This window comes from Phycisphaerae bacterium, assembly GCA_018003015.1.
In the GTDB taxonomy this organism is placed as follows: Bacteria; Planctomycetota; Phycisphaerae; order UBA1845; family PWPN01; genus JAGNEZ01.
In genome coordinates this window covers 1-42,212 of the sequence record JAGNEZ010000055.1, presented here as the reverse complement: position 1 = coordinate 42,212, position 42,212 = coordinate 1, and the positions used below count along the sequence as shown (strand labels likewise).

Below are 42,212 nucleotides of genomic sequence, written 5' to 3'. Positions count from 1 at the left end.
ACGACCTGGACGTCTGGGCCTATCTGAAAGACGTGCTCGATCGTCTGCTGGCCGGTGACAAAGACTACGCCGGGCTACGGCCGGACGTCTGGCGACAGGCCCATCCGGAAGCTATCCGCGAGTACCGAGTGGCCGAACGTCGCGACCGGGCTGACCGCAAGCAACTCCGCCGGGCCACCCGCCGGCGTTTCCAGGCCTCGTTCCCCCGCTGAGTCCAGCTCCGCACCCTCCCGCGTTCCGGCCCAGCCCCCCATGGTTCTGGTGGGCGCTTACTCGTCCGTTGATGTCTGCCGCCTCCGCGCCCGGCGATAGGTTGCCAAGCTGGCAGCCAGGACCGTTCTCGGGAGCGGGAGCGCGTATGATCCGGTCCACGTGATGCGGCGCTCTTCGCCGCCAGGGCGGATGAGGCCGTGGACCTCGTAGCCCTTGGCCTGCAGGAACTCGGCCAGATAGCTGCCGTCCTGGCCGGTGATGCCGGTGATCAGTGCTTTGCGGGACATGAACTGCTTCCCCTCAAAAGTGGTTTTCAGCGATCACCCATTAGCCCCGTGTTGTCAAGGGAAAACGCTCCCTTGGCGAATCTTCCTTTGTTCGGACGAACGCCTGATGTCGCCGTTCGTGGCCGGTGTCCGTGTATCGGGGGAACACGAACGATCAGAAGACGCTGGCGGACCGGATCAACGAACTGAAGGAGATGTACGGTCTGCGGGATGTGATCATGGCCGGGGACGGTCCGTTCCCTTTGCGGCGTTCAGCAGGCGCTGATGCACGGATTCGGCGACATTCCTGATCTTCCGCTTGGTCATGCCATGGCCTCCAGGTACGGTCGAACCACCTGCTCGACGCGGCAGATGCGGGCGTATTCCAGCACCGATTGCAGCCGAGCCCCGCGACGACCACGATAGGTCCTGAGAGCTTCAAGGGCCACATCCAAGCCGATCTTATTGCGGTATTTGAAGCAGTCAGCGAGCGTCTTCTCTGGGTTATAGACCCGGACAGGGACTCGGTCGATCATGTGCGTGTCGACGCCGGCCTCAAAAGGGGCGGGAGAAAACCGGTACACATGCAGGGGCGGGTAGTCCAGACAGGGGTGACGAGCGGTGCGTGGAAGCGCGAGGTGGACCTCGTGCGGAATCTGAGTCGTCAGCTCGTGGTAAGCCAGGGCCGAGATCAGGCAGACAACGCCCTGCGGAATGCGTTTGGCGACCGTGGCCAGGTCTGGCTCACTCAGCGGTGGCAGCTTGGCCAGTCGATACAGCCCCCGCGCCAGTTGCTCCAGTTCCCCGGCATCGCGCAGGGCATACAGCGTGCGCGGGTGGATACCTTCCGCGAGGGCTTCGCTGGTGCGGAGCATGCCGCCGTGTCTCGCAAAAGCCTTCTTGGCTTGGCTCGTCGTCGTGGCCATGGCAGACCCCGCTGAGACTGTCGGATAATAATGCATGCACATTTTATCAAATTTGTGCGATTCTATCCAATAAGCGGTCACGCTGCCGATCCACAGTTCCGCTCAGGTGCCAGAGCCACTGCGGTTTTCAGCAGATCCCCAACAGCTCCAGCAGCCGGTTGACGCGCTCGAAGGCGTCACGCTGCCGGGCCGCGCGATCCTGTGGGTCTGTGAGCTCGTCAAAATCAGCCACCCACTGGGGCCCGCTATCCGCGGGCGAGGCGAACTTCTCCTTGATCTTCTCAAGCCCCTCACGCACGAGCGCGTGGCTTAAATGGGGCCGAAACCGATCCGCCAGTGCCTCCAGGCCACCGGGGAAGTACGTCAGGCAGAAGTGAATATCCCACGCATCCTTTTCCTTCATGCGGGCAGCCAGAGCCATCCCCTTCATGACGATGAAGGGGACAATGCCGGCCACGCGCACGATAGCCGAATCCCGGGCGCCACCGGGAAGCGTGCCTTCCAGCTTGACCTCGGTGTTGATGTCCAGCGCCAGGTCACAGCCGCGGCTTTTCCTGACCATCACGTCTTGAACATGCTGATGCCGGTGGGACTTGGCCGTGCCACCGTACTCGCCAAACAGGAGATCCACGTGAACGGTGATTTCGCGGCCGTTTACGATGACCGTGCGCAAGAAGATGAATGGCTGATTTCCCTGGCGATACCCGCGTCGGGTCAGATGCTCACGAATCGTGCGGTATCCGGCCTCCCTCGGTCAGCTTTCTGTGATCCAAGGCCAGATCGACATCGTTGCTGCCGATGTGAGCTGCTCCCGCTGCGGCCAACACCAGCTCCGGCACCCAGCCCCCCACGACGACCAGACAGTCACGGTACTCGCCAAGGATGCGGATGAGCTCCAACATGACCTGGCGTGCAGCCTGGACGGCATCTTCGGTGTATTCGTCGCGCGGGCTCACCATGTCGGCTTCACTACCTGATCCAGAATGGCCTCGGCCGCCTCCTCACCACGGCCACGGAAATTGAGCAGGTCGAGATAGGCCTGCAGCGGTGAGACGATCCACCTGCCGTCCACGTCCCTGGCCCCAAAGAGCACGCCCTCGTCATAGGGCTCGATCAGGCTCACATTGGCCCCGCTGGTGACACGTTTTAGACCCATGTGCTGGGCAACTTCCTCAAGCCGGCCGGTCACATAGGCGGTAACGCGCTGATACCGCACCATCGGCGCTAATCGCGCTCCCGCCGAGAATCCGGTCAGCGCGTACCTGGATGTCATGCTTTCGCACGCCTGAGCCAGTTTCGCCTCGATCTGCGGGATAGAGTCGAATGAATAGAAGTCATGCACCGTGTTGCGGTCGTATTTGTAGTTCCTGTTCCACTCATTCAGTAACGCGGCAGGTTGATTAAGCCTGAATCCGCCGGCCTCACGGATCAACCATTCGCGGTCATCAAGGAGCCGTTTCACCTTGGATGCCATGCCCAGGCTCACCTGCGCGGCTGCGGCTAATGGCTCGATTTTCCAGGTTCGCCTGGGTTCGGCCAGAAGTGCCCGCAGAACCCGCTCGGCCTTGGGCGAGTACAGGGATCTCAGCCCACGCCGCTCGACGGCAGGGTTGGGCCAATCAGTCCGGCGAATGTACACGTGATCGAAGCATAGCCGACAATTGCCGGCCAGATCCAAGTACCCGATGCCCTCGTCGGTCGCAATCTTGCCAGCCGCCGCTGAGATGTATGGCGCGGCAAAGACAAGGCAAGCCTTCGGGAACCGGCCATGATAACGAAGCAGTTGGTTGACCGCCTCTCGGGCCAGGCGTGGCTGACCACTGGGTTTCGTCTCGATCAGCAGCAGCTCCGAGTTGTCGCCGATGCGCAGACGACCAATCCAATCTGCCCCCGTCTCGGCCACATCGGACTCCGGCGCGCCCTCATCCAAGGAGCAGAACGGCACGTCGGCCAAGTACTCGCGTAGCTTCTCGACGGTCTGCCAGGAGATGTTGGTTTCGGCTAGTTCCACTGTTTCACGCCATTTCACCAATCGGTAAAACTCAGAGTAATCGTGAAATCGGAAAATGTCAAGCCTTTTTTCACCCAAAATGTCTCTTTCACCAGAAGGAAAAAGGCCTCCTCACGCATGGTATTCCTGCCCCCTGAGACGAGACCTGCCGTATTAGCCCGGCGGCGATCACCCAAGCGAGGAATAACCCGGCAGCATGGCAGGTGCTGAAGCCGAGGGGTTTAAACAATCTCAGTTTAAGATTCTGTGGATTAGCGATTCTTCATCGCAAGAACGCGATGTTCTACAAGACCCAGAACGGGGCTCATGTCGGCGACGTGTTCATGAGCCTCATCCACACTTGTGAACTCGGCGGAGCCAATCCCTTCGACTACCTTACCCAACTCCAGCGGCACGCCGGCGAACTGCGCACGAATCCTCGGCAATGGATGCCCTGGAGCTACCGGGAGAGCATCACGCCCACCTGCTCCAACTGACCGCGCCGGAAAAAATCACACTACGCAGGCTTGCCGGAAGGACACGCCTCATTCACACCTGCCAGCTCCACAACATTGGTTCATTCGAGTAATGAGATCAACACGCTCGCCGGCCTGCCAACGGTCGAGATCGTGGCTCCTCCCGAACTGTAGGAGATGAGGCACATGGAGTACTTTGACTACGAGAGCGCCGCCCGGGAAGCCGGTATCTCCGCCGATCTGCTGACTCGGGTCGTGGCAGCGATGAGAATCGAGTTCCCACACGATCTGATGATGCTCGAATTACACGTTCTCCGAGCCTGCATGGCCGTCCGCGATGGTCAAGCCACGGTTGACCAGATCCTCGAAACCAGCATCGCCATCGAATCGTGATCCACCCGGGTGGCGGGTCCGTCGCCGAACCAGAACGATGAGCCCATGGAACGGCCGCGGCGGCTGGGTCTCGAATGCCCCCCGCGCCAAGTCCAGGAAATAATCACGATCGAGCTTCACGTATGATAACCAAGGGCTTAAGAAGTGATCCCTGAACTGCTCGGCACATCTTGTACATTTCGTCCAAGAGGCTTATCGCGTCGGCTCCGCGACGCAAAGGCCCGATTATTCAGTCCTCAGCTTGGCTTGAGCCGTACCTCTATTGTGCACGATGGCATCCGATCATCATCGAGCAGACGTCCGAGCGGTCTGCTGTGGCCTGCCCTGATTCAGAACTCTCCTACGAACAGCTCCTGATCCACCAGTCTCGGCCGTGACCAGCGGGCGTACTTGCCCAGCTCGAGGTTGATCGCTTTAAGATGGAAGCCCTCCGGATCGAACTGGCGGCCGACCCATCTGCGGTTTCGCTTATGCCGGGGATGCTCGGGCTGGACGATCGCGGCGAGGAACTCCCTAAAGCCGTCCATGCCGCCCACGTCCTCGGGCGGGCAACTGCGCTCGCCACCAAAGCACGCCACACATGCAGAATGACCTTCCGGCACTGGCTTGATGTCCTCTGCGTCCAGCGTGTGCTCCCATCCGTCGCCGAAGTCGTACTTGTAGCTGAAGCTCATCCCGACCCGCGGAACCACATCGCAGAGCTTGAAGTCGCCCTCCTCCTGGCCCTCCATTTCCATGTCTTCCGGCGTCTCGGTGTATCGCTGGCCGTTGATCGTGAAGCAGTGCAGGTGCTTTTCATCCCAGCCCATGACGATCTGAATCACGTCGTGCAGCCGGTCGAGGGTAATCTGGCGTGGCACATAGAAACGCCGCCAGATGGTTGGCTTGCTTTCGGTCAGCGTGATCTTCAGGGTGTATGCCGTATCTGGTGGATTCGCTGGGGGCATCGGGATTTCCTCTAGACACCGTCGAAAGCGTCGCCATTCCTGATGCACCCAGTCTATCCGATCACGCGGGAATGACAAAGAACAGAACGCTTGCTCTTGATCATCGCCCGGGTACACTCTGAGAACCGAGCTTGAAGGGACTTGAGTCGAGCAGGACCATGGCCAAGGCGAAGAAACCAGACCCGCTGATTGCGGCTATCGAACACGCCCTTTTTCGCGGGCACTTCGTTCCCTACGGGGAGATGTTCCACTTCGCCGAAGGACTGGATTCAGCCAAGAACCAGGTCGACGCGCTGGTCACACAGGGGCAGTTCCAGCGTGCCGTCACCCTGTACGAGGTCTTCCTGGCCGGCTGCTACGACAAGGCCGAGGAGGTGGATGACTCCGGTGCCAACCTGAGCATGTTCTTCGAGGACCTGTTCATCTCGTGGATCCATGCCCGCCAGAAAGCCGGTTGCCCGCCCGAAGAGACCGTCCGATCCATCCTGAGCTGGATGCACAACGACGATTACGGCCTCTGCTATCGCATCCACGGTCCCGTTGCCAAGGCGCTCAATGCCGCGGGATACCGGCTGTTCCGGTCACATTTCGAGAATCTCCTGGGAGAAGCGGTTGCCACGCTGGAGAACACCGAAGCACCCGACCCACGGCCCTGTTTCACCCTGCCATACGGCCTCAGGCTGAAGCTCAAGGAGATCTACCATGCGCGAGGCGACCTGCGCGCCTACCTCGCCCTGTGCCACAGGATCGACCCGAGCCCCAAGGACTGCGAGAACATTGCGGGCCTGTTGAAGGCCAGAAAGCGCTTCGCCGACGCCTTATCTTGGGTCGAGAAGGGGTTCGCGCTGAAAGATGATGACCGCTGGCGCAATGAACCCGCGTTCGGCCTCGATAAGCTGAGGCAGGATCTGCTGGTTCAACTCGGCAGGCGTCAGGAGGCCATTGACGCGGCCTGGTCGAGCTTCGAGCTGCATCCTTCGAGTTTCGGCTATGACGAGCTGATGCGGTACGTGCCCAAGAAGAATGTCCACACCTGGCATGAGAAGGTCATGCAGGTAACCCGCCGGGCGCCGCTCTCGACGTTCGTTGAGATCTGCACCCACACGAAAGAGTGGAGACTGCTCGCCGAGCGGGTAAATGCCGCTGAGGATGACGAACTGGAAGGCATCAGTCACTTCGTGAACGAGCCGGCCGCCGAGGGTTTGACCAAGGGATTCCCCCTGACCGCCGCCAAGGTCCATCGCGCCCTGGGCATGCGAATCGTCAGGAGTGCCAAGAGCAAGTACTACGGGTACGCCCTGGAGCACCTCAGGATAGCCCGGCAGCTTTACGAGACGCACGGGCAGACAGAGCTATGGCAATCCCTGGTGGAGCAGCTACGCCGAGACCACCGGCGGAAGTTTGGATTCATGAGCGGGTTTGAGCAAATCGCGGCTGCTGGATCCGCGCCGCGCTCCTTGACGTTCGCGGAGAAAGCCAGGCAAAGATGGGCGAACCAGGCTTCCAATCCACGAGCAGATACGCCAGGAATGGCCTGAGAGGCGGTCGGTTCGTGACGTGACGGTCAGAGCGGTCTCCGAAGGATGCCAGCGAGAGAGCGTCAACTACTGCCCTCATGTCGGCCATGCATGAAATGCAATGAGCGGCAAGGCCCTGGCGAGCCCTGCCGCTTTTTTCATTGTCGCAGCCACTTCGGCGCGGCGCGTTACCTGGCGTTGCTCAGCTCACGTTATCCGCGTGCGGGTCGATTCTCCTTGAGCATGCCGTGGTCGGCCAGGACGCACTCCCGGCGGGCCAGCTCCCAGTCGGCGTCAACCATCATTTCCACCAGGCCGGCGAAGCTCACCTTCGGTTTCCAGCCAAGAACGCGACGCGCCTTGGCCGAGTCGCCCAAGAGCAGGTCCACTTCGGCCGGGCGCAGGTAACGCGGGTCGCATTCGACGTATTGCTTCCAATCCAGGCCCACGCGCTGGAAGACCAGTTCGAGGAACTCGCGCACGGAGTGGGTCTCGCCGGTCGCGATCACATAATCATCCGCCTTGTCCTGCTGGAGCATGAGCCACATGGCTTCCACGTAATCGCCGGCAAACCCCCAGTCGCGCTTGGCGTCGAGGTTGCCCAGGTAGAGCTTCTTCTGGAGCCCCTCGGCGATGCGGGTGGCGGCGCGAGTGATCTTGCGGGTCACGAAGGTCTCGCCGCGGCGCGGGGACTCGTGGTTGAACAGGATCCCGTTGCAGGCGAACATGCCGTAGCTCTCGCGGTAGTTGACCGTCTGCCAATAGCCGCAGAGCTTCGCGCAGGCGTAGGGGCTTCGTGGGTAAAAGGGCGTCTTTTCGGTCTGGGGCGCCTCGACCACCTTGCCGTACATTTCGCTGGAGGAGGCCTGATAGAACCGGCAGGCCACGCCGGTGTCACGGATGGCTTCCAGCAGCCGCATCGTCCCCACGGCCACCACCTGGGTGGTGTAGACGGGCTGGTCGAAGCTCACGCGGACGTGCGACTGGGCGCCCAGGTTATAGACTTCATCGGGCTGCACGCGGGTGAGCACTTCGCGCACGCCGGTGCCGTCGGTCAGGTCGCCAAAGTGCAGGAACAGGCGGGCATCGTGCTCGTGGGGATCTTTGTAGAGATGGTCGATGCGCTCCGTGTTGAACGAGCTGGAGCGGCGGATGATGCCGTGGACCTCGTAGCCTTTGGCCAGCAGGAATTCGGCGAGATAGCTGCCGTCCTGGCCGGTGATGCCGGTGATGAGTGCTTTGCGCGACATGAATTGCTTCCTCTCAATGAGTTTTCAGCGATCAGCTCTCAGCGGGCAGCCTGGCGATGCTGCTCGTACCACCCAATTGTCTTTCGAAGACCTTCCTCAAAGTCCGTGCCGGCGGTGAAGCCGAAGCGCTCGCGGGCGCGGGTGGTGTCCAGACAGCGCCGCGGCTGGCCGTTGGGCTGAGTGGTATCCCACTCGATCCGGCCCGTGAACCGCGTCAGCCGGGCGACCAGCTCGGTGAGATTGCAGATGCTGATCTCCCGGCCAGAGCCGAGGTTGACCGGGCCCGGCTGGTCGTACCGCTCTGTCGCCAGGACCAGCCCCTCGGCCGCGTCCTCGACGTAAAGGAACTCGCGGGTGGGCGAGCCGTCGCCCCAGCAGACCACTCGATCGTCCCCGGCGTCGCGAGCCTCGATGCACTTGCGAATCAGGGCCGGGATGACGTGCGAGGTTTCGAGGTCGAAGTTGTCGCGCGGGCCGTAGAGATTGACCGGCAGGAGGTAGACCGCGTTGAGTCCATACTGCTGGCGGTAGGCCTGACACATGACCAGGAGGGCCTTCTTCGCCACGCCATAGGGCGCGTTGGTCTCCTCGGGATAGCCGTTCCAGAGCTCCTCCTCGCGGAAGGGCAGGGGAGTGAACTTGGGGTACGCGCAGATGGTGCCCACCTGGACGAATTTTTTGGTGCCATTCCGGCGGGCGTGCTCGATGAGATGCAGGCCCATGGCCATGTTGGCGTAGAAGTACCGGCCGGGGTTGGCCCGGTTGGCCCCGATGCCGCCGACCTGGGCGGCGAGGTGAATGACCACATCGGGCCGGGCCGTCGCGTATAGCCGCTCGACATCCGCCTCGCGGGTGAGGTCGTAGTCTTCGATGAGCGGGACGAAGAGCCGGTCGGGGGTCACGCCGCGGGCGCGAAGCTTCTGGCAGAGAAAGGAGCCGAGGAATCCGGCCCCGCCGGTCACGACGAAACGGTCACGAGTGAAATCGATGGGCATTGGAGTAGCTTTCAGCGATACACCCCAGTCCAACCCGCCCCAAAGCGCGGACGGATGGCCCGCAGATCCGGCTCCGATCAGGCATCATCCACGCCATCCCGGACCGGCTGCGCAAGCACAAGCTCCTGAATCCTGCAGCGGTGCACTGCTGCCCGATCACCTTGACCAGGGGCAGCAGGTCATCCGGCTGGGCATCGCCCGTAGAAAGGCGATTGCTACCCTTGGGCGAGTGCCCCAGCCAGTCGTCGGCCATCTCGGCGGGCAGTAGGGTGAGCCCCCATCAGAACCGGGGAACTGGTTGGCCGCGCGGGGGGTGATCCGCGGGGGTGGTCACGCTGTTTTCGACGATTGGAGCAGGATGTGCCGGCGTGTGGCCCGGCGGTACTGCTTGCGGTCGGCGTCAACCATCGACCCGCTCTATCCTACACCCCCTTCGGACCTGTTTGATGCTGAGCGTGTAACTCGTGCTTCCGCCGAAGGTTGCCTCTGTACCGAAGGCGAATTGGCTTCGTTTCGTAATCCGCCCCTCGTGATCCCGCCAATCCGCCTGCTGGCCAGGCCTGGGGCTGGAGGACCGCCCGGAACCCAGCTCAACGAATCCGTCGGCCGGTAGGAGACCGCCCTGAACAACAAGCTATACCGCGTGCTGCACGAGTTGGAGCGGCTGCAGCGGCGGTGCCGAGGAGAAAGCGTCCCCGCCCCGGCGGCAGGCGATTTGAACATCCACGGTCAAAGCGCCGAGCCGCATCGCTCTGGCCAGGACGGACACTTTTCGAGGCGCCCGTCACGCAGCTCGGCCAACGTGACCGAGGAGACCCCCGGCCGGGTGCTGCTCGAAGCGGTCGAGCACGGCCGGCGGCCTCCGCTTGATGATGAAGATGCAGATGTTGGTGTGTCGAGGAGGTATCTCACTGGAAAACCGCCTCGCGCTGCTGAGGGCCTGGCTGGTCGCGATCTGCCATGTAGTCATCAGAGAACTGATCCAGGCTGCCGCGCAGCGATTGCCACGGACTGCCTCCCTTGGGCACCAGAACGACGGATTGCCCGACCTGTACGACGAACACCTCGTTGCCTTGCAGCCGAACCTCCGCCGGCAGGTGAACGACCTGGCCTTCCCGTTGCGTGGTCACCGTCGCGGTTTTCATCAAAGAGCTCCCAATGCCAATCCACGCGGGATTCTAATACTACAACGCTAACGATCGGGCCATTGGCAACGCCGTATGCTGGTCAAGTATATGCCCATCCTGTGTAAACGACATAGAGTTCGCTTTCGGTGCGAGCGTCGAGCTGCCGCGTTGCGGGCCTGTGTTATCGTCAATTGCGCGGCGATGATCTCGGCCTGCTTCCGAGAGCAACGGCCACCGCGATACCACATGGGAACGAGCGACCGGGTGGCGGTCCGCACCTGGCACCAAGTCAGCTCCGTTTTTTTTGTCGTTATGGGCCAGCCAGAACTCCGCCAGAAACAGATGGCTCACACAGGTCAGGATCAGATGTCGCTGGATCGAGATGTACTTGCGGACCTCGAAGTGATCCATCCCCAGTTCCGTCTTGCTGTCTTCGAAGAGCCGCTCAATCCGCCAGCGGCTGAAAGCCACGAGCAGCAGCAGTTCCACGGACGTGGACTCCGGAGCGTTGCTCAGGAAGAACTTGACCTCTTTGGGAGCCAGGGTATTGCGGGCGATCAGCAGGTGATGAGGGCGGGACGGCAGCCCATTCTCGTCCTTGATCCACAGCGGGATACGCTTGACCTCCCAAACCATCGGCCCTTTGGCGCCATCCTTGACGTGGAACTTCTCCCAGGGAATCCGCCGCAGGACCGGCGAGTGGGCGAGGATGTTCCGCACTTCCGCCGCCGGCGTGTTGCGAACCTTCAGGCGGGGCAGCTTTCGGGGCCGTCCTTTGCCTTGGTCTCGACCGTGCTCACGGTACAGGATCTCCGGTGGACGAGTCCAGCCCACGAAACTGGCGGGAATCTCGCCCACATAGTTTTGGCCCAGACCGTCCAAGGCCCTCAGAAACGGGGGTTTTCCGCCGTACCCTTCATCGAAGGTCAGCCAGGCGAACCGGACGCCGTTGCCCAGGGCACGCCGGATCTGTTCGAGGGCGATCTGCCACTTGGAGCGGTAGACCACATCGTCGGGTATCCCCGCCGCCCGGCATCGGGAACGATCCGCATCCCAGGTGTGCTCGGGCAAGAAAAGATCGCCGTCCAGCAGCGTGTGAAACTCCCCGGCGGCATACCCCAGATGAACGCTGACCACACAGTTATCCATCTTGCCCCGTGCTCCGCAGTGCTGCCGCTGAACGCAGGCGGTCTTGGTGCCTTGCTTGGGAAAGCTCGTCTCGTCGATGATGCCAACACTGTCGGGATGGCCGTGTCGACGGGCCACCTGACGCTGAATTTCATCCCGAACCCCAGATTCGTCCCATACCAGCATGCTCAGAAACTCCTGAAGCGTGCGTGGCGGGACACCGGCAGCGTCCGCGATCGGTTCGATGCTCTTGCGGTCCAAGTCGCTCAGCTGGCCACTGACGTACCGGTTCAGATGGCTGCGGTTGGTGACCCGTCCCATCAATCCGTCAAGCTGGTGAAGGTATTCAGTCAAAGCAGGCTTGATCCGGAGAATCGTATCGGCGTCCATGCCCATGACCTCCTGTGTTCGAGTTCCACTCGAACCTCCCATCGGCTGGTCGCATAACGTTTCTTGAGCTTTCTTAGCGTTGTAGTACTAAGGCCTTCCGTGACGCTGCGCCGAGGATGAAAAGCCTTGACAGTGTCCCGCGGAATCCGTTGAATTCCACGGTATTCCGTTGCTCCTGCTGAGGAGGGGCCTCGAATGAGCTCTCGCAAGCAGATCGGTGCCAACAGACGGAACGCCCGGTCTTCCACCGGCCCGCATGATACCGGCCAGACGAGCCAGAACGCTGTCAAGCACGGCCTGCTGGCCAAAAGGATCACCGACCAGGATCAGTCAGCCTACGCAGAGGTGCTTGGGCATATGCTGGAGCACTACCGGCCCGTGGGACCCCTCGAACGCTGGCTGGTCGAACAGATCAGCCTGCTCATGGTCCGTATCAAGCGGGCGGCAGAAATCGAGAAGGACTGCATGGCCCAATTGATACGTGACAGGGTTGAAATGCTCGAGGACTTGCGCACGTACACGGATTCATGCGGCTTGCCCAGGTTTGTACGGACACCCATCGAGGACGAACTCACGACTGAGCACATCCGCACACTCAACGAGTCCGTAGGACGGTACGAAACCGCGCTTGAGAACAAGCTCTACCGCGAATTGCACGAGTTGGAGCGGCTACAGCGGCAGCGCCAAGGAGAAAGCGTCCCCGCCCCGGCGGCAGGCGATTTGAACATCCACGGTCCAAGCGCCGACCCGACCCAAGCGTAGTCCAGGGGCCTCGGCCGGGCATTGCCCGATGGGATCTGAGCGGTGGCCGGTGCGGTCCCGAGGACGCCGATCTGGACAACCAAGCGGATAGACACGCTGGGCCAGGCAGTCGAGCGCATCTGGTGGCTCGATCCTACTCCAGCAAGCCGTGGTCGGGCAGGACGGGATCACACGACTTCCGATCGCAGGCCCGACGACGCCATAGCCAGACAGTCGCAGCGAGGATAGCGCCTATCATATCGGCGAGCCAGTCACCCAAACTCGCGGCACGACCGGTCCAGTCCTGCGTGACCTCGTCGGCTGCAGCCAATAGGACAACCGAAAGTAAGGCCGTTGTCGTGCGAAACCAACTGCAACTGGACCGACTAAGCCACAGCAGCAGCCAGGTTAGTAGGCAATAGAGGGTAGCGTGGATTGGCCATTCGGCTGTCTCCGCCCACGATGGATGGCGTACAATGCTCTGCGGAACGTGAGTCAGGAGCACGACTGCCCCAAACCCATCAACAGCGATGAGGACGCGACAGCGAGTACTCGTTGCCTCGGGAATAGCAGACAACCACTGCATGCTCAATGCTCAGGGACCTGGCTGGTTCTCGGGCGCCTCTCGACATAGGGCCGGCCGCATGCTCACTCACGAATCAACAACAACCCGCTGGCCCGCCCTGTTGCTCTGCCCTATGCGACATTGATGTTGTTGACCAATCCACTCTCGCCCGGGCGGTCGAGTGAAGTCCGTACCGGGCCACCGCCTTCACCGCCAACGCCCATAGCCTCTCAGGAATGCGCGAGCGGCCATTGCGGTTCTCACGCCATCGCTCAAAACGCCGGAGCGTTCCCTCCAGCCGGGCAGGAACATCACGCGAGATGCCGGTGCTCATCATCTGTCCTCCATCGGTCCTCAGGATGACAGATGACCTTACCAGACGATTCAAGACGGTTCATGCAGGCTTGCCGAAAAGACTCGGTACTGGAGACGATCTCAGACGGCGGGAGGAGCCTCGAGCCACCAGCAGCAAACCGGGGAGAGCTCCTGACATCGGGGCTCGCTGGGATGATGACCGATGACGGATGGGTTATCGCGAGAGAACGCCTTTGTAGAGGGTCTCGAACTGGTCGGTGATGTGGTCCCAGGAGTAATGGTCGCGGATTCGCTGTCTGGCTTGTTCTGAGGTCTTGCGGGCTTCGGTGGGATTCCGCAGCAACCAAGCGAGCCGCTCGGCCAAGGAGTTGATCTCCTTGTTGCCGAAGGTCCAACCAGCCGCGTCGATGGCTTCCACGTTCTCGGGAATGTCGCTCACCAGGCAGCAATTGCCGTAGCTCATGGCCTCCAGAAGGGCTATCGAAAGGCCTTCAACCTCGGAGGGTTGAACGTAAACGGCCGCATGACTGAACAGCTCCTCCAGCAGTCGGCCGGTTACGAATCCAGGGAAGAGGATCCTGGGATCGCCATCAGCGAGCTTGAGCAGCTCCGCCTTGTAGCGATCCGCGCCGGGCACATCGCCAGCGATTACCAGCTTGTGGTCAACTCCGAGACGGCGAAAGGCCGGGATGAGGTAGTGGGCGCCCTTCTCTGCGACCAGGCGCGAGGCGAAGAGGACGTAGCGGCCGGGCTCAAGACCGAGCTTGAGGATCTCCTGGGGCGGCATGGGCTCCTTGAGTTCAGTTCCCGTGGGAATGTAAGCCATCTCGATGCCGCGCTGGGCGAAGTGATCGCACTGGGTGCGAGAGACGGCCGTATAGGCGTGTGACTGGCGCAGGCAGAGGCCCTCCAGCAGGCGGAGGACCATCGCGCCGCCCTTGCCCCAGCGGCTGCGCTTCCACTCCAGGCCGTGCATCTGAAGGACGCATTTTTCGCGGCGGACGCGGGCCATCCAAGCGAAGGCACCAGCAGCCACGCTGTGGAAGTGGACGATGTCGTAACGAGACCCGGTGAGCACCTTTAAGGCGGCCGTTGCGGAGGTGGAGAGCTTCTCCGCGGCAGCTTTGCGGACCGAGCGTACGCCTACGATGCGCATGCCCTGGAACTCGGCAGGCACCTGGCCGTAGTGGCGCATCGAGTAGACGGTCACGTCGTGGCCGCGGCTCACCAGGCGCGAGCCGAGTTCCTGGGTGTACTTCTCAATCCCGCCGCCGCGGGCGATGTTCTTGACGACGAGAAAGGCAATGCGCATGGAGGTCAATGGCTGTCGCAGGGAGGGATATTGAGGACGGGCAGGCAGGCAGTCTTGATCCGCTGGCCGCGCATGGTGCGGATCTTGTTCTTGATCACCCACATGGCTACCTGCCGGATGTATTTCTTCATCACCGGGGAGGCCGAGCCGATCATCCAGCAGTTCTTGGGGCACCGGCGGACCTTCTGGCGAACTTCGCGGGCCTTCGGGCCGTTCCAGATCTCCATGAAGTCCTGCACCTCGTGGAGATTGCCCATGGTGTCGTACCAGTGCTTACGTTCCATGCCGTTGCAGGGCAGGACATTGCCGTAGGGGTCGATGAAGAAGTTCTCGGAGCCGGCTTCGCAGGGCAGGAGACGCGGCTTACCGTGGATGTAGTTGACTAAGCCCATATTGAAGAACGCCCGGAACCAGCTCTTGGGGTGGCCCTCCCGCATAAGCCGGTTGATCAGCTCCTCGAAATTTGCGGTGACCTCGTCAAGGTTAGTGATGACGTTGTCGTCCTTATGGAAGTAGAAGGAATTGTGGAAAGCGGCAGTGGCGAACTGGAGCTTGAGCTCCCGGGCCAGGTCGTACAGCGAGAGCATGTCGGCGGAGTTGCTGTTGGAAACCGTGATCCCGAAGCCAATGTCCTTAACTCCCATCCGGCGCAGGCCCAGCAGGACGCGCAGGCCCCGGTCGAATCCCCCGGGGCGGCCGCGGAGTTCGTCGTTCCTCTGGGAGAGGCCCTCGATGCTTACGCGGAAGCCGAGGCGCGGATGCTTGCGGGCAAGCCCAACGACGCGGTCCTCGAACCAGCCGCTGGTACTGACCACCACACGATCTGTCTTGGTCAAGAGGATACCAATGATCTCGTCCAGGTCGTCCCGAATGGTCGGCTCACCGCCGGTCACGTTAACCAAACCCACGGGGGGAAGTTTCCTGAGGAGGTCAGGTTTGAACTCCTCCTCTTCCTTCGTGGGGTTCGCCCACACGTTGCACATCGTACACTGCATAGGGCAGCGGTATGTGACGATGATGGAGGCTTCCATCGTTACCCTTTAATGTAAATGCACTTCTATCACCGGAGACGTAGGTGCTCAGCGCATATCATGACATCGTCTATCGCTTTGTCGCGCAGAACATAATGGTCAAGTAGTGCATCTGATTCTTCTCTTCGCGGAAGGCCGGATGCAGTGATTCCCGTATTGAGCAATACTGAGTGCCATCAAGAGTAGTCAATGGCATGACAACTATAGTGTGCCACCCGTGACGCCTGAAAGAATCGATGTACTGGTATGGTCTAACACGGTTCGGGCTACCACGAAATCTTAGCACGTTGTATAGTATCTCGCTATACCGGTAAATACTATTCGGATCCTTCTCGCGAATCCATCGGGAGTGTGTCTTCAGATCAATCTCGGCGATAATGATTGCGCCGCTCCTCGTGACGCTGCTTAACTGTTTAACGGTGTGATCGACATTGTCAAAGTGCTCAAAGGCTGCCTGACTAAAAACCAAGTCCGTGCTCTTCTCACCAAAGGCTGACACGATGTCGAAATCGCTGCGACATACGTAGTTCAGTCTGTCACTTTCTCCGGCCTGTAGCCTGTCAAGTTGAGTTCTAAGGGAGTCCAGAGTAGTGGGCAAAGTGATCTCGCTAAGACGGGCAAGAAACTTCCCGTAGAACTGCTGCGGAACACTCTTGATCAGATTGTTCACGTCGATGGCATTGTACCTCCCAGCGCCCTTTGATAGGAGGTACACGCCAACGCCAAGATCAGCGCCGGGACCTAGGTCCAAGACCGTCTTGCCCGCTAAGGATGCCTGGCCAGATGAATATTTGTCCAGATAAGACAGCCAGTGCTCAACGACGCCTATGTCGTACTCGAAGCATCTGCTGTAGTCGCGAACCGTAAACGGCTTAGGAGAAGAGTAGCCACAGAACATGTATTTGATCCTAGCCAGACACAAAAACGCCAACCCTGCAAAGTAGTAAAAGGCGCTTTCCAGTCGTGTTCGCGCGCTTCGTCGAGAGGTATTCATCGATTCATCTCTGAGGTCGCTAACGAATTGTTTGGTTGTACACTGCAATTAGCCGCTCGTAATGAGTCTCCAACGAGTGGGAGGTCTCCACCAAGCGGCGCGCAGCACGGCCCATCTCTACGAGCTTAGCCGGATCGGACCAGAGGCTCCTAATGCAGTCACGCAGTTGATCGGCATCACCCGACTGAAAAAGCAGGCCGGTCTTGCCGGGGATAACCATCTCGGAGATGCCGCCGATATTCGCGGCGATGACCGGCTTGCCTGAGGCGAAGGCCTCAAGGATGGTCATCGGGGCGTTCTCGTGGCACTCTGATGGGACGATTACCATGGCTGCCCGGCGGCAGAGTTCGCGCAGTTCCTCGCCGGTCTTGTAGCCGTCGAGAGCGACGCCGTTCACGCCGTTGTCGGTGATGAATTGCTGCAGCGGTTCCTTGAGTGGCCCATCGCCTACAATTCGCAGCGGAATACTGAGGCCGCGTACCGCGCGCAGTAGTGTGAAGATGCCCTTCTCGTGGGACAGCCGTCCGATGAACACGCCAAACTCGTGGCGGCCGTAATCGGGCGCATACTGCTGGGTATCGATGGGGTTGGGGAGGTGTACGAGCCGATCCTCGGCGAAGCCTGCTTCCAGATGCTTGCGGAGGAGAAACATGCTCGGGCATAGGAGGTAACGGGGCCAATCGTACTTGCCAAGCCAACGGTTGAAGTACGATTCAATGGTGTAGACAAGCGATGCCGTCCGGCTGTTCTTGTGACAGCCCTTCAGTACGCATCGGTAGAACGTGCCTCCAAGGCATGCTTCGCAGACCCGCCCGTGGTCGAGCATGAGGTACGATGGACAAATCAGCTTGCAGTCGTGAAGAGTCAGGACGGTTGGGACCTTCCGGCGTCTCGCGGCGTCGAGCACGGCTGTTGTCAGTGTACCGTAAATATTGTGGCAGTGGACAAGATCAGGACGGCGGTCATCTATCAGCTTGAGGAACGCTTTGCCGGTCGACCGGTTATACACCATCTTGGGCACAGTGCGGAGCTTCTGCACGAAGGAGAGATGCGAAGTGTCACATCGATCGACAAAGAAGCCTGCAGCCTCAGAGGGACAGTTTCCCTGGTGCTGCGTGGAGAAGGCGATTGTTTGGTGTCCGTGCTGCCTGAGAAGCTCCTCCTCCTTCAGAAGGACGCGTTCTGATCCCCCCCTTTCGTAGTAGAAGTTGTTCACCAAAGCGATTCGCATGCTCTTCATGACCCTGGTAACGCAGTCCAGCTGAGCTAGTTGCCGTTTCCAAAAACGTGATGTAACTTTCTCGTGCTGACGGATTTGCGCCATGGCGAGAGATGGTATATATAGAGTGCCACGTGTTGACATGGATGCCACGGTTTCACGTGGAGTCTCGCCATGTGCTTGTACGTTCGAAACCTCCGGATCGACGAAGGAAGGAAGCTTCAGAACATCAAAGGTGCCAAGGTCCGCCTGCGTCGCACGAAAACCTGGAAAGAATGCAACGATCCCGCGCTCAAGTCTAAAAAAACCTACGGCGGCAAAGTCCGCTTGAGCAGCAAGACTTCGAGCTGGGCGAGGTATGCGGCGGGGTTACGGCGGGGACAACGAGTCGCACAGGTGTGAAGCGCCTTCTCTACCGGTGCCTTCGGGCGGGATTGAGTCCTGGCCATCCGTGGCCCTCCTCGCTTGAAGCTCCACCCATCCCTATCGGCCAATCCTCCAGAAAGCCTCAAGCGGGCTTTGCCGCCGTAGAAAAAAAGTGATTCGCCGGTTCGTGAACCAGCCCGCCTCGAATGGGCCGACCATCTCGTTCGACGAGTTCGGCCCGCTGGAGATTCGACCGCAACCGGGGCAGGGTTACTATCGCAGCAACCGGCAGAAACGCTGGCCCACCACGTACACGCGACAGCAGGGCGTGCGACATTGGCTGGCGTTCTACGACATCCACGCCGACAGGCTGTGGGGGTACACGCGTGCGAGAAAGCGGTCTCGCGAAGTTCTGGAGGTACTGAAACGCATGAGGCGGCAGTACCCGGCCGAGCAGCGGGTCCATCTCATCCTGGACAACTTCTCGCCCCACGGCACGCCCGAGGTTCGGCGATGGTGCCAGGCCAACAACGTTCACATGATCTGGACGCCGACCAACGCATCATGGCTGAACCCGATCGAATGCCAGTTCACGCCGGTCAAGGAGTTCGTCATCCGCAACTCGTACTATCCCGATCATGCCGAACTCCGGACCGCCTTGAATCGTTATGCTGCATACCGAAACCGGTACGCGGCCGAAAACCGGTAGAACCTTTATGGAAACGGCACTAGCGCATCTCACGACTGATGGTCGTATCGGGCGGAATAGCCGTGTCGGATGGCGAGCCGGCCGTCTGGCACGCAAATTGCTAGGCTACATCGTGAGATGCGCCAGGCGTTCTTCATCTGCTTACCAAAGGTCCAATCTCCGCCAGCTTTTCGCCGGTGCGAACTGCCAAGAGATCGCTACTCTCTGGCACACCACCTTCATCGGGCTTGTACTCGCGCAGACGAGGGCGGATCAGCGTCCTAGGAATGCTGAAGAACGCAAAACCCAACTCCTGAAGAACGCGAACGGTCGGATGACAGTCCTGCTTTGTCGCCGAATCGTTCAGTTCGAAGAGAATCGCATCTGGTGCATGGTCCTTGAACCACTCCCGTGCCCCCAACAAAACCTCTAGCTCAAAGCCTTCAACATCAAGCTTCACTAATCGAACCGATTTGGCATCAGCGTCGCGCAGAATGGGTGAGAGGCGCCTAACAGAGACCCGTACGCTGGCGGAATCCTGAGTTCGGCGCACGAACGAGGCTCCTCCGGAATGGCCGTGCGGAACAGCGAGCTCCAGTTCGCCCTCCTCGTCACCAAGTGCTGTTTCGTAAAGGCTGACGTTCTCATACTGATTCCGTTTTATCATCTTTCTCAGAAGACCGCACAACTCTGGATTTGGCTCAAAGGCGTAGACTCTGCCTTTACTCCCGACGAGTTCGGCCAAGACAGCTGTTACGATCCCGATATTTGCGCCGATATCGATCACGGTATCTCCCGGACGTACAATTCGTCGGCACACCCAGGAGATCTTTCGATCCGAGTCCGCCAGATAAAACGCGAGTTGACCGTTGAAGTCATCGAGAGGAGCAAGAACGTGACTACCACAGCGTAAGCGTGCCCAGATTACGTCGCTGCGGCCTTTAGTTATTGATCTGAAGATCGGTGACCTAATGATCCGGGGGCCGCCGCTGTAGAGGGGGTAATGCCTAGTCATGAAGGCGATTGCTCTCTGGAGAAGAAGCATCATCACGCTCCGAATAGGGTGTCAGTTCTCCAAGTCTCCAGTGTCCTCACCAGGATCCTGCGTACATTAAACCCAACTCGTGGACATACGTTCCTATGTCGTATCGTCTCCGAAATGCGGAGTAATCCCAGTGTGCCAGGTGGGCGCTGCCGCTTAGATGCTGGTCCACCTTGAACGCAAGATCGTCGACCGAGCTGCATGTCCATCCGTTGCGCCCCTGTTCGACCAACTCGCACATACCCCCAGCATCCTGCATCACAAATACCGGAATCTCCAACAGAATCGCCTCGAGGCAGGCAAGCCCAAATGCCTCCCCTTTAGTGGGTAGTACAAACGCATTTGACGTGGCTATCCACTCAAGGGCGTCATGTCTGTGACCTAAGAACGTGACGCGTTCGCCAAGTCCGAGCCGCTGTGTGTGGCGCTTCAACGAACCCATCATGGGGCCGTCCCCTAGCACAAGCAATTGAGCGGTGGTGTCCTGAAGCTTAGCCATTGCTTCGAGAAGCAAGTCGATCCGTTTGAGTCCCTCTAACCGAGCGGCGGTTGAGAGAATCGGAACATCCTCACCGATACGCAGTTCCTCCTTGATCCTCTTCCCGATCTCAAGTCGACGGCTCCGGATAGCGTCAATCCGTGAAAGATCGGTAGCATTATGCAACCTGACGATAAGCTGTGGGCGTATGCCCAACGAAATCATGTGACGCGTAATGAAATCCGAGTTCGTCACGAGTACGTCGACGTACGAGTTGACAAGAACCCTGTAAAGAAGCTTCTTTAGTAGGAAGAAGGTAGCCCTGAAAGGGGTCTGTCTTGCGAACGGGAATTCCCCTCGGCTGTGTAGGACCAGCCGTGCTGTTCGGCACCTGTGTCGGAGTGCGAGAAAGATGAACGGAAGGATGATCTCCTGCATATGGATGACGTCGAAGTCGCGACCGTGAAGAAGCTTGTGGAGCCTAAACAGTCCGTAGAGATTTGACAAGAGTCCATACTTTGACCGCATGTTCAGCGTCTGGACTTGAACTCCACGCAGCCGAAGGTCCTTGGCGTGACCACCCTCCTCATCGGTGCAGAAGAGCACGGTCAGCTGGACATCCGTTTCAGACATCTGGCGTGTTACGATTTGCGAGAGCAGCCCCGCATATTTCCCGCTCCACGTAGCATGAAGCACACGAGTCATCGTTACCTCCGGCCCATGAATACATCAGCGATGCATCACGTGGAGAGCAGGTTGGCGTAGAGCTCCGTAATCCGCTGGGTGCTTACTGCCCAGCTCTGGTAGTTGCGGGCTGCATGGACGCATCGTGACGCCACCCTCTCCCGATCAGCTACTACACTGCACAAAAGGGTATGTATGACGTCGAGCTCCCCCGTACCTACAGCAACGTCTTCTAATACATAGCCGCAAGCACTGTGTCTTATGATCTCTGGAGCGTCGCCAGCATGCTGTGTGGTCACCACTGGCATCCCTGCAGCGAGGTACTCGCCCAATTTGGTCGGGCTCGCTACAGCATTGACCGGACTTGGCCTGCGAAGAAGCAGGCCAAGATCACCGGCAGAGAGCCACTTGGGAACGTCTTCTGGAGTCAAGGAGAGCACTTGGTAATCGCGGACCGGGGTACCAACCCGCCGCAGTGCCGTATCCCAGCGCGCTGGATCATGGTGTGTAAGGAGCAAGAAGAACACTCGCCCATCCTTGTCTCTGAGTTGCCGCACAAGCTCCAGTGTTTCACCTACGCACTGCCATGTTGCGAGGCCGCCAGAGTAGCAGACGACGAGCCGATCAGCCACGTTTAGCCGTTGTCGTGCTTGGACGCGACGGCACCGCTCGGCAGCGAATTGCTCGACATTGACACCACATGGTGCAATGCACATCGGGATGCGCGCGAGCGTATTGTGGCGGAGCAGCGTGTTCTTGAGGTTCTCCGAAACACAGACTATCGCATCAGCACGCTGAGCAGCGGCCTGCAGATCTGCCTCGGCTTGTCTAATCCTCCATTCCTTCATCCCTGCCATAGACAGCTCGGCGAGTTCGTCGCCGTGCAAGTCCATCACAAGCGGGCATCGCACCCTGCGTGGGGGTACAAGCGCGGCAACACCCGCAGTCTCAGCGTGGACGCAGGCCGGTCGCAGCACGACTAGCAGGAGCGCGATCGTGAGCGAGAATACAAAGCGGCTCACGACAGTGAGCGGGCGCACAGAGAAGACGGGTAACGTGGGCCAGACGATGACTCGAAGCTGAGACCGCAGGACCCTGAACTGACTTGAGGAACACGAATAGAACGGCGTGAGCCAAAGCAGTGTAACGTCGTATCTCGCGTTGGCCAGTGAGGAGCAGATACCCTTGATACGGTGAGTGTAGGCGGTCGCCCTGTTGGCTCGACCGTATCCAACGACGAGGATCCGTCTGTTAATGGGTAAGGGTGGACTGGGTTGGTTCTTCATGCTGGGTTACTGGCCACAGAACACGGCGGCAAAACTGGTTAGCGTACCGGCCATTCTGGCAGGGCGCCGCTCGATCCTGGGGTGCACCTTCTACTCATGGGGGCCGAACCCGTCGAGAACGCCGGCTTCCCGTAGGGCTGCTTTAAACAGTACCTGCCAGTCCCGTGTTCTCGCGACGGCTTGCCGACGTTCACGTGCATTTGTCTGCTGCAGTTCGCGAACAGCGTGAGCGAAGCGACGCGGATCACTCTCGCACTGCACCACGCCTGCCTCCTGATGCACAAGAACCTCTGGCAGTGGCGTTGATACGACAGGCAAGCCGGCACCAAGGTATTCGTAGAGCTTGATGGGACTTGTTGCCCGAATCAAGTCATTCAGAATAAACGGAATCATGCACACATCGACCGCGGAAAGAAGCAGTGGAAGTTGCCCGTAGTCTAGACTCCCTGCAAGTGTGATGTTCGGCAAGGCCAACTCGGACAGTTGTGTTGCGGAAAGCCTAGGTGGTCCGACAAGCACAATGCGCCATTCTGGAAGTTGCTGAGCGACGCCGCGTACTAACGAGGAGTCAAACCAGGAATCTAGTGCGCCAATGTAGCAAAGGACGGGCAGGCCTTGAGACGGGGAGCGATTGCGAAGTGCGATGGATCTGCTGAAGAACTCGTAGTTGACACCGTTCGGGACATATCTGACCTTGTTGGGAAACCTTGGCTTGAGCTTCTCGACCAGTGGAGCGCTCACACACCAGATGATGTCCGCTAAACTGCAAAGGGCCGCCTCTTTGTCCTGGATCTCAGGGTCCGCGTCGTCGAAGCCTGACCATTCGTCCATGCAGTCGTATACCAACGGTGCATGTTTTACCTTCGGAACGTAATGTGGGCACGCAGCGTAGATTAACAGCCGCACGTCATCCCTGGCGAACCCACTAACAACTCGTCGTTGCTGAATGCTGTTGAGATGCGAAATGAACGCGGAACGACGAGCCCAGCGAAAAGGCAGTAGGTACTTCCGGCTGAGGCGATTCGGGGAGAAAAGCGCGGAACCGCGTGAATGCACACCAGAGAGTGACCAGACATGCGCGACCAGACCGCCAGCGTTAGCTACATCCACTAGGTGATGAGGCCGCTGTTTTCTAGTAAACCACCAACTGTATACGGCAATGTCGTGCAAGGCGCAACTCTCCTAGAGAACAATTTCCGCCCGTGGCGAGCGCGAGCAGAGCGTGGGGTCTCCACGCCCCGGTAATGTAGGTGGCGCTACGATGTCGGTGTTTGAGGCAGAACAGAGGAGTGCGGCGGATAGCAGGAATGGAATCACGGAACGTGGCACAGTTATGGTTGAATCCACATTTGCGAGAAGAAGAAACAGGTAATGAACAAATACGCAGAAAGCGAAAGGAAACACGCTTGCTGATGATGAGGAGTGTGCTCGAAGGACCGACCCCACGAAGATCGCCAACAACAGCACGGCTGGAAGGCCTGCTACTAATCCGAGGGTCAACACACCGTGTATGTCGGCGCCAAGAAATGTAGTGACCTCATGCAAAGTCATCTGACCCGTCCCGACAAAGGGCGAGGCGGCAATCTCCCGGGACGCCTGCAACGAATCCTCGAATCGGATCTGAACTGACGTGTCCTGCCGTGGATCCTCCTCGAACCAGCGAAGGAACTTGCGCTGGATCTCGCGCACAGCAGGGGAATCTAAACTGGGCGCCGAGAAAACGCACACTGCCAGGCCTCCGAGGACTATCCACAGCGAGGCGGCACGCGGCAGGATCTGGGTACCTCTTAGAAACAACAAGGCAAGCGGGGACACCACAAAAATGGCGAGTACCCGTCCTCGCGACAGAGCTAGAACACAAGCAAGTGCCGGTGCGATCAGAATGCATGAAGCGACGAGCCGTGATGCAACACAACGCGCTTGCAGGATCTGGACCACGCACACGACAGCAAGGGCGCTCACAAGACTGCCACCACTCGGCCAGTTCGCCAGTAGGTCAGCATACAGCACAGCCTTTAAGGCATCACGATCAGGGTGACCTTCGAGCCCAAGAAACAGGTAGTACCAGTTCTCCATCAAATCTGCACGATGATTAAGAACAATGTAGTCATGAATGCAGGCGACCACGAATCCCAGGAACAGGGCTGCAACGCCTAGATGCAGTTTAATGCGAGCATCCAGCACTCGGATTACGGGGAAGCACAGCCATATGAGGGAAAGGCGCAAGTGGCGACGCAGGAACAACTCCGTCGGCAGCGCCTGCGTTCCGACGAGATAGGCTCCTGCCACGAGGATCCAGAACCCAAGCAGGATGGAAACCACATCAACAAATCGCAGCCACCGCGGGCCGTCCTTGAGAGATCGTACTAAAAGGAGTGCAAGCCCAGCAAAGGCTATGTCTGTTGGCGAGATGGTTCCAACCTTCGGGACCGTAAGCTTTGCCCATTCAAAGAAAGAGAAGGTGCACTCTGTAACAAGAAGAACTAGAAGAAGGAACCGAGCAATGCGGTGCGGGGTTGGGAAGAACAACGATTGCATCTCGGTGATCCGTTAAATGCCAGACGACGGCAAGGGCGAGGCTTCGGCACAAGGAGGCACAGCGGGAAATTACGTATGGAAAGCCCGTTCTGAGTTCCTGCTCTCACGTCGGAGTCGGGCTCTGCACGCTACACAGTTACTCGCGCCGTAGCTCACACCGTCCCAAAGACCGCGCCCAGTTTTATAAACACACGCGGCCCGAAGAAAGGGCAGTAGTGCTGCGGCGAGGACGTGCCCATCCCCAATCGCTCTAGCGGCGTACACGAGGTTCGAGCGCCTAACGAGGAAGGATGCTGTCCAAAGGAGAAGCGGTAGATGATGAACGACGCCATCCCCGCGTAATCCGAACGCGCGCGCTAGGCCAGCTTCGCCGTTGCCTCGACCATAATTGAAGGCCTCCTTCAGGTATTTGCCCCAGCAACCAGGGCGACGCCAGAAGGCCATTGCTTCGGGGGCAAGAGCGATTCTTAGGCCGGACGCGTAGATCTGCTTGGCAAACACGGTGTCATCGCCCGCGTACCGCAGATCCTCGGGGTAGCCTCCCAAAAGCTCCCAGACACTCTTGCGATACGCGATCGAGCGGCTTGAGGGCAGGAAGCCTGGGGCCAAATGCGTCTCATACTTGTTGTGGAGGTAGTAATCGGCCCAGTCCCACACCGTGCGCAGCGTACTCGGATCAACGGTGTAGTTGCCGGCCACTACATCAAAGAGTTCAGACGATGTGTCAAGGGGAGCCACAAGCTGCTCGAACCAGTCATGGTTTAGTCGGCAGCCCATATCAGTGGACGCAATGACGCTGCCACACGCAACTTCAATGGCTCGGTTCCTTCCCTGAGCGACGGTACATCCGTCTCGTACCTCCAGAAGCCTGTTCGAAGATTGCGTCACCCAGTCGCTCAGTACTTCCACAGTGCCATCATTCGAGCCGGCATCCACGACCACGATTTGATCTGGCTGGCGCGTTTGATGTGCGAGGTCATCAAGCCAGGACCGAACCGACATGGCCTCATTGTAACACGTGGTAACCAGTGTAATAAGCGGCATACGAGCATCCTAACGAAGTAGGTTACCTCGAACGGCAAGCCGTTCTTCCGGTGCTCACTTAGTACTACAACGCTAACGATCGGGCCATTGGCAACGCCGTATGCTGGTCAAGTATATGCCCATCCTGTGTAAACGACATAGAGTTCGCTTTCGGTGCGAGCGTCGAGCTGCCGCGTTGCGGGCCTGTGTTATCGTCAATTGCGCGGCGATGATCTCGGCCTGCTTCCGAGAGCAACGGCCACCGCGATACCACATGGGAACGAGCGACCGGGTGGCGGTCCGCACCTGGCACCAAGTCAGCTCCGTTTTTTTTGTCGTTATGGGCCAGCCAGAACTCCGCCAGAAACAGATGGCTCACACAGGTCAGGATCAGATGTCGCTGGATCGAGATGTACTTGCGGACCTCGAAGTGATCCATCCCCAGTTCCGTCTTGCTGTCTTCGAAGAGCCGCTCAATCCGCCAGCGGCTGAAAGCCACGAGCAGCAGCAGTTCCACGGACGTGGACTCCGGAGCGTTGCTCAGGAAGAACTTGACCTCTTTGGGAGCCAGGGTATTGCGGGCGATCAGCAGGTGATGAGGGCGGGACGGCAGCCCATTCTCGTCCTTGATCCACAGCGGGATACGCTTGACCTCCCAAACCATCGGCCCTTTGGCGCCATCCTTGACGTGGAACTTCTCCCAGGGAATCCGCCGCAGGACCGGCGAGTGGGCGAGGATGTTCCGCACTTCCGCCGCCGGCGTGTTGCGAACCTTCAGGCGGGGCAGCTTTCGGGGCCGTCCTTTGCCTTGGTCTCGACCGTGCTCACGGTACAGGATCTCCGGTGGACGAGTCCAGCCCACGAAACTGGCGGGAATCTCGCCCACATAGTTTTGGCCCAGACCGTCCAAGGCCCTCAGAAACGGGGGTTTTCCGCCGTACCCTTCATCGAAGGTCAGCCAGGCGAACCGGACGCCGTTGCCCAGGGCACGCCGGATCTGTTCGAGGGCGATCTGCCACTTGGAGCGGTAGACCACATCGTCGGGTATCCCCGCCGCCCGGCATCGGGAACGATCCGCATCCCAGGTGTGCTCGGGCAAGAAAAGATCGCCGTCCAGCAGCGTGTGAAACTCCCCGGCGGCATACCCCAGATGAACGCTGACCACACAGTTATCCATCTTGCCCCGTGCTCCGCAGTGCTGCCGCTGAACGCAGGCGGTCTTGGTGCCTTGCTTGGGAAAGCTCGTCTCGTCGATGATGCCAACACTGTCGGGATGGCCGTGTCGACGGGCCACCTGACGCTGAATTTCATCCCGAACCCCAGATTCGTCCCATACCAGCATGCTCAGAAACTCCTGAAGCGTGCGTGGCGGGACACCGGCAGCGTCCGCGATCGGTTCGATGCTCTTGCGGTCCAAGTCGCTCAGCTGGCCACTGACGTACCGGTTCAGATGGCTGCGGTTGGTGACCCGTCCCATCAATCCGTCAAGCTGGTGAAGGTATTCAGTCAAAGCAGGCTTGATCCGGAGAATCGTATCGGCGTCCATGCCCATGACCTCCTGTGTTCGAGTTCCACTCGAACCTCCCATCGGCTGGTCGCATAACGTTTCTTGAGCTTTCTTAGCGTTGTAGTATTAGAGTGCGTCCTAAAACGAGACTGTAGCATGAATACAGGGTGACTACCCTGCTCTGGCGAGGTGGAGCATTGCGGTTGCCTGATCGCGGCCTGGTGCTTGGGCGTCGCGTTGCATGTCGAATGCGATTCGCTGAATGATATGCTCCCGGGATCGAACCCGGTACACGGTCTTCTGCATTTTGCGGTGTCGGCGATTGCCGCGCTCAACGGCATTCTCGCCAAACACCTCGGTGATGGGAACCGGATAGAGTGGCGACCCATCCGTGGTGATGCCGGCCAAGGTCAGCCCCCGGCCGTCGAGGGCTGCTTTGAAACGCCGGAAGAACCGCCGGATGTTGTCGTGGGTTGGATCGTGGTCAAGAACCTCGTAGCAGATCCGCTTGAACGTGTGATTGTCCACGATCGAGAGAACACAGAAAGGACCGTCGTACAACTCGTCCGCGGCGATGTAGCCGGAAAGTCCGCCAGCGCTTGATCAAGATACGCGCCGGCGACGTATTCGGCGGCCCATTCTTCCCCCCGCTTCGACCCAGTTCTGAACGGTGGCGAAGGGGACGAAGACCCGATGGTCCCGCCACAAATGCCACGAAGCCGATCGGTAGGGCAGGCCGTCTTCCACCACCAACCGCACCGCCGTGTGAATCACCCGGTGCGTATAGTGGCTTTGGGGCGGGGCCAGATCCTCCATGTCGGCGTTGAAGTAACCTCCGCATCCGAGACAATGGTGCTGGGAATAGGTGATCTGAATATCGAGACTGTAGCATCAATACAGAGTATTCCTCTCGGTTCGAAGCCGGTTTGGCCGACAATTCCAGTGAGTGTGACTCATGGAGGATGTCGCCATGGCCGGGCCAGGAAGGTACGTTCCGGATGTGACCGAGGGCATCGTTCGTGTGGAGGACTTGCCCAAGGCCAAAGTCAGCGAGCGGAGTCGCAACTTTCGGCATCGAACGTGTCCGGAGTGCGGGCGGAGCGCCTATCGTCTTCGCACCGTCGTTCGTCGGCTTCACGATCTGGGTGACCTGGTTTCCGGCAAACCTCGAGATATTCAGATCACCTATTCCCAGCACCATTGTCTCGGATGCGGAGGTTACTTCAACGCCGACATGGAGGATCTGGCCCCGCCCCAAAGCCACTATACGCACCGGGTGATTCACACGGCGGTGCGGTTGGTGGTGGAAGACGGCCTGCCCTACCGATCGGCTTCGTGGCATTTGTGGCGGGACCATCGGGTCTTCGTCCCCTTCGCCACCGTTCAGAACTGGGTCGAAGCGGGGGGAAGAATGGGCCGCCGAATACGTCGCCGGCGCGTATCTTGATCAAGCGCTGGCGGACTTTCCGGCTACATCGCCGCGGACGAGTTGTACGACGGTCCTTTCTGTGTTCTCTCGATCGTGGACAATCACACGTTCAAGCGGATCTGCTACGAGGTTCTTGACCACGATCCAACCCACGACAACATCCGGCGGTTCTTCCGGCGTTTCAAAGCAGCCCTCGACGGCCGGGGGCTGACCTTGGCCGGCATCACCACGGATGGGTCGCCACTCTATCCGGTTCCCATCACCGAGGTGTTTGGCGAGAATGCCGTTGAGCGCGGCAATCGCCGACACCGCAAAATGCAGAAGACCGTGTACCGGGTTCGATCCCGGGAGCATATCATTCAGCGAATCGCATTCGACATGCAACGCGACGCCCAAGCACCAGGCCGCGATCAGGCAACCGCAATGCTCCACCTCGCCAGAGCAGGGTAGTCACCCTGTATTCATGCTACAGTCTCCTTCAGTATTGCCTATTGCTCGGAGGTCTTCCACCCAAGCATCCACAAGCGGCAGCTCATCAGGCGGGAAGAAAGAAGCACCAATCAACGCCTGATAGCAACGCCGCAAATTGCCCACCGTTGCTCCAGAAGAACCTGACTCAAGCTCAGTCTCCTCCAAAACGCGGACGAAGCCCTTGTTTCCCAGGTAGCCGGGGATTTCGTCGTCGAAATCCTTCATGAGGCGATGTGCGTTGCGTTCCTGGAAACTGTCGGCAGGAAGAAACAGAATGCCCGCGTTCATGGCCCAGAGACAACGCAAAGCAATAAAGCTGCGCCATATATCGCACATCCGAAAGGAACAGAAACTAGGGAGATACATCAAGGGGTAGGCTTCGGGCCACCACCAGGTGTTCTGGCTGTTAAATGGACACCAGTTGCCAGCCGTGAGGTACAGGGCGGGTACGCCGCGGTCGAAATCGAGTTCGTGCCCAAATAACAGACGCCAGACTGCGTCCACGTCTGGGGCCCGATTCACCAACGCTTGTTGAACTGGAGCCGAAACGTCACCCTTGACAAGCTCCGTGATGGATGGCTGGTGTCGAACTTCATCAAGGGGGAAGCCTCGTGGCCAGATGTACTGCGACGTGAAATATCCATAGGCGTTCAGCCAGCGGCTGTGGGTCCGTGGGACGGTCCGACCGTTACGGTAAGTGGACTCGCGCGGATGCCAGTCCGGAAGGGGTGCATTATCGTCATCTGTTTCGTACAGGCATGGCGCTTGGTTTGCGATCGCCTGGAGATAACCGATATTCTTCCGGGCATAATGCCCTATCGGCAGCAGTGAGGCTAGGCGGAAGCCGCTCCGACATTGCGCCTCCAAACTTAGAAACGTTACACCGGGAAGCTCATAGGCAGACGGTCCGCTCTTGTCGCCGACCACGACGAGGTGGCCGCCGCATTCCCCAAAGCGCTCATATAACATTCGGGTGTACATAGTGGGGTTCTGGACAGTTGTGATGACTGCAGTTAAGAGACCCTTCAACGGTGAACCTCCTCAATGTTCTCAGGTGTTAACCTTGGGCATGCGAGACACATTCCATTAATGCGACTGCTCTCTGGCTATCTGGTAGGCAGCCACCTTCCAGCACTCGGCTATCTTTGTGGCATGCCTGTCGCAGAGAGCGCGTATAGGAATGACATCCTCCCAATAGTGGTCATCAAGCATGATGATCCCCCCTTTGTGCACCAGTTCGTGACAGAGGCCAAAATCAATTGTGGGGTTCAATCCCTCGTGCGAACCATCGATGTAGATCAGATGAAACTGTCTGTTTTCGGAAAGTAGTTCCTTTAGGCCGCTGGAACTCTGTCGCTCCAGCAGACTGACAGATAAACCAAGAGATCGATAGAGGCCAAGAGCTTTGTCACGAGTGGCCTTGTTGATACGCACTTTCTGAACATCTGGCTGGGGGGCTCCGCCACCTTCGGTGTATCCGTCCTCATAGTAAGGGTCAATCGACAGGAGCGTATGCAACCTGCGGACTCGGCGCAGCATGCAAGCGATGACACCCATTGATAGTCCCTGTGCGGAGCCAATTTCAAGATAGTCAATCGTCTCGAACGAAGAAAGAAGTGTCTCAATGCTCTTCTGGAAAGTAGACACGACCTCGCGCCGCAAAGCGTTGCTGTAGTAATTCCATTCAGCGTTGTATGTCCTGATCGCAGCCTGCTCTGTTTCGTAGATACTAGCGTCCGCAAAAGGTGCGAGAGGTAGGTCACTGTAGTCCCTTCGCATGGCCCTGGCAAACTTCCTCTGGAATGGAGTGAGTCTAAGGTCGGCCGCTGTCATAATTGCCTTTCGCACGACCTTGCGAACCGGACATGGGAGTGTTCGCCTTACGATGTCACGAAGCACTAATGATGTCATAGCATGTGTCCTTTAGGCGATGCTAGTGGTCGGTGTTGAAGGGGGAACAAGAACCCCTGGACTATCCGATTCAGAAGGCAGAAACTGCGACCGCGGCAAGGGTGATAACGACGGTTGCCATGATCGTGCGTTGGAAGACTCGTGGTGGCAGCTGTGGATACAAGTAGCAGTACCCCCACAACGTCAAGCACACATAGGCGATCAGCAGACTCAGGGCAATACCAGCAGCGCCCAGCCGTGCTACTAGACAAAGCGAGAGAAGAAGATAAAGACCGGCGTGCGATGTGTTGATCAAGAAACCAAGCCACATGCGAGAGCGAGCTGTTATGGCAGTGCCGGCTTGCGAACCGATCGCAAAGACAGCCGCGGCGGCCACCGAGTACACCATAGCGGTCCTGCCGGTGTGAAAATCACGTCCGTACATAGCGATCAGCCAGGGTGCGGCCAGCATTAGTAGCAGCGACACCGGAAGCACCAATACAAGCGTCAGACGATGAGCAATTTCGAAAGCTCTCGCGAATCCGTGCGACTGACTTGAAGAGTGTGACAGGACTGGCAAGAGTACCGATGACAGTAGCGAGGGAAGGAATAGCAGCAGGTTTCGCCATTGGTTGGCGGCATTGAGGATTCCCATTTCTCCGTACCCATTCGGCTGGTTGACGAGCAGGGCGTTGCAGGCCCAGCTAACGGGCGTCACCATAATCCCGGAGAGGGCAGCAGGAAGGCTGAAAGACCAAAGGACCGATCGCTCTTGCCAGCAGCAGGCGAACGAGAGCGGCACTGAGTATCGTGCTGCGGCTTGGCGAAGGGCCAAATGATTGAGCAGCCAACTGATGGCGCGGCTGCCGACCAAACCCCATACGGCTCCCTGGAGGCCAGCAGTATATGCGCCAGCCACCATGAGCGGGAAGGCCGCGAGCCCCCCCCAGAGATTCACGATGGCAATGTGTCTGAAAGCCTCAAAGCCAGAGAGAGCCCCGATCTGGGCGCCGTTTATGGCTTCGAGGAACAGCATAATAGCGCCGATGCGCAACAGACCAGTCAACTGGGGTGCAGCTAGCGTGTGAACAGCGAGCCAAGTGGAGAAGGTGGCGAGAGTAACTGCCATCGCGCCACCGGTGATCAGAGCGACGAGGCCTGAAAGGGCTATGACGTGGCCCGCCCGTGCAGGATCCTTGGTCCGAAACTCGGCAACATGCTTTGTGGCGGTCAGGCCCAGCCCGAAGCCGGCGAAGACGCCGAACATACCGACCGTGCTCTGTATGATGCCCAATTCGCCGAAGCCTGTTTTGCCCAGTATCCGGGCAATGAGTATGGACGCAAAAAGCATCAGGCTGCGCGAGACGACCGCCCCAGCCATGGACCAGAACGCGCCCTGGGCAAGCCGAAAGCCGATCGGCGATGCCTCGATCCGGTCCATGACCGGCTTGAGTGGCCCGGGGCACATGGCGGTGAGGATGGCCTTGATACCCATGGTCAGTGGGTACACTCAACGATGTACGCCTCACAGACGCCGAGGATACGCCGTGTTGCCTTGCCGTCGCCGTAGGGATTGTGCGCCCGGGCCATGGAATCGGAGGCCTCACTGTCAGTCAGGAGGCGTGAGACCTCGCGGGTGATTGTTTCGCTGTCGGTGCCGACGAGGCGCACGGTGCCAGCCTGGACGGCCTCAGGGCGTTCGGTGGTGTCGCGCATGACCAGCACGGGCTTGCCCAGACTGGGGGCCTCCTCCTGCACGCCGCCCGAATCCGTCAGGATGACCTTGGCCCGGTTCATGAGGGCCACGAAGGGCAGGTACGCCAGCGGCTCGATCAGGTGCACGTTGGGCAGGTTGCCCAGTAGGCGGTTGACCGGCTCGCGGACGTTGGGGTTCAGGTGCACGGGGTAGACGAAGGCGGTCTCGGCGAAGCGACCGGCCAGCGTCCGGACCGCCTGGCAGATGTCCTCGAAGCCCTGGCCGAAGTTCTCACGGCGATGACCGGTGATGAGCACCAGCGGCCGGTGGGCCTGGCCGTTCATCAGGTGAGCGGGGAGACCGGGGATGGCCGGCGGGTTCTCGCGGACCTTGGCGACGGCGATGTGCAGGGCATCGATCACGGTGTTTCCGGTGACGAAGATCCGATCATCAGGGACGCCTTCCTTGAGCAGGTTCTCCCTGGCCCAGGCGGTCGGGGCAAAGTGCAGGTCGGCCAGCCGGGTGGTCAGGACGCGGTTGATCTCCTCGGGGTACGGGGAGAAGCGGTTCCAGGTACGCAGGCCGGCCTCCACATGGCCGACGGGGATGCGGTGGTAGAAGGCGGCCAGCGAGGCGCAGAAAACGGTAGTCGTATCGCCCTGGACTAGGACGAGGTCGGGCTTGTACTCAGCCAAATAGCCGTCGATGGCGGCGATGGCCCGGGCGGTCAGCGAGCCAAGCGTCTGGTTGGGCTGCATGAGGGCCAGATCCACGTCGGGCGTGATGCCGAAGACTTCCAGCACCTGGTCGAGCATCTGGCGATGTTGGCCGGTGACGCACACGTGCGGTCGCAGCGTGGGGTGATTCTGCATGGCCAGAATCACTGGACACAGCTTGATCGCCTCGGGGCGCGTTCCGAAGATAAACGAGACCGTCTTCATCTCTTTATTGCGGGGCCACTTACGTGAGTTTCAACCGCGTCCTGCGCGGGAGAATGCCTGGGAAAATGCGGCTTGCGGACCGCCGTTTTTCAGCCGTTTTGCGATCTCGGCAGCGATTACAAATCGAAGTTCTTCACCCCCGCCCTGGCTTGGCGGCCGAGAAGCACAGTATGAACAACCAAGAGCCTGAGGCAAGGACGACGTGCAATCGACGCAGGGCAGCACGGGACTTTGCTGTCAGGCCGTGTTTCGTGCCTCCCGCTGCGGTTTCGGCAGCAAGCGAAGCTTACCGGCGCAGACTCCGTCCCCGTCAACCGTCGCCATGCTCCAGTCGACGACGTATGGGCAGGCAGGCAAGAGGAGAGAACGCGCGAGAAGCCCAACTCGAGACTCCAACTTGGCTTCTTAGCTCCTGTGCTTCGTCCTTCATCCTTCGCGCTGCCTGCTTGGCGCTTGGCACACTTGATGGCTGTCAGCGCTCAGTTGTCAGAAACCGGAGAGCATCCCTACTCCCTGCCTCGCGCTCGTCGAACCTGTGAGCCATCAACACTCAGCATTCAGCCGGAGCACATTCGATCCTCTCACCTTACGCCGAACGCGGCTACCCCACTGCCGACCCCTTAAGCCCCCCTTGCGAAGGGAGGGAAGGGAGAAGGAAGCGGGCCAGGCACGCCCTCGACGCGACGGCCATCAGCACTCAGCTCTCAGCCCGGTTTCCTCCATGCTCTTTACTTGGCGCTCGGCGCACTCGCCGGAGCCATCGCCGGCTGCGTCGCAGGGGCGCTCGCGGGCACACCAAACGGCTTACCCGCCGGAGCGATGCTCAGATCGCCAGCCAACTTCTTGGCCGGCGGCCAGTCTGGTCGAAGACGAAGGCAGATCTTGGCCTGCTTGAGGGCCTCCTCCGTGTCTCCCACGCGGCCCAGCGCCTGGGCCAGCGCAAATCGCCAGTATACCTGGCCGTAATCCAACTGTAAAGCCTTGAAGTAATAATCGATGCCCTGCTTATCGGACTTTCGCTTGATGCACAGGTTGGCAAAGGCGGCAAGCGTGCTGGCCTCGGCGTCCGGGCCTTCGCACTTGGCTTTCAGTAGATCGAAAACTCTCGCTCTCGCCTGTTCGGCAAGGGCAAGGCTCTCAGCGGGCACGCGGTGCTCACGAGGCGAGCTCTCAGCGGCCAGCGGTCGGCCGTCAGCTCCAACCTCGGAAGGCTGGGTGCTGACTACTGACGGCTGAGTGCTGGCTCCGGCTGGTTGACTGCTGATCGCTGGCGGCTGAGGCTGATCGTTGACCGTTGCGTAGTCCTCGAGTACGTCGGCGACGGCGGTCAGGCGACCCACGTCGTCGCCGGCCAGGGTGACGGCCAGATCCGGCCGGCCGAGCTTGGCGACGCAGACATCAGCGATATCGACCATGAGTGAGCCGTCGAGCTCAATGGCCCTCGCGAAGGCCCTGCCTGCCGCGTCGGTCGCTTCGGGGCGGTCTGACTCGGCCTCGAGCAGGCCGGCGGAGTACCAGGCGGTGGCATCGTTCGGAGCGAGCTTGACCCCAAGCCGGACCCGGTCGGCACCCGCCGGCCGGTTGAGGATGAAACACTCCAGCTGGCCGAGCAGGGCATAGACCGGCCCGTACGCCGGGCAGACCGGCCGGGTCTGGTGGAGCTCATCGACGATCCGCTCGGTGTGGCGGATGGACTGGTCGTTGAGCACCAGTTCGCCGGTGTCCGGGTTGATCACCCGGCTGACCGCCCGCCACCGGAAGACGCTCAGGTTGTAGCGGTACTTGACGTTGGCCGGCTCGAGCGTCGCCGCCTGGGCGGCCTGATTGATGAGGATGGCGAACTGATCGTTGGTGCCGATCCAATCGTCGTCGCGGAGCTTGTTCTCCATGCGTGCCGCGATCCGCCAGGAGGACTCGGCGTCGTTGGCCCGCAGGGCAGCGGGGATCGACCAGGCGGCGCCCACGGCGACCAGTACCAGGGCGGCCATGGGCGCGACCCGGGTATCGACCAAGCGCTGGAGCAGGCCCGGCGAACGCGGGGGATCCTCGGAGTGGCGCATGCGGGCGAGCACCACGAGCAGGCCGCAGGTCACCGCCGACAGGCAGATGACCGCGGGTATGTGCTGGCCGAAGTCGCTCAGGCTATGGAGCATGACCGCCAGCAGGCCGAAGCCCAGGCCAAACGCGACCCAGCGAATCGAGGGACGGAGCCGGCGGATGCTGCGAACATAGCTCGACCAGACCAGCGTCAGAAAAACCACCGCGCAACTGAGGCCAAGGATGCCCGTCTCCTCAGCGAGCTGGGCGTACTCGTTTTCGGCGTGGCCGGCCAGATGGGTGATGCTCGAATGCTCGAACATGGGGTAAACGACCTCGTGGGTGCCGAGGCCGGTGCCGAACAGTGGGAACTGGGTCCAGGCGAGGGCGATGTCCTTGAGGATCTGCAGCCGGCCGCTTTGGGCCTGGTCCACCTCGCGGAGAGTGGCGAGCCGGTCATAGACCGCGTCGAACCCGACGTAGAGCACGACGCAGAAGGCGACCAGGGAGATGACCGCGATCAACCAGCGGACGCCGCGTAGGCCGCGCTTGCTGGACAGGACCAGCACGGTGAAAGAGGCCGCGATCAGCATTGTGATCATACCGCCGCGGGTCAGCGAGGTGAAAACGCTGGCGACACCGAGGACCATCATCGTCACCAGGGCCCAGAAGGGCCGGAGCTTGGGCTCGCCGAGCCGGTCCATGACCGCTGCCGGGGTGTAGGGTATGCCGCGGAAGTTCTCGTAGACCAGCAGCAGGGCCAGGCCGAACGCCGCGCCGATGGCCAGGTTGGTGAACTGACCAAAATGGCTGTGGTTAATGAACGGACCGGCGTCGGCGTACTTGCCGCCGGTCGGGACAGACCAGTAGATGGAATCAGTCCCGGTGATGGTCTGGGCGAGGGCGATGAGCGTGACGGCCCCGCCGATGGCCGCGACCGCGGCCAGCAGGCGTTTGATCTGCTCGGGGCGGCGGATGACGTTGACCACGGTGAGATACACGACACACACGACCAGGATCAGGCGAAGGTTGTGGGCCGTGGCCAGCGGATAGAAGCTCAAGGTCATGGTGTCGAGCACTCGTGACGCATCGGGCAGATCGGCGAGGAGCTGGGTGCGGGTGGCCGCGGTGTGCGGAGCGATGGCCTGGACGACACGAGCCGGCAACGGGACGAGCTGCAGGGCAACCAGGAGAACGAACAGGGCCATGGGCACGTAGGTCCAGCTCCAGACCGGCCGAACCTCACGCGTGATCATGAACCGCAGAGCCACACACCCGGCCAGGACGACCGCGGCAACCAGGATGACCAGCTCGCTCCAGGCCTCGACCGCCCCGAAGGCCAGGGGCATGAACGCCAGCAGGCCGATCAGGATCAACTCGATCAGGCCGTCGAGGGGGCTCGCGACCGGCTCGACCGGTATCGTCGACCGGTGATGGGCGGCGGCGCGCTCAGATCTGTGGTGCGTGGTGAGGGTGGTCATCTGGAGGCCTCTTGCCTAGCAGGGGTCTCGAAAACGGGTCGCAAAGCCTGTCCGGCCAGAACGTCGGCCGGATGATCGATGCACACCCGCCGGGCAACGCGCTCACCCATCCGCAGCGCGACGGCCCGGAACGCCTCGGACAACCGTGGCCGGCGGCGATCGGCATCGTGGGCGTCAGAAGCGATCAACACGGCACCCACCTCGGCGACCATCCGCCAGGCACAGCGATAGGCTTCTTCCTCCAGACGGTCCAGCAGGCTGGTGGCGGTGACCTGAATGCAGGCCCCGGCCTCAATCCAGCCGCGGATCACGTGCGGGTGAGTCTGCACGCAGACATGCCGCTCCGGATGGGCGATGATGGAGCGGATACCCGCATCCTTGAGCTGCCGAATCAGGGGCAGCGGCTCGATGTAGCTGAGGCGAGGGAGCTCGATCAGGACCCAGCGGCCGCGGTCGGCCAGGGTGAGCACCTCATCCTCATCAATTAGCCCGGGCAGTCCTTCATGGATTCGCACCTCTGCCCCGGGGACTACTTCCAGGGGAATACTCGCGACCTGAAGCCGAGTCCGCAGGTAGGTCACCGCCTGACGGATATCGAGGGCGCTGTATCGCTGCTCCATCTTCCCCAGTTGGTGAGGCGTGGCCACAACGGTGTGGACGCCATCCGCCACCAGGGCCCGACACAGAGCCAGCGACTCGGCCTCGGAGGCAGGACCGTCGTCCAGGCCAGGCAGAACATGGCAGTGCAGATCCACCCCCGTGAACTGCTGGGCGGGGTGGCCTCTGCCCGTGAGTGCGGTCAGTGCCTGGAGGAAACTGATCATGCCTGTGTCGTACCCTCGGTCGGGGCGGCGGTCCGAGACGCCCTTCGCCGTTCCTTCGGGTTATCCTCTCCGTTCTTTCCGTAGTGGCCGTAGTAACCGTAGCCTCCGTAGTAACCATAGCCTCCGTAGTAACCGTAGCGGTCCCGCCCGCGAGGCACATCATTGACCACGACGCCCAGGAGTCGGGCCCCCACGCTGAGTAGCCCGTCACGAGCTTGTTCGCTGGCTTTGCGGGTGGACCGCTCGGCGCGAAGGACCAAGACGGTGACGTCGCAGAGCGCGCCCAGAATGCGAGCATCGGTCACCGGCATGACCGGCGGCGAGTCGATGACCACGCGGTCGTAGTCGGCGGCGAGCTTGCGGAGCAGCTGGGCGAAGGCCTCGCTGTTGAGCAGCTCCGACGGATTGGGTGGCACCGGCCCGCAGGGCAGCAGGTCGAGACCAGGAATCTGGCTGGCCTGAATAGCCAATCCGTTGGTCGACTGGCCGGCGAGGGCGGACGACAGGCCGTGCTGATCGTCAATCTCGAAGATCTGATGAATCATCGGCTTGCGGAAGTCGGCATCGACCAAAAGGGTCCGCTGGCCGGCCTGGGCCATGGTGATGGCCAGGTTGCTGGCCGCAGTGGACTTCCCGTCACCCGGCGCGGGCGAGGTCACCAGAATGGTCTTGGCACCGCCTTCGGGCACCCCGAAGTAAATCGCCGTGCGGATGGTCCGGTAGGACTCGGCGATGGTGGAGCTCGACTCGCGGTGGGCCTTCTGGCCGCGCTCGGTCCGGGATTCCCTGGACGACATGGTCGGCACCACACCGAGGACCGGGGCGCCCAGTACGGCGGAGATCTCGTCGGCCGAGCGAAGCCGATGATCCATCCAATCGAGGAGCATGGCCAGACCGAAGCCGAGCATCAGCCCCAGGACCAGGGCCATGGCCATGATCCGGGCTTTCTGGGGCTTGCTGGGCTTCTCTTCCGGGCGAGCGACCTCGAGCACACTGATGTTCAGGGCCCCGGCGTCCTCGGTGACGTTCAGCTCCTTGATGCGGCTGTCGAGGATGTCGAGGAGTTTCTCGGTTCGCTCCTTGTCGGCCGTGAGAATGGCCAGCTCCGCTGCCTTGGTATTGACCAGCTGGGCCTGGGTGAGCTGCTCCTTGAAGGCGTTGTCCATCTCGCTCTCGGCCTGCTGGGCGGTCAGCCACTGCTGCTTGGCAACCTCCAGGAAATCCTTGGCGGTCTTGGTGCCCTGCTCCTCGATCTGGGCGCGAAGCTGACCGATCTTGGTCTGGAGAGTCTGAACTGCAGGGTGATCGGCGGTCACCTTCTGCTGCCAGTCGGCCAACTGCAGCTCGAGCTGGTGGAGTTCGCCGGTGAGCTGGGTCTTCTCCTGCTCCATGGAGATGCGAACCCCGCGTTCGAGCTGGGCCTCGGCGAATCGCTGGAGTTGCTCCGGGTCGGAGGACAGGAGTTTGGCGGACTCATAGGAGGCTTTGGCGTTAATCGTGGTGATTCGGGCTTCGGCCAGGGCGGCCGACAAGCGGGAGAGGGCCTGAATCAGGATGTTGCCCCCGCGCTCGTCCTCGATGGTCAACGTTGGGTTGGCGATCTTGAAATCGAGGATCTTCTTGTTGGTGCCGGTCAGTTCGCTGTCGCGTTTCTCCTTTTCCTTCTGGAGGATCTTGAGTACTTCGGAGGACGTACTCTTCCTGCGATTGGTCTGGTAGTTCACATAGGCTTCGACCACACTGTTGACCACGCCGGCCGCTTCTTCGGGATAAGGTGAGTCGAGGGCCACGCTGATGATGTCGTCCTTGGCACCCACCTTGACGTTCAGGGCCTTCTTCAGGAAGACCATGAGATTGTCGACCTCGGCGAAGGTCTTCATCCGCCGAACCGTGGACTGATCGGCCACTTCGGTGAGGATCGGGGTGGAGGCGAGAATCTCGGCCTGGGTGTACAGGTAGTTCTTGGACTGGGTCACGATCCCTTCACGCTCGTTCATGATCTGCGGGCCGGCCTGCTCCACATACAAGCGCGAAGTACTAGTGAAGATCGGGGTGGCCTTCATGACGTAGAGAAACGCGGCGGCCAGGGCGGCCACAGTGATCGCGGCAATAACCCAGCGCCGGCGCCAGGCGATCTCGAAAAGGCTTGAGGACATGACCGCGACCGCACCCGACCCGGCGGGCGGACCCGCGGGCTTTCGAGGTTCGATCGGCGGCAAGTTATCCAGTCGACTCATGACACACCCCTTACTTGCTCATACTACTGCCCCAGGTTCAGGAGCGTGGGCCGGTTGTTAATCACATCCTGGAGAAGGCTCTGACGAAGACTGGTTCTACCGGTATCGTAATCATACGGATTCCAGTAGTAATACGTTGCCTGCAGGTTCACGCCGGCGTTGATCTTGAATACCTCGGCCAGTATCAAGTTGAATCGGGTGGCCGGCGTGTGCTCCACGGCGATGACGTCGCCCGGCTTGATCATGACATTGGAGGCGCTGGTCAGGGCGCTGCCCTTCACCTTGAACGAGGCTTCGACAATGCTCCCATCGGCGTCCTGGCGGTAGATCTTGGCGTACTGGGGGTCGGCGATGTCGTTCAGGCCCGCCGCAAACGAAAGGGCCTGGAGCAGGCTGAACTGCGTGCCCGGCGGGTAAGGAAACGCCCCGGCCTTGTTGACCAAGCCGATCACGGTGAAGACCTCGGGCTTGAGGCCTTCGATCTCGATCATGTCGCCCTCCACCAGGGGCACATCCGCAAACGGAATGTTGAGCCCGCGGACGGGCAGTACCACGGTCATCACCCCGGCTTGTCCCGGGGGAGACAGGGAATCCGGAGCACGAACTGGCAGACCGGCCGGTTGGGTCTGGGGTGCGGCAGATGCGGCCAGGGCCGGGTTGCCCATCCGCTTGATCCGCACCACGCTGGCCCCGCCCGTCGCGGCGCCGGTCGAACCCTTCAGATCAATCCCCCCGGCTTTCATCAGCAGGGCGACCAGGGACATCTCCTGGCTTTGCAGCTCGTAGACACCGGGCAGGTTGATCGCCCCGACAACAGAAACGCGGGCCGTACGGTAGGTCTGAACCTTGGCCACGATGCTCGGCCGTTCTTTGACGTACTTCGGGTAGTAGGCCTTGGTGGCCAGGGCCTCGATCTCCGGCAGGCTCCGAGCCCTGACATCCAGCTCGCCGATGATGGGCAAGGTGATCTTGCCGTCGTCGCCCACCCGGCAGAGATGAGATTCCGGACGGGTCAACTCGATGGTGGGCTGGTAGCTGGATCGAGCCTCCTGAAGCACCGCAGGCATGACCACTTCCAGAACGTCGCCCGCCACCGGCCGGTAGGGCCCGGACGGCAGCTTGGCATTGACCACCCGGTCCTCATCGACCGGCGGCTGCACCGGGCCGGCCTGTTGAAAGCGAGTAACCTCCTCAGGCGTGGAAGACTCCCCACAGCCCGTGGCCAGGGCTGTGCAGAATAACCCCAGGATGAACCCCACTCGCGTCTGAGTTGTCTTCCTTCTCATCACCGTCATCTCGTCACAGTGTCACTCTCAAGGGCCAAATCAAGCCCGAACTACGGAGGCTGTCGAAGCCCTCACGAACCCGAGGCCACCCGGAAACCGATGAGGTAACTGGGATGGGTGGCCGTGCCCCGGTCGCGCGACGGCGAGCTGCAATCCACGGCCTCATGACCCCACGAACCGCCGCGGGCGACCCGCAGGGTCGTGTCATCACCGCTGAGCCAGGCGCTGCCATCGGTCGGAGCACCGGCGTAGGTCTCATGCCAGACGTCCTGGCACCACTCCCATACATTGCCGTACATGTCGAACAGGCCGTAGGGATTGGCCAGCCGGCCGCCGACGGCGTGAGTCTGCGAATCTGCATTATCCCAAAACCAGGCATGATTTGCCAGCTGATCGGAGGAATTACCGAAGGAATAGAAGGTACTGGTGCCCCCCCGGCAGGCGTACTCCCACTGGGACTCGGTGGGCAAATCGATGGTGCGGCCCACCCGCCCAGAAAGGGTCTGGACGAAG

Annotated in this window: 39 protein-coding genes and 1 pseudogene; 8 read left to right on the top strand and 32 right to left on the bottom strand. The window is 60.3% G+C overall.

Features of this window, described 5'->3' with window-relative positions; translation table 11 throughout:
• Positions 1-212: hypothetical protein (locus tag KA354_19380; protein MBP7936809.1), on the top strand; the 212-nt coding region annotated here is incomplete at its 5' end.
• Between the two features lie 168 nt (positions 213-380).
• Here the strand turns inward: KA354_19380 and KA354_19375 are convergent.
• From KA354_19375 to KA354_19355, 5 genes and pseudogenes are all read right to left on the bottom strand, one after another.
• Positions 381-500: pseudogene (locus KA354_19375) on the bottom strand (GDP-mannose 4,6-dehydratase).
• A 302-nt stretch (positions 501-802) separates the two neighbouring features.
• Complete coding sequence (locus KA354_19370; GenBank protein MBP7936808.1) at positions 803-1,405, bottom strand: type IV toxin-antitoxin system AbiEi family antitoxin domain-containing protein; 603 nt, start codon at positions 1,403-1,405, stop codon at positions 803-805.
• A gap of 127 nt (positions 1,406-1,532) precedes the next feature.
• Positions 1,533-2,078, bottom strand: a complete 546-nt coding sequence (locus tag KA354_19365; GenBank protein MBP7936807.1) for a hypothetical protein — start codon at positions 2,076-2,078, stop codon at positions 1,533-1,535.
• Positions 2,079-2,127: 49 nt separating this feature from the next.
• Complete coding sequence (locus KA354_19360; GenBank protein MBP7936806.1) at positions 2,128-2,364, bottom strand: hypothetical protein; 237 nt, start codon at positions 2,362-2,364, stop codon at positions 2,128-2,130.
• Positions 2,358-3,416, bottom strand: coding sequence for a hypothetical protein (locus KA354_19355; GenBank protein MBP7936805.1), 1,059 nt, complete (start codon positions 3,414-3,416; stop codon positions 2,358-2,360). Before KA354_19355 ends, KA354_19360 begins: the two co-directional genes overlap by 7 nt.
• Positions 3,417-3,694: 278 nt before the next feature.
• On the opposite strand from KA354_19355, the gene KA354_19350 reads away from it, so the two are divergent.
• Both KA354_19350 and KA354_19345 read left to right on the top strand, forming a co-directional pair.
• Positions 3,695-3,892, top strand: coding sequence for a hypothetical protein (locus tag KA354_19350; protein MBP7936804.1), 198 nt, complete (start codon positions 3,695-3,697; stop codon positions 3,890-3,892).
• 165 nt (positions 3,893-4,057) lie between these two features.
• A complete protein-coding gene (locus KA354_19345) occupies positions 4,058-4,264 on the top strand; it encodes a hypothetical protein (GenBank protein MBP7936803.1) in 207 nt (68 codons plus the stop codon).
• A gap of 329 nt (positions 4,265-4,593) precedes the next feature.
• Here the strand turns inward: KA354_19345 and KA354_19340 are convergent, their stop codons facing one another.
• Positions 4,594-5,211, bottom strand: coding sequence for a plasmid pRiA4b ORF-3 family protein (locus KA354_19340; protein ID MBP7936802.1), 618 nt, complete (start codon positions 5,209-5,211; stop codon positions 4,594-4,596).
• 158 nt (positions 5,212-5,369) lie between these two features.
• Here KA354_19340 and KA354_19335 point away from each other — a divergent pair, with 158 nt between their 5' ends.
• Positions 5,370-6,749 carry a hypothetical protein gene (locus tag KA354_19335; GenBank protein MBP7936801.1) on the top strand — a complete coding sequence of 460 codons (1,380 nt, stop codon included), beginning with the start codon at positions 5,370-5,372 and terminating at the stop codon, positions 6,747-6,749.
• A gap of 191 nt (positions 6,750-6,940) precedes the next feature.
• On the opposite strand, the gene gmd is transcribed toward KA354_19335, so the two are convergent.
• The 4 genes from gmd to KA354_19315 all read right to left on the bottom strand — a co-directional run bounded on the left by gmd (position 6,941) and on the right by KA354_19315 (position 11,618).
• The gene (gene gmd, locus KA354_19330; protein MBP7936800.1) at positions 6,941-7,978 is read right to left on the bottom strand and encodes a GDP-mannose 4,6-dehydratase; all 1,038 of its coding nucleotides are present in this window, start codon (positions 7,976-7,978) and stop codon (positions 6,941-6,943) included.
• Between the two features lie 38 nt (positions 7,979-8,016).
• Positions 8,017-8,973, bottom strand: a complete 957-nt coding sequence (locus KA354_19325; GenBank protein MBP7936799.1) for a GDP-L-fucose synthase — start codon at positions 8,971-8,973, stop codon at positions 8,017-8,019.
• A gap of 908 nt (positions 8,974-9,881) precedes the next feature.
• Complete coding sequence (locus KA354_19320; GenBank protein ID MBP7936798.1) at positions 9,882-10,118, bottom strand: AbrB/MazE/SpoVT family DNA-binding domain-containing protein; 237 nt, start codon at positions 10,116-10,118, stop codon at positions 9,882-9,884.
• A 39-nt stretch (positions 10,119-10,157) separates the two neighbouring features.
• The gene (locus KA354_19315; GenBank protein MBP7936797.1) at positions 10,158-11,618 is read right to left on the bottom strand and encodes an IS701 family transposase; all 1,461 of its coding nucleotides are present in this window, start codon (positions 11,616-11,618) and stop codon (positions 10,158-10,160) included.
• Between the two features lie 195 nt (positions 11,619-11,813).
• On the opposite strand from KA354_19315, the gene KA354_19310 reads away from it, so the two are divergent.
• The gene (locus KA354_19310) at positions 11,814-12,380 is read left to right on the top strand and encodes a hypothetical protein (GenBank protein ID MBP7936796.1); all 567 of its coding nucleotides are present in this window, start codon (positions 11,814-11,816) and stop codon (positions 12,378-12,380) included.
• A 133-nt stretch (positions 12,381-12,513) separates the two neighbouring features.
• Here KA354_19310 and KA354_19305 read toward each other — a convergent pair whose 3' ends face one another.
• The 5 genes from KA354_19305 to KA354_19285 all read right to left on the bottom strand — a co-directional run bounded on the left by KA354_19305 (position 12,514) and on the right by KA354_19285 (position 17,807).
• A complete protein-coding gene (locus KA354_19305) occupies positions 12,514-12,945 on the bottom strand; it encodes a VanZ family protein (GenBank protein ID MBP7936795.1) in 432 nt (143 codons plus the stop codon).
• Positions 12,946-13,453: 508 nt separating this feature from the next.
• Positions 13,454-14,551 carry a glycosyltransferase family 4 protein gene (locus tag KA354_19300; GenBank protein MBP7936794.1) on the bottom strand — a complete coding sequence of 366 codons (1,098 nt, stop codon included), beginning with the start codon at positions 14,549-14,551 and terminating at the stop codon, positions 13,454-13,456.
• A 5-nt stretch (positions 14,552-14,556) separates the two neighbouring features.
• Complete coding sequence (locus tag KA354_19295) at positions 14,557-15,582, bottom strand: radical SAM protein (protein MBP7936793.1); 1,026 nt, start codon at positions 15,580-15,582, stop codon at positions 14,557-14,559.
• Positions 15,583-15,652: 70 nt separating this feature from the next.
• Positions 15,653-16,480 carry a methyltransferase domain-containing protein gene (locus KA354_19290; GenBank protein ID MBP7936792.1) on the bottom strand — a complete coding sequence of 276 codons (828 nt, stop codon included), beginning with the start codon at positions 16,478-16,480 and terminating at the stop codon, positions 15,653-15,655.
• Between the two features lie 115 nt (positions 16,481-16,595).
• Positions 16,596-17,807 carry a glycosyltransferase gene (locus tag KA354_19285; GenBank protein ID MBP7936791.1) on the bottom strand — a complete coding sequence of 404 codons (1,212 nt, stop codon included), beginning with the start codon at positions 17,805-17,807 and terminating at the stop codon, positions 16,596-16,598.
• A gap of 541 nt (positions 17,808-18,348) precedes the next feature.
• Here KA354_19285 and KA354_19280 point away from each other — a divergent pair.
• Entirely contained in the window at positions 18,349-18,870 is a 522-nt protein-coding gene (locus KA354_19280; protein MBP7936790.1) for a transposase, read from the top strand.
• A 133-nt stretch (positions 18,871-19,003) separates the two neighbouring features.
• Here KA354_19280 and KA354_19275 read toward each other — a convergent pair whose 3' ends face one another.
• From KA354_19275 to KA354_19240, 8 genes are all read right to left on the bottom strand, one after another.
• On the bottom strand, positions 19,004-19,636 hold the full coding sequence (locus KA354_19275; protein ID MBP7936789.1) for an FkbM family methyltransferase: 633 nt from the start codon (positions 19,634-19,636) through the stop codon (positions 19,004-19,006).
• Positions 19,637-19,940: 304 nt separating this feature from the next.
• A complete protein-coding gene (locus KA354_19270) occupies positions 19,941-21,074 on the bottom strand; it encodes a glycosyltransferase (GenBank protein MBP7936788.1) in 1,134 nt (377 codons plus the stop codon).
• Between the two features lie 35 nt (positions 21,075-21,109).
• Positions 21,110-22,339, bottom strand: coding sequence for a glycosyltransferase (locus KA354_19265; GenBank protein MBP7936787.1), 1,230 nt, complete (start codon positions 22,337-22,339; stop codon positions 21,110-21,112).
• A gap of 90 nt (positions 22,340-22,429) precedes the next feature.
• A complete protein-coding gene (locus KA354_19260) occupies positions 22,430-23,170 on the bottom strand; it encodes a glycosyltransferase (GenBank protein ID MBP7936786.1) in 741 nt (246 codons plus the stop codon).
• Positions 23,171-23,521: 351 nt separating this feature from the next.
• Positions 23,522-24,877: a hypothetical protein gene (locus tag KA354_19255; GenBank protein MBP7936785.1), complete on the bottom strand. Its 1,356-nt coding sequence runs from the start codon at positions 24,875-24,877 to the stop codon at positions 23,522-23,524.
• Positions 24,878-24,946: 69 nt separating this feature from the next.
• Positions 24,947-25,921: a glycosyltransferase gene (locus tag KA354_19250; protein MBP7936784.1), complete on the bottom strand. Its 975-nt coding sequence runs from the start codon at positions 25,919-25,921 to the stop codon at positions 24,947-24,949.
• Between the two features lie 64 nt (positions 25,922-25,985).
• On the bottom strand, positions 25,986-27,446 hold the full coding sequence (locus KA354_19245) for an IS701 family transposase (GenBank protein ID MBP7936783.1): 1,461 nt from the start codon (positions 27,444-27,446) through the stop codon (positions 25,986-25,988).
• A gap of 132 nt (positions 27,447-27,578) precedes the next feature.
• Positions 27,579-27,968, bottom strand: coding sequence for a hypothetical protein (locus KA354_19240; protein MBP7936782.1), 390 nt, complete (start codon positions 27,966-27,968; stop codon positions 27,579-27,581).
• Between the two features lie 409 nt (positions 27,969-28,377).
• Here KA354_19240 and KA354_19235 point away from each other — a divergent pair, with 409 nt between their 5' ends.
• Positions 28,378-28,854, top strand: a complete 477-nt coding sequence (locus KA354_19235; GenBank protein MBP7936781.1) for a hypothetical protein — start codon at positions 28,378-28,380, stop codon at positions 28,852-28,854.
• Positions 28,855-28,896: 42 nt separating this feature from the next.
• Positions 28,897-29,286, top strand: coding sequence for a hypothetical protein (locus KA354_19230; GenBank protein MBP7936780.1), 390 nt, complete (start codon positions 28,897-28,899; stop codon positions 29,284-29,286).
• Here the strand turns inward: KA354_19230 and KA354_19225 are convergent, their stop codons facing one another.
• The 9 genes from KA354_19225 to KA354_19185 form a co-directional block, all read right to left on the bottom strand.
• Entirely contained in the window at positions 29,287-30,336 is a 1,050-nt protein-coding gene (locus KA354_19225; protein ID MBP7936779.1) for a DUF288 domain-containing protein, read from the bottom strand.
• 57 nt (positions 30,337-30,393) lie between these two features.
• Entirely contained in the window at positions 30,394-31,086 is a 693-nt protein-coding gene (locus KA354_19220) for a class I SAM-dependent methyltransferase (GenBank protein MBP7936778.1), read from the bottom strand.
• Between the two features lie 202 nt (positions 31,087-31,288).
• Entirely contained in the window at positions 31,289-32,692 is a 1,404-nt protein-coding gene (locus KA354_19215; GenBank protein MBP7936777.1) for an oligosaccharide flippase family protein, read from the bottom strand.
• Between the two features lie 2 nt (positions 32,693-32,694).
• Positions 32,695-33,834, bottom strand: a complete 1,140-nt coding sequence (gene wecB, locus KA354_19210; protein MBP7936776.1) for a UDP-N-acetylglucosamine 2-epimerase (non-hydrolyzing) — start codon at positions 33,832-33,834, stop codon at positions 32,695-32,697.
• A 728-nt stretch (positions 33,835-34,562) separates the two neighbouring features.
• Positions 34,563-37,352, bottom strand: coding sequence for an O-antigen ligase family protein (locus KA354_19205; GenBank protein ID MBP7936775.1), 2,790 nt, complete (start codon positions 37,350-37,352; stop codon positions 34,563-34,565).
• Complete coding sequence (locus tag KA354_19200) at positions 37,349-38,176, bottom strand: protein tyrosine phosphatase (protein ID MBP7936774.1); 828 nt, start codon at positions 38,174-38,176, stop codon at positions 37,349-37,351. Before KA354_19200 ends, KA354_19205 begins: the two co-directional genes overlap by 4 nt.
• On the bottom strand, positions 38,173-40,413 hold the full coding sequence (locus KA354_19195; protein ID MBP7936773.1) for a polysaccharide biosynthesis tyrosine autokinase: 2,241 nt from the start codon (positions 40,411-40,413) through the stop codon (positions 38,173-38,175). The genes KA354_19200 and KA354_19195 overlap by 4 nt, the downstream gene beginning before the upstream one ends.
• Before the next feature lie 23 nt (positions 40,414-40,436).
• The gene (locus tag KA354_19190; protein ID MBP7936772.1) at positions 40,437-41,699 is read right to left on the bottom strand and encodes an SLBB domain-containing protein; all 1,263 of its coding nucleotides are present in this window, start codon (positions 41,697-41,699) and stop codon (positions 40,437-40,439) included.
• 71 nt (positions 41,700-41,770) lie between these two features.
• Positions 41,771-42,212, bottom strand: a 442-nt coding sequence (locus KA354_19185) for a formylglycine-generating enzyme family protein (GenBank protein MBP7936771.1), incomplete at its 5' end; no start/stop codon positions are given.

Bases quoted from the DNA above. Each gene is read 5' to 3' on its own strand.
- KA354_19370 (MBP7936808.1), bottom strand. From the start codon at position 1,405: ATGGCCACGACGACGAGCCAAGCCAAGAAGGCTTTTGCGAGACACGGC.
- KA354_19360 (MBP7936806.1), bottom strand. From the start codon at position 2,364: ATGGTGAGCCCGCGCGACGAATACACCGAAGATGCCGTCCAGGCTGCA.
- KA354_19350 (MBP7936804.1), top strand. From the start codon at position 3,695: ATGTTCTACAAGACCCAGAACGGGGCTCATGTCGGCGACGTGTTCATG.
- KA354_19345 (MBP7936803.1), top strand. From the start codon at position 4,058: ATGGAGTACTTTGACTACGAGAGCGCCGCCCGGGAAGCCGGTATCTCC.
- KA354_19340 (MBP7936802.1), bottom strand. From the start codon at position 5,211: ATGCCCCCAGCGAATCCACCAGATACGGCATACACCCTGAAGATCACG.
- KA354_19335 (MBP7936801.1), top strand. From the start codon at position 5,370: ATGGCCAAGGCGAAGAAACCAGACCCGCTGATTGCGGCTATCGAACAC.
- gmd (MBP7936800.1), bottom strand. From the start codon at position 7,978: ATGTCGCGCAAAGCACTCATCACCGGCATCACCGGCCAGGACGGCAGC.
- KA354_19325 (MBP7936799.1), bottom strand. From the start codon at position 8,973: ATGCCCATCGATTTCACTCGTGACCGTTTCGTCGTGACCGGCGGGGCC.
- KA354_19320 (MBP7936798.1), bottom strand. From the start codon at position 10,118: ATGAAAACCGCGACGGTGACCACGCAACGGGAAGGCCAGGTCGTTCAC.
- KA354_19315 (MBP7936797.1), bottom strand. From the start codon at position 11,618: ATGGACGCCGATACGATTCTCCGGATCAAGCCTGCTTTGACTGAATAC.
- KA354_19310 (MBP7936796.1), top strand. From the start codon at position 11,814: ATGAGCTCTCGCAAGCAGATCGGTGCCAACAGACGGAACGCCCGGTCT.
- KA354_19305 (MBP7936795.1), bottom strand. From the start codon at position 12,945: ATGCAGTGGTTGTCTGCTATTCCCGAGGCAACGAGTACTCGCTGTCGC.
- KA354_19300 (MBP7936794.1), bottom strand. From the start codon at position 14,551: ATGCGCATTGCCTTTCTCGTCGTCAAGAACATCGCCCGCGGCGGCGGG.
- KA354_19295 (MBP7936793.1), bottom strand. From the start codon at position 15,582: ATGGAAGCCTCCATCATCGTCACATACCGCTGCCCTATGCAGTGTACG.
- KA354_19290 (MBP7936792.1), bottom strand. From the start codon at position 16,480: ATGTTCTGTGGCTACTCTTCTCCTAAGCCGTTTACGGTTCGCGACTAC.
- KA354_19285 (MBP7936791.1), bottom strand. From the start codon at position 17,807: ATGCGAATCGCTTTGGTGAACAACTTCTACTACGAAAGGGGGGGATCA.
- KA354_19270 (MBP7936788.1), bottom strand. From the start codon at position 21,074: ATGACTCGTGTGCTTCATGCTACGTGGAGCGGGAAATATGCGGGGCTG.
- KA354_19265 (MBP7936787.1), bottom strand. From the start codon at position 22,339: ATGAAGAACCAACCCAGTCCACCCTTACCCATTAACAGACGGATCCTC.
- KA354_19260 (MBP7936786.1), bottom strand. From the start codon at position 23,170: ATGGACGAATGGTCAGGCTTCGACGACGCGGACCCTGAGATCCAGGAC.
- KA354_19255 (MBP7936785.1), bottom strand. From the start codon at position 24,877: ATGCAATCGTTGTTCTTCCCAACCCCGCACCGCATTGCTCGGTTCCTT.
- KA354_19250 (MBP7936784.1), bottom strand. From the start codon at position 25,921: ATGCCGCTTATTACACTGGTTACCACGTGTTACAATGAGGCCATGTCG.
- KA354_19245 (MBP7936783.1), bottom strand. From the start codon at position 27,446: ATGGACGCCGATACGATTCTCCGGATCAAGCCTGCTTTGACTGAATAC.
- KA354_19235 (MBP7936781.1), top strand. From the start codon at position 28,378: ATGGCCGGGCCAGGAAGGTACGTTCCGGATGTGACCGAGGGCATCGTT.
- KA354_19220 (MBP7936778.1), bottom strand. From the start codon at position 31,086: ATGCGAAGGGACTACAGTGACCTACCTCTCGCACCTTTTGCGGACGCT.
- KA354_19215 (MBP7936777.1), bottom strand. From the start codon at position 32,692: ATGGGTATCAAGGCCATCCTCACCGCCATGTGCCCCGGGCCACTCAAG.
- wecB (MBP7936776.1), bottom strand. From the start codon at position 33,834: ATGAAGACGGTCTCGTTTATCTTCGGAACGCGCCCCGAGGCGATCAAG.
- KA354_19205 (MBP7936775.1), bottom strand. From the start codon at position 37,352: ATGACCACCCTCACCACGCACCACAGATCTGAGCGCGCCGCCGCCCAT.
- KA354_19200 (MBP7936774.1), bottom strand. From the start codon at position 38,176: ATGATCAGTTTCCTCCAGGCACTGACCGCACTCACGGGCAGAGGCCAC.
- KA354_19195 (MBP7936773.1), bottom strand. From the start codon at position 40,413: ATGAGTCGACTGGATAACTTGCCGCCGATCGAACCTCGAAAGCCCGCG.
- KA354_19190 (MBP7936772.1), bottom strand. From the start codon at position 41,699: ATGAGAAGGAAGACAACTCAGACGCGAGTGGGGTTCATCCTGGGGTTA.